This is a genomic window from Streptomyces yongxingensis (assembly GCF_055597465.1).
This window is the reverse complement of record NZ_CM145717.1, coordinates 4,703,698-4,761,368: the sequence shown is the minus strand read 5'-3', so window position 1 is coordinate 4,761,368 and position 57,671 is coordinate 4,703,698. Positions and strand designations below refer to the sequence as shown.

52 protein-coding genes, 1 tRNA gene and 3 pseudogenes (2 of these 56 only partly in view) are annotated in these 57,671 nt (G+C 66.8%); 43 read left to right on the top strand and 13 right to left on the bottom strand.

Annotation, left to right across the window (positions count from 1 at the left end; all coding sequences use genetic code 11):
* The 20 genes and pseudogenes from ACZ6TD_RS20155 to ACZ6TD_RS20060 all read left to right on the top strand — a co-directional run.
* A protein-coding gene (locus ACZ6TD_RS20155) for an MAB_1171c family putative transporter (protein WP_471355907.1) crosses the window boundary here: on the top strand, nt 1-533 show its final stretch. It extends 694 nt beyond the left edge of the window; only the last 533 of its 1,227 coding nucleotides appear in the window; its start codon lies beyond the left edge, outside the window; the stop codon is at nt 531-533.
* A 34-nt stretch (nt 534-567) separates the two neighbouring features.
* A complete protein-coding gene (locus ACZ6TD_RS20150; protein ID WP_137981784.1) occupies nt 568-1,959 on the top strand; it encodes an FAD-dependent monooxygenase in 1,392 nt (463 codons plus the stop codon).
* Between the two features lie 617 nt (nt 1,960-2,576).
* On the top strand, nt 2,577-3,395 hold the full coding sequence (locus tag ACZ6TD_RS20145) for a hypothetical protein (RefSeq protein ID WP_137981785.1): 819 nt from the start codon (nt 2,577-2,579) through the stop codon (nt 3,393-3,395).
* A gap of 602 nt (nt 3,396-3,997) precedes the next feature.
* Nucleotides 3,998-4,594: a hypothetical protein gene (locus ACZ6TD_RS20140; RefSeq protein WP_137981786.1), complete on the top strand. Its 597-nt coding sequence runs from the start codon at nt 3,998-4,000 to the stop codon at nt 4,592-4,594.
* A 203-nt stretch (nt 4,595-4,797) separates the two neighbouring features.
* On the top strand, nt 4,798-5,028 hold the full coding sequence (locus ACZ6TD_RS20135) for a hypothetical protein (RefSeq protein ID WP_137981787.1): 231 nt from the start codon (nt 4,798-4,800) through the stop codon (nt 5,026-5,028).
* A gap of 85 nt (nt 5,029-5,113) precedes the next feature.
* Complete coding sequence (locus ACZ6TD_RS20130) at nt 5,114-5,338, top strand: hypothetical protein (protein WP_471355904.1); 225 nt, start codon at nt 5,114-5,116, stop codon at nt 5,336-5,338.
* Between the two features lie 106 nt (nt 5,339-5,444).
* Complete coding sequence (locus ACZ6TD_RS20125; RefSeq protein WP_471355902.1) at nt 5,445-5,969, top strand: hypothetical protein; 525 nt, start codon at nt 5,445-5,447, stop codon at nt 5,967-5,969.
* 53 nt (nt 5,970-6,022) lie between these two features.
* A complete protein-coding gene (locus ACZ6TD_RS20120; RefSeq protein WP_471355900.1) occupies nt 6,023-6,319 on the top strand; it encodes a hypothetical protein in 297 nt (98 codons plus the stop codon).
* An 88-nt stretch (nt 6,320-6,407) separates the two neighbouring features.
* Nucleotides 6,408-6,719, top strand: a complete 312-nt coding sequence (locus tag ACZ6TD_RS20115) for a hypothetical protein (RefSeq protein ID WP_471355898.1) — start codon at nt 6,408-6,410, stop codon at nt 6,717-6,719.
* Between the two features lie 186 nt (nt 6,720-6,905).
* Nucleotides 6,906-7,265: a hypothetical protein gene (locus ACZ6TD_RS20110; RefSeq protein WP_471355896.1), complete on the top strand. Its 360-nt coding sequence runs from the start codon at nt 6,906-6,908 to the stop codon at nt 7,263-7,265.
* Between the two features lie 33 nt (nt 7,266-7,298).
* Entirely contained in the window at nt 7,299-7,889 is a 591-nt protein-coding gene (locus ACZ6TD_RS20105) for a DUF7178 family protein (RefSeq protein ID WP_471355893.1), read from the top strand.
* Between the two features lie 513 nt (nt 7,890-8,402).
* Nucleotides 8,403-8,600, top strand: coding sequence for a hypothetical protein (locus tag ACZ6TD_RS20100; protein WP_471355891.1), 198 nt, complete (start codon nt 8,403-8,405; stop codon nt 8,598-8,600).
* Between the two features lie 158 nt (nt 8,601-8,758).
* Entirely contained in the window at nt 8,759-9,787 is a 1,029-nt protein-coding gene (locus tag ACZ6TD_RS20095) for a DUF932 domain-containing protein (RefSeq protein WP_471355888.1), read from the top strand.
* A gap of 172 nt (nt 9,788-9,959) precedes the next feature.
* A complete protein-coding gene (locus ACZ6TD_RS20090) occupies nt 9,960-10,583 on the top strand; it encodes a hypothetical protein (protein WP_174890306.1) in 624 nt (207 codons plus the stop codon).
* A gap of 413 nt (nt 10,584-10,996) precedes the next feature.
* The gene (locus ACZ6TD_RS20085; protein ID WP_137981795.1) at nt 10,997-11,239 is read left to right on the top strand and encodes a hypothetical protein; all 243 of its coding nucleotides are present in this window, start codon (nt 10,997-10,999) and stop codon (nt 11,237-11,239) included.
* Entirely contained in the window at nt 11,236-11,739 is a 504-nt protein-coding gene (locus ACZ6TD_RS20080) for a hypothetical protein (protein WP_471355885.1), read from the top strand. Before ACZ6TD_RS20085 ends, ACZ6TD_RS20080 begins: the two co-directional genes overlap by 4 nt.
* Before the next feature lie 512 nt (nt 11,740-12,251).
* Nucleotides 12,252-13,259 carry a DUF4007 family protein gene (locus ACZ6TD_RS20075; protein WP_471355882.1) on the top strand — a complete coding sequence of 336 codons (1,008 nt, stop codon included), beginning with the start codon at nt 12,252-12,254 and terminating at the stop codon, nt 13,257-13,259.
* 118 nt (nt 13,260-13,377) lie between these two features.
* Nucleotides 13,378-13,593, top strand: coding sequence for a hypothetical protein (locus ACZ6TD_RS20070; RefSeq protein ID WP_137981798.1), 216 nt, complete (start codon nt 13,378-13,380; stop codon nt 13,591-13,593).
* Nucleotides 13,594-13,805: 212 nt separating this feature from the next.
* Nucleotides 13,806-13,879 (top strand) — tRNA-Ile (locus ACZ6TD_RS20065).
* Between the two features lie 109 nt (nt 13,880-13,988).
* Nucleotides 13,989-14,129 (top strand): annotated as a pseudogene (locus tag ACZ6TD_RS20060) (dihydroxyacetone kinase subunit DhaK); the annotation flags it as partial.
* Nucleotides 14,130-14,247: 118 nt separating this feature from the next.
* Here ACZ6TD_RS20060 and ACZ6TD_RS20055 read toward each other — a convergent pair.
* Nucleotides 14,248-14,649 carry a winged helix-turn-helix transcriptional regulator gene (locus ACZ6TD_RS20055; protein WP_471357908.1) on the bottom strand — a complete coding sequence of 134 codons (402 nt, stop codon included), beginning with the start codon at nt 14,647-14,649 and terminating at the stop codon, nt 14,248-14,250.
* A 204-nt stretch (nt 14,650-14,853) separates the two neighbouring features.
* On the opposite strand from ACZ6TD_RS20055, the gene ACZ6TD_RS20050 reads away from it, so the two are divergent.
* The 15 genes from ACZ6TD_RS20050 to iolG all read left to right on the top strand — a co-directional run bounded on the left by ACZ6TD_RS20050 (nt 14,854) and on the right by iolG (nt 35,514).
* The gene (locus ACZ6TD_RS20050) at nt 14,854-15,471 is read left to right on the top strand and encodes a polysaccharide deacetylase family protein (RefSeq protein ID WP_471355881.1); all 618 of its coding nucleotides are present in this window, start codon (nt 14,854-14,856) and stop codon (nt 15,469-15,471) included.
* Nucleotides 15,468-16,394, top strand: a complete 927-nt coding sequence (locus ACZ6TD_RS20045; RefSeq protein ID WP_471355878.1) for an NmrA family NAD(P)-binding protein — start codon at nt 15,468-15,470, stop codon at nt 16,392-16,394. The genes ACZ6TD_RS20050 and ACZ6TD_RS20045 overlap by 4 nt, the downstream gene beginning before the upstream one ends.
* Before the next feature lie 851 nt (nt 16,395-17,245).
* Nucleotides 17,246-19,006 carry a sigma-54-dependent Fis family transcriptional regulator gene (locus ACZ6TD_RS20040; RefSeq protein ID WP_471355876.1) on the top strand — a complete coding sequence of 587 codons (1,761 nt, stop codon included), beginning with the start codon at nt 17,246-17,248 and terminating at the stop codon, nt 19,004-19,006.
* Between the two features lie 207 nt (nt 19,007-19,213).
* On the top strand, nt 19,214-20,161 hold the full coding sequence (locus tag ACZ6TD_RS20035; protein WP_471355874.1) for a C-terminal binding protein: 948 nt from the start codon (nt 19,214-19,216) through the stop codon (nt 20,159-20,161).
* A gap of 18 nt (nt 20,162-20,179) precedes the next feature.
* Nucleotides 20,180-21,457: an aspartate aminotransferase family protein gene (locus ACZ6TD_RS20030; protein ID WP_471355872.1), complete on the top strand. Its 1,278-nt coding sequence runs from the start codon at nt 20,180-20,182 to the stop codon at nt 21,455-21,457.
* 76 nt (nt 21,458-21,533) lie between these two features.
* Nucleotides 21,534-22,355 carry a fumarylacetoacetate hydrolase family protein gene (locus ACZ6TD_RS20025; protein WP_471355870.1) on the top strand — a complete coding sequence of 274 codons (822 nt, stop codon included), beginning with the start codon at nt 21,534-21,536 and terminating at the stop codon, nt 22,353-22,355.
* A 67-nt stretch (nt 22,356-22,422) separates the two neighbouring features.
* Complete coding sequence (locus ACZ6TD_RS20020; RefSeq protein ID WP_471355868.1) at nt 22,423-24,519, top strand: hydantoinase/oxoprolinase family protein; 2,097 nt, start codon at nt 22,423-22,425, stop codon at nt 24,517-24,519.
* Between the two features lies 1 nt (nt 24,520).
* On the top strand, nt 24,521-26,281 hold the full coding sequence (locus ACZ6TD_RS20015) for a hydantoinase B/oxoprolinase family protein (protein ID WP_471355866.1): 1,761 nt from the start codon (nt 24,521-24,523) through the stop codon (nt 26,279-26,281).
* A gap of 59 nt (nt 26,282-26,340) precedes the next feature.
* Nucleotides 26,341-27,483 carry a Gfo/Idh/MocA family protein gene (locus ACZ6TD_RS20010; protein WP_471355864.1) on the top strand — a complete coding sequence of 381 codons (1,143 nt, stop codon included), beginning with the start codon at nt 26,341-26,343 and terminating at the stop codon, nt 27,481-27,483.
* A 221-nt stretch (nt 27,484-27,704) separates the two neighbouring features.
* Complete coding sequence (iolD, locus tag ACZ6TD_RS20005; RefSeq protein WP_471355863.1) at nt 27,705-29,660, top strand: 3D-(3,5/4)-trihydroxycyclohexane-1,2-dione acylhydrolase (decyclizing); 1,956 nt, start codon at nt 27,705-27,707, stop codon at nt 29,658-29,660.
* 111 nt (nt 29,661-29,771) lie between these two features.
* Nucleotides 29,772-31,127 carry an NAD-dependent succinate-semialdehyde dehydrogenase gene (locus ACZ6TD_RS20000; RefSeq protein WP_471355861.1) on the top strand — a complete coding sequence of 452 codons (1,356 nt, stop codon included), beginning with the start codon at nt 29,772-29,774 and terminating at the stop codon, nt 31,125-31,127.
* 196 nt (nt 31,128-31,323) lie between these two features.
* Nucleotides 31,324-32,814 (top strand): APC family permease, encoded by a 1,491-nt coding sequence (locus ACZ6TD_RS19995; protein WP_471355859.1) that lies wholly within the window; start codon nt 31,324-31,326, stop codon nt 32,812-32,814.
* Between the two features lie 52 nt (nt 32,815-32,866).
* The gene (locus tag ACZ6TD_RS19990; RefSeq protein WP_471355857.1) at nt 32,867-33,625 is read left to right on the top strand and encodes an SDR family NAD(P)-dependent oxidoreductase; all 759 of its coding nucleotides are present in this window, start codon (nt 32,867-32,869) and stop codon (nt 33,623-33,625) included.
* A gap of 38 nt (nt 33,626-33,663) precedes the next feature.
* Nucleotides 33,664-34,395 (top strand): SDR family NAD(P)-dependent oxidoreductase, encoded by a 732-nt coding sequence (locus tag ACZ6TD_RS19985; RefSeq protein WP_471355854.1) that lies wholly within the window; start codon nt 33,664-33,666, stop codon nt 34,393-34,395.
* Nucleotides 34,396-34,506: 111 nt separating this feature from the next.
* Nucleotides 34,507-35,514, top strand: coding sequence for an inositol 2-dehydrogenase (iolG, locus tag ACZ6TD_RS19980; protein WP_471355852.1), 1,008 nt, complete (start codon nt 34,507-34,509; stop codon nt 35,512-35,514).
* 96 nt (nt 35,515-35,610) lie between these two features.
* On the opposite strand, the gene ACZ6TD_RS19975 is transcribed toward iolG, so the two are convergent.
* Complete coding sequence (locus ACZ6TD_RS19975) at nt 35,611-36,756, bottom strand: Gfo/Idh/MocA family protein (RefSeq protein ID WP_471355850.1); 1,146 nt, start codon at nt 36,754-36,756, stop codon at nt 35,611-35,613.
* Between the two features lie 195 nt (nt 36,757-36,951).
* Between ACZ6TD_RS19975 and ACZ6TD_RS19970 the strand changes: the two genes are divergently transcribed.
* The 4 genes from ACZ6TD_RS19970 (at nt 36,952) to ACZ6TD_RS19955 (ending at nt 42,209) form a co-directional block, all read left to right on the top strand.
* A complete protein-coding gene (locus ACZ6TD_RS19970; protein ID WP_471355848.1) occupies nt 36,952-37,722 on the top strand; it encodes an SDR family NAD(P)-dependent oxidoreductase in 771 nt (256 codons plus the stop codon).
* A gap of 77 nt (nt 37,723-37,799) precedes the next feature.
* Entirely contained in the window at nt 37,800-39,560 is a 1,761-nt protein-coding gene (locus ACZ6TD_RS19965) for an IlvD/Edd family dehydratase (protein WP_471355846.1), read from the top strand.
* Nucleotides 39,561-39,635: 75 nt separating this feature from the next.
* On the top strand, nt 39,636-40,598 hold the full coding sequence (locus ACZ6TD_RS19960) for a D-2-hydroxyacid dehydrogenase (RefSeq protein WP_471355844.1): 963 nt from the start codon (nt 39,636-39,638) through the stop codon (nt 40,596-40,598).
* Between the two features lie 153 nt (nt 40,599-40,751).
* Nucleotides 40,752-42,209, top strand: a complete 1,458-nt coding sequence (locus tag ACZ6TD_RS19955; protein ID WP_471355842.1) for an APC family permease — start codon at nt 40,752-40,754, stop codon at nt 42,207-42,209.
* A 105-nt stretch (nt 42,210-42,314) separates the two neighbouring features.
* Here ACZ6TD_RS19955 and ACZ6TD_RS19950 read toward each other — a convergent pair.
* Nucleotides 42,315-42,404 (bottom strand): annotated as a pseudogene (locus tag ACZ6TD_RS19950) (alpha/beta hydrolase); the annotation flags it as partial.
* Nucleotides 42,405-42,665: 261 nt separating this feature from the next.
* Between ACZ6TD_RS19950 and ACZ6TD_RS19945 the strand changes: the two are divergent.
* The gene (locus ACZ6TD_RS19945; RefSeq protein ID WP_471355840.1) at nt 42,666-42,830 is read left to right on the top strand and encodes a hypothetical protein; all 165 of its coding nucleotides are present in this window, start codon (nt 42,666-42,668) and stop codon (nt 42,828-42,830) included.
* 243 nt (nt 42,831-43,073) lie between these two features.
* On the opposite strand, the gene ACZ6TD_RS19940 is transcribed toward ACZ6TD_RS19945, so the two are convergent.
* The 10 genes and pseudogenes from ACZ6TD_RS19940 to ACZ6TD_RS19895 form a co-directional block, all read right to left on the bottom strand.
* A complete protein-coding gene (locus ACZ6TD_RS19940; RefSeq protein WP_471355838.1) occupies nt 43,074-44,033 on the bottom strand; it encodes a C40 family peptidase in 960 nt (319 codons plus the stop codon).
* 4 nt (nt 44,034-44,037) lie between these two features.
* Nucleotides 44,038-45,057, bottom strand: coding sequence for a replication-relaxation family protein (locus tag ACZ6TD_RS19935; RefSeq protein WP_471355836.1), 1,020 nt, complete (start codon nt 45,055-45,057; stop codon nt 44,038-44,040).
* Between the two features lie 75 nt (nt 45,058-45,132).
* Complete coding sequence (locus ACZ6TD_RS19930) at nt 45,133-46,449, bottom strand: type IV secretory system conjugative DNA transfer family protein (RefSeq protein WP_471355834.1); 1,317 nt, start codon at nt 46,447-46,449, stop codon at nt 45,133-45,135.
* Nucleotides 46,450-47,598 (bottom strand): DUF8128 domain-containing protein, encoded by a 1,149-nt coding sequence (locus ACZ6TD_RS19925; protein ID WP_471357905.1) that lies wholly within the window; start codon nt 47,596-47,598, stop codon nt 46,450-46,452.
* 163 nt (nt 47,599-47,761) lie between these two features.
* Nucleotides 47,762-48,612 (bottom strand): annotated as a pseudogene (locus ACZ6TD_RS19920) (GP88 family protein).
* 109 nt (nt 48,613-48,721) lie between these two features.
* Nucleotides 48,722-50,626, bottom strand: coding sequence for a VirB4 family type IV secretion system protein (locus ACZ6TD_RS19915; protein WP_471355832.1), 1,905 nt, complete (start codon nt 50,624-50,626; stop codon nt 48,722-48,724).
* Nucleotides 50,623-51,777, bottom strand: a complete 1,155-nt coding sequence (locus ACZ6TD_RS19910; protein WP_471355829.1) for a PrgI family protein — start codon at nt 51,775-51,777, stop codon at nt 50,623-50,625. Before ACZ6TD_RS19910 ends, ACZ6TD_RS19915 begins: the two co-directional genes overlap by 4 nt.
* Entirely contained in the window at nt 51,774-53,300 is a 1,527-nt protein-coding gene (locus ACZ6TD_RS19905) for a hypothetical protein (RefSeq protein ID WP_471355828.1), read from the bottom strand. Before ACZ6TD_RS19905 ends, ACZ6TD_RS19910 begins: the two co-directional genes overlap by 4 nt.
* 398 nt (nt 53,301-53,698) lie before the next feature.
* Nucleotides 53,699-54,130 carry a pilin gene (locus ACZ6TD_RS19900; protein WP_471355826.1) on the bottom strand — a complete coding sequence of 144 codons (432 nt, stop codon included), beginning with the start codon at nt 54,128-54,130 and terminating at the stop codon, nt 53,699-53,701.
* On the bottom strand, nt 54,121-55,110 hold the full coding sequence (locus ACZ6TD_RS19895) for a hypothetical protein (RefSeq protein WP_471355824.1): 990 nt from the start codon (nt 55,108-55,110) through the stop codon (nt 54,121-54,123). The genes ACZ6TD_RS19900 and ACZ6TD_RS19895 overlap by 10 nt, the downstream gene beginning before the upstream one ends.
* A 951-nt stretch (nt 55,111-56,061) precedes the next feature.
* On the opposite strand from ACZ6TD_RS19895, the gene ACZ6TD_RS19890 reads away from it, so the two are divergent.
* The 3 genes in view from ACZ6TD_RS19890 to ACZ6TD_RS19880 are tightly spaced (at most 56 nt apart) and all read left to right on the top strand, a layout consistent with a single transcriptional unit that may run on beyond the window.
* Complete coding sequence (locus ACZ6TD_RS19890; RefSeq protein ID WP_471355822.1) at nt 56,062-56,598, top strand: hypothetical protein; 537 nt, start codon at nt 56,062-56,064, stop codon at nt 56,596-56,598.
* The gene (locus ACZ6TD_RS19885) at nt 56,598-57,521 is read left to right on the top strand and encodes a DNA methyltransferase (RefSeq protein ID WP_471355820.1); all 924 of its coding nucleotides are present in this window, start codon (nt 56,598-56,600) and stop codon (nt 57,519-57,521) included. Before ACZ6TD_RS19890 ends, ACZ6TD_RS19885 begins: the two co-directional genes overlap by 1 nt.
* A 56-nt stretch (nt 57,522-57,577) precedes the next feature.
* Nucleotides 57,578-57,671, top strand: partial view of a DNA-methyltransferase gene (locus tag ACZ6TD_RS19880; protein WP_471355818.1) — the beginning only. It continues 1,094 nt past the right edge of the window; only the first 94 of its 1,188 coding nucleotides appear in the window; its start codon is at nt 57,578-57,580; its stop codon lies beyond the right edge, outside the window.

Below are 57,671 nucleotides of genomic sequence, written 5' to 3'. Positions count from 1 at the left end.
CCATCGGCGTCGCCTTGCCATCATGGGGCCCGTATCTGACCCGCATGCGTAACCAAGCCACCCGGCACACCGCCTATCGGGAGCTGTACCCGCTCTGGAACGCTCTGCGCCAGGCCGCACCAGCGATCGTGCCCGCGGCCCGGATCCCGCGCGGGGATTTCGAACTGCGCCTGATCCGCCGGCTGGCAGAGATCAACGATGGCCGCCTCGCCGTGCGCTCCTACATCGACCCACGAGTCAAGGGCCTTGCCTTGCGCCTCGGCCAAGAGGCCGGCCTCACGGGCTCCGCGCTCCACGCAGTGGTAGAAGCAGCCCGACTCAAATCCGCCGTGGCCGACAAAGCTCGAGCCATGAAGTTTCCCTCGGACGCAGCAGCCGACCACCCGCAAGGCGGGACCGATGGGATCGGAGAACTCTCCTGGCTGGTGGAGCTGTCACGCGCCTTCGTGAACTCCCCAGTCGTCAGTGACGTACTCGTTCAACTCCAGAAGGACAGGGAGGAAGACGCTCTTGACTCGTCTCAGGAACGGTAACGAGCCTGCTGCCAAAGACAGGGATACCGGCACCATGCGCCCCCTCACTCACGCTGTCGTCCTCGGCGGAGGATTGGCCGGGACACTGGCCGCCGCCGCGCTGGCCGACCACGTGGACAAAGTAACAATCGTCGAGCGCTACCACCTTCCCATGGGCCCAGGCCCCCGCAGAGGAGTCCCGCAGGCTCGCCACGCCCATCTGATGTGGTCAGGAGGTGTCCGCGCCATCGAATCGCTCCTGCCCGGCATCACCCGCCGCTGGATCACCGCCGGCGCCCGAAAAGTCGGAGTACCCAACGAACTGGTTTCCCTGTCCGCACAGGGCTGGATGCGACGTGGGCCGCAGATGCAATTCCTCATCATCTGTAGTCGCGACCTTCTGGACTGGGTCGTACGAGACCAGGTACTCGCCAATAACCGGATCACCCTTGCTCCGCCCGGCCGGGCCGTAGCACTCCTTGGAAGCGCCTCGCGTGTCACCGGCGTGCGGGTGCGCAACGAACAGAACGATCAGGAAACCCAGCTGCACGCCGACTTCGTCGTTGACGCCACCGGCCGCACCTCACAGGCCAGCCAGTGGCTGGTCAGCCTTGGACTCACCACGCCGGCCGAGAAAACCGTCGACTCCGGCCTCACCTACGCGACCAGACTCTTCCACGTCCCGAAAGGCACGCCGACCGACTTCCCCCTCATCAATGTGCAGGCCGACCACCGAGCCGCCCGTCCCGGCCAAACCGCCACCCTCATCCCCATTGAAAACCACCGATGGTTAGTCACCCTCTCCGGGACCCGAGGTGGCGAGCCTTCCACCGACGCACCCCGCTTCGTCGACTTCGCGCGCAGCGTGCGACACCCCATCGTCGGTGACCTGATCGCCAGTGCCCACCCTGACGGTCCCGTCTATGGTTCCCATAGCACCGCCAATCGCAGGTGGTACTTCGAACGCCTTCACCAGTGGCCGGACGGGTTCATCGTTATTGGCGACGCCGTTGCTACGTACAACCCGATCTATGGCCATGGCATGTCAGTCGCCGCCCACGGCGCCGTGGCATTGCACCGCGGACTGGCACGGCACGCCATGCGCCCCGGAACTGCCCGCCGTATCCAACGCGCGATCGCCAGCACCACCGAAGGCGCATGGACGACGGCCACCAGTCAGGACATGCTCTATCCCCTAGCCGTTGGCGCACAGCCCACTGTGACGGCGCGCTTGCTACAGCGCTATGTGGACCGGCTCGTCAAGACTGCGAGCGACCGTCCAGCGGCCGCAGAAGCCCTCTACAGCGCCTTCACCCTTTCCAAGCCGATGGCGCATCTAGTGTCGCCGAAGGCGATCCTCGCCACTTGCCTCGGCCCCGTTCGGCCCACACTTTCTAACCCTCCCTTGAGCGGCGAGTATTACTCTTCGCGCGACCTTCATCCCTGAGTGAATAGCGCAATCGGAAGTTGCCGGCTCGCTTGTTGAACGGCTGCGCTGTCAGCGGGCCTGGTAGGGCGCCAGTCCCCGCCCACCTTGGCCGGGGATGAGTCACCCATCCGAGTGCGCGGTCAGAAGATGAACGCCGAGCCTGTGGCTCCGCCAACCGGCTTACCGAACGGCTTTCCAAACGGGGGGCCTGCTAGGGCGGCAGCCCCGGCTCCCGCCTTGTCGCAGGTCTGAGCTTTAGCACCCCTACCTGGGCCGTCCGCGACTTTTATAGTGCCTAGGCCCTCGAACAATCATGTGGGGAGGAGATGGGCTGTGGGAGGAGTTCGGTAATTCGATTCTTGTTGCTAGAGATTGGTCAATTGCGCAGCGCTGGCCTGATTTTGACGGTGCGGATTGAATCCCCTTTTGGTGCATCGCCTTCCCGCTGCGGCCCACGAAATCCTGATCAGCTGCGGGTCGCGTGATTGCTGATGAACGCGGAAAAAGGGAATGCCCGGGTGGATCGTGGAGAAACCTCGCCGCCGAACTGTTGTATTTCCGCCGGTATCTGGGAGAATGGAAAGGTGAGGACGTAGCGCATCAGGGCGCGCGTCGCAGGCGATCGGAGAACGATCGTGGCAAACCGGAATTCCGAGAACGAGAAGGCGAGCGCACCGCGCGGGGATGTGACCCGGGAGGACATGGCGCGCGTGACAGCGGGAGACTTCACGGACTTGAACGACTTGGCGCGGCGTTACTGCCGAGTGGTGGACTCTACCCGTTCCCGCAAGCGCGCGAACGGCAGCGCAACCGTCATCAAAAACGGGTATGCCCCCTACGGCACGGATGATGTGAGCGACGATGTCGCGCAGGACGCCGTTCTGATCTTCGCGAAGCGGCTGCGGAAGATCATTACGTCCTGCGCCGTTTCTGCTGTGTGGGTGGAAACGCGCGAGCCGTGCGCGTGGCAGTACATCCGTAGGGACGGGGAGACGATCATTGTCACCCGTACGACGCTGCACCGGTGGGCAGTTCGTGATGCTGCTGCTCGCAACGGGTACCGGCTGGACGTCAAGCCTGAAGAAGTCGACACCATTCCGGGGGCTCAGGCCATGCGCGGCATGCCGCACGCGGAGACGCTCCCTGCACTCGCGGTGACCCCCTATCTGGCCGGTTACAGCGGGGAGATCTTCCGGTCCGCATGGGGCGACGGGCGCGGCTACCCGACTCTCAAAGTGATCATGGACAACGCAAATTCTGTCGATGATCTCGGGCGTGGCGGAGTGATCGGGAAAGCGGCGCAGTCCATCCACGGCGGGCCCCGTAACTCCTCCTCGAAGGTACAGCGCACCCGGGATGCTGCGCGTGAGGAGTGGCGCAAGCTGACTGCGGAACTTGACGCCGTGCGCGATGAACTCGTGTACCAGTCCGCGCGCCCGTCTCATTCCGTCTAGCGCGGAGGAAATCCAGCAGGGGTCCCGGGTCGGTAGACCCGGGGCCCTGACTCATGTTCAAGTGGGCCAGTTCTTGAAACAGGCTTCTCGTGATCGGTATTTGGGCGTGTGAGGGCGCCGTATTGGTGTGAGGGTGCAAAGTTGACCGCCCACTCGTTGCTCGCATGTTGAGCTCCGGGCCGACCGCTGTGCCATGCGGATTGCAGGTGTGGCATACCGGTCGAGTAAATCATCCTACGCGTGCACTTGGATGCGGCTGAGCACATCCCGAAAAGATCTTGAAAGGGATTCACTCAAGATCGGTAATTGAGAGATTCCGGGTTACGTATTCAAGTGAGAGCGCGAAATGACGCTTCATCGGTCGCGATGTCCCTGGCGATTCGATCGCGGAAAGAAACATGAAGAGATTCTTCCGTGATCGGTAATCGAGGGTTTCGCGCTGCCGTATTGAAGTGAGAGCGCATGGACGCCAATTCGGCGCGGCGCGTGTTGCCTCGCTCATGAGGATTCAGCGGTTCGCCGCATGTGATGGCATGCCCGCCAGGGCTGTTGAAATCACGCCGCGTGCGAGGAGTTCCGTGCTCCCCTGGAGGGAGGAGATCATGAACATCACAGGAGTTCCCCTTGGGGACTTCTGCGCGATCACAGACGATGTGTCATGCCGTAGGTACGGCGGAAACGTCGTTGTGGCCTCGGATGCGCACTCCGGGTATGGCAACACCATCACCGCACGCTTACGGGTGATGGACAGTCGTGGTGCGGGGGCGCGCACGGCCGCAACCGGGCGCCACGGACCGTATGCCTGCTGGCACGCCTATCGCGATGTGCTGTGGAGCATGTTCGAGGTATATCCCAACGCTCGGGCCCGGACGGCACTGGAGACCTACCGGGGCATCTCAGGGTTCGAACGCGACTATCCGGCCACCGCTGATCACAACGCTGGTTCAGCTATGCATCCCGCGTGCATAGCTGATCTGTGCGTTATGGATGGCTGCGGTGACGCGGAGCCGCTGTTCACACCGACGGTTGGTGACCTGGCCGCCGTTGAAGAGGCCGTGCCAGTCACGGACGACGACAGCATCCTGGCACGCATCGAACGAGAGCTGCGGCGTGCGGATCGATACGCCCCTGAACCGTTGGTGTTCGAAGGGCCTGAGTCCCTGGCCGGTGTGCCAGATCTGGCCTACAGCGGACGCTGAACGGTCCTGCGGAGGCTGCGCAGGGTTCTGACCGTAAGGCCAGGACCCTGCCTCCTCTCCCGGACAAGGTGCGTACGCCGAACCGGTCGCATCCATGCCGTGACCACTGAACTGCCCTGCCGTGCGCCTGCCCCGCGCCGGGCGTACCCACGGCTGTTCAGCCTGAACAGTCAGTTCGGCCAACCATGAGGGAGGAATGCGCGATGTGCGAGCTGTGCGAGATCCTGGACGGCCGTAGTGGGGGGTCGGCCGCGCCCATGCAACCGCCGGAGGCGGGGCCCACTGCGTCGCCGCAGATTGTCGGCATCCCGGTCACCGAGAACGACGACGGCACCATCACCCTGACCCTGACTCAGGAGCAGATCCCCAGCATGCAGCTCCAGCTGGCGGTCGGTGCCATGGTGCTGAGCAGGGGCGACCCGTTCGCCGAGTGACAGCGTGTCCCGACCGGTCCCCGGCTGTGCCGGGGACCGGTTCGGGCTGCGGGACTGAATCGATCAGAGCGGAGAGTGACTGATCTTGACGGATCACAATGACGCGACTGACGTGCTGACCGTTGCTCGAATTCAGGGGCAATGGCACGCATGGAGTGCGGCGCTGGACGAGTGGCTTCCCATACCGCTCACGGCCGAAGCCACCGACCGCGACGTCGAGCAGTTCTACGCGGCGCGTGGCATCTCCATCCGGATGTGCGGAGAGCCGGCACACAGGATGATCCCCGTTCGCTCGGCCGCCCAAGGCTGAGCTGAGTCCTGAACGGGTCTTATGGACGAGAGCTCCACCGCGTGGGCCCGAGATCCGTCTCGGGCCCACGCCCATGTCCGGTGACTTTGGGAAGGGGGATGCGGACATGAGCGCGGAAAGCAATATTTGGGGCGCTGCTCCCCAGACAGCGCTCTGGTATGGCGAGATCACCTTCGGCCGTGACATCAAGGATGACGACGGCGCGCTGATCGGCACGGAGACCGACTATGCCTACGGGTACAGCAACGACCCGCTCCCCGACCCCGGAGCCATGTGCCCGCAGGGCTTCGAGGTACTGGAGGAGAGGCTGACGCAACTGCGTTGGCAGGTCGCGTTTAGCGGGAACAGCGCATCCCAGGACAACGAGGAATGTGAGTTCCGCGTATGGCGTGAGAACGGCGACCTGATCGCCTCTCCTGGCACGTACGAAGAGGCTGCTGACGCGCTGCGCAAGGCTGTCCAGGCTGACATTGACCGTTATGGCACGCAGAACGCGGCGTGCGGCGTGCTGTCCACTTACGGCTACAGCATCGATGTCGTCGAAGGTGATCGGCGTGTCACGCAAGACTTCATGATCAACCACCCCGATTGCCCGTTGGACGATGCGGCCATCGTCGAGGCGGGAGAGTAAAAGAACAGACTGAACCGAGCGGAACGAGTGATGCCCGGAGAAAGGAGCATCCCATGCATATGAGCCGTGACGGTGAACCCTGCCATGTGGAGATCTTCCGGCGCGGGCAATCCGAGGTCATTGCCGATGGTGGCGACGATCAGGAGCCTTTGCCTGAAGGCGTGCAAGGAATCCTGAAGGCAAGCGGATTCGTTGAGGAGACAGTGCCGCCGCTCTACAGCTGGTTTCAACTGCCGCCGAATCTGGGTCGGAGAGAGGAGAACGCTCGCTCCGGTCGCGCGCTCGCGGCACTGACGGAGGCGGGTTACTTGGTCGCCTTCGATCCGGACCTATCCGATGACGGCGAATGAGCTCGTTTGCTCCTTCTTCTAGTGCGCGTCGGATTCGAGAGAGCGAGGGGGCGGATGTCCCGCCCACGACTCAAAGTAGGTGTTCCCTATGGCACGGTTCGAACTGCCCTTCGGCGGAGCAATCCAGCATGTGGCTGACCCGAAGAGGAACCGCGGTTACCACTATGTGGTGGCCTGGGGAGTAGACCTAGGATCGTACGCCTATTACATCGAGATGAGTTGCGCCGAGGCAGAAAACGACGATGCTCCCAAGAACGCCATCTACAAGGGGCGTGACGGATGCTGGCGCACAGTTGATGAGTTGCGCGACGCTCGACAAATCCAGCGGTACGAGGACTACGTGGCCGCGCTCACGCGGTACGCAGAAGATCTGGCTGCCGAACGCCGCCACCCTCGCTAGCGCTGCTGCATAGTGCAGGGTCCAGTCAGTGCAGGCTTCCAGTAGAGATGTTCACTCCGTCTTGGAGTAGGCGCCGCACCACGTCGAGGTGCTTCATTCGCCTGGACCATCGCCTCTCAGCACACGCTCCGCCGCGGCTTTCATCGGTTCTCGTGCACGATGCCTCGCGCTCCCTGGACAAGGATCATGCTGATGGTCGATTCACAAGAACTGCTCAGGTTCCTTATCTGCGGCCAACTTGCACGCGATGACATCGCACATGAGTACGGGCCGCCGAGCCAGCTCTCGGAGGAAGAGCGGAAGTGGCGGTACGACGACTTGCTCTCCGCGTTCTCCTCCTACTTGGAGCACCGTGTCATGGGTGTCGGACGCACGTGGCAGGAAGCGCTGCGTGACGCTGCGGCTGCTGGACGACTTGGGTTTGATCTGCCTGCCGATGCCGGCGAGGTGGCATTGGCGGAGACACGGGAGGTCCTGCGGCACGGCGCGATGACGGACTGGGTCGAAACCGAGGACGGCGTGGCCCTTCTCGATGGCTGCTGGTGATCGAATTGTCATGGCCATGCCTTGAAAGGAGGGATGGTGATTCCTGTTCATCCGTCCGAGGAAATGCGCGACCGGTACATGCAGAACATCATGGCGACATGGTGGTCCGCCAATGCGGAGCAGCAGGAGCGTGGACGTACTTGGTATCGCACCGCGCACGATTTGGCCGCGCAGATCAGCGGAGGCGACGCGAGACGCGGGGCTGGTGTGATCGCAGCGCTGTCTGCCAACAAGTCCTGGCATCAGAATCTGCGATTAGCGCGCCAGGTGTGTGGTAGCGGTGTGCTCTCCGGCCACTTTTCGGACGCACTGGCCAAGGCTGCTGCGATCATGGCCGGAGCGGATCCGGCTGACGTACTTCCCATGGACCGCAAAACTGGCCACTTCTTCCAGTGCATCGCTGACCCGGACGATCCCGAGGCGGTAGTCATCGATCGTCACGCGCATGACATCGCCGTGGGTGAGAGATACGGCAATCGCGACCGCGGGCTGTCCTGTGCCAGTCGCTATGAACTGATCGCCGACTGCTACCGTGAAGCCGCGCTGCAACTGGGCGAGCTGCCCAGCACCGTTCAGGCTGTCACATGGGTCGCCCACACCGAGCACGTAGCCGACACCGTTTGATGACGGAGTCTGGGGTCATCAGAATCGTGCGCGTGGCCCACGAGGCCTGGCTCAGACCAATCACAGCTCCGGCAGCGTCTTTCGTCTGCATTCCACGCTGCCGGGTCGCCCCCGACCCAATGGGGCGGCATGCCCATTTCCCTCTTATGGTCTACGCGACACGAGAGGGAAATGGGCCCTTGTACGCAGTGCTTCACGCCCGCACGCCTTTCCCTGTCCCTCCCTCGCCCTGCGGGTTGGGCGTGCGGGTCTGTGGCACTGTGTCAATTAATTCCCGACCCTGAGAAAGAAGGGAGAGTGCGCGTCCTGATGGTAAACGCCGACCTACTGCATGAGACTGTGCAGCATATCCGGAACCAGCCAGACACATGGTGTCAGTTGGACTATCGCCGTGGCCCGGCAGGTTGTTTCGCTTATCACGCAGCTCTGCTGGCTGGAGCGGAGCTGGCCAGCCCAGAACCAAGTGTCTCGCAGGCAGATTGCCGCGCCTATTGGCCTAATCACGATGACCGCTTGGTCTTCAACGAGGCAGCTCGCAAGCTGGGCTTCACCGAGCGCGACTACATCAACATCTCTGAGTTTGCTCGCCGCGCTCTCGGGATCGACAGTCACGCCGCTGACGAACTGTTCGAGGCCACCAACACGTTGGCGGACCTGGAGCGATTCGTCCAGGCGCTCACCGTCGACTCTGCCTCCAGGCGCCGGCAGTGAGGCGACATTGCCTCGCCGACGGCGTCCTGCACACGCTGGGTCCGGCCGCACTCAGAAGTAGGTAAGTCGGCGGGTCCGGCTACTCCTCCCTTCTCCTCCCATTCATCAGGGAGCACCAAGACAGGTTCATCCTTGTCCTCGGAAAGGAGCGTGATGGTATGTCCAGGGAAACACTGGAGTGGCTGAACAAGAACACGCTGATCGGCTTTACCGAGAAACGCGGGACGGCCTGGCATTACCGGCGAAGTTTGCAAGGCACTGAACCCAACCACTACTCCGGGGCGATTCCGGTCGAGGATGTCAAGCGACGTCTTTTCGGCTGGGAGGCTGTCTCCAGCCCGGTGTACGTGGAGAGCCCGCTCACCGGAGGCCTGGAACGGGCCCCCGATAGGCGGGCGTACCTGCGCAGCGACAACGGCTACATCCTGGGGTACTTCGGCGAGGGCTACGAACCTCACCCATACGACGAGTGGCTGATCGACAAGATCGCCAGCCTGCTGGACGCTGAGGTGTCGATCGGCTCGGCGGGACTGCTGCGCGAAGGTGCGGTCGCGTGGGTATCGGTTGAGGTCCCCGAGACCATCACTACTCCGGAGGGGGTTGAGTTCCGCCCCAACCTCTTCGGCGCCACCTCGTTCGACGGGTCTCTCACTACCACCTTCAAGCGAGCCGTGACCAACATCGTCTGCGACAACACCATGGGCGCGGGCCTGGCTGAGTCCGGACAAGAGATCAAGATCAAGCACTCACGGAACTCGAAGCTGAGGCTTGCCGAGGCCCGCGAAGCGCTCAACCTCATCTACCAAACCGCAGACGAATTCTCCGCAGAGGTCAAGCACCTGTGCGAGACCACGGTCACGGACCGGCAATGGGACGCTTTCCTGGACGCCCACACGCCCATGCCGGAAGACAAGGGACAGTCACGCACCCTGGCGGAGAAGAAGCGCGACACACTGGCCAGACTGTGGAATCACGACGCCCGCGTCGCACCCTGGCACGGAACCGCTTATGGAGTTGTACAGGCGGTCAATACCTACACCCACCATGAGCAGACCGTACGTAACACCCAGCGCGCCGAGCGCAACATGCTCAGGGCTATCACGGGGGACATCCACAAGGTGGACCACGCCACTCTGGCCACGCTGGCCACCGTGCTCGACGACACGGGCCTCATGGCGACGGCGTAGTACCGCTTGCTTGCGGGGCGCCGGTACAGGCACGGCGGCGCAGGAGGAACGTCACATCCAAGCCTCCGCTCGGGGAGCGTCTGCTCTATGCACCTCCCTTGTCCGGCAACCCGCCAAGTCCTCGGAAGCCTTAGCGCCACACGACAGCGTTGAGTCGGACAGGAGAGGAGAAATGGCAAAGACAGAGTTGGTTGACATTCCCTTCATCGGCATCATCAGGATCGAAGCCGAGCCGCTGCACCTTCCGGATGGGGCTGTCCAAGATGCGGTAATCGAAGGCATGCGTACGCATCTTTCGACGCGTATGGCAGAGGACTGGAAGTCAGGTGGATCCGGTGGGTTCGCCCCTCCGGTGAAGGTCGAGGTGACCAAGCTGTTCGAAACCTACCCGCTGTACGTAGAGAGCGCGCCAGATCGGCGCGAGCGTCGGCACCAGCAGGTGGAATGGCAGCTTCAGTGGAGGAGGGCCGGCCATTCGACCTCTGATGGGGTGGACGCGGCCGAGGAGGGCGACGACGTTCGCGCGCTCATCGAGGAGTTGGAGGAGTACGGCATCGAGGCCGTTCGCCAGCACTCGGGCGGTGAATACATGGTTGCCGAGATCGAGCTGGAGGGCGGGTACTTCCTGCGTTCATCACAGCCAGCTGGCTCGGACGAGGGATACTTCTGGAGCATTGAAGACCACAGCGGGGAGCTTGTATTGCAGGGCCGTTGGCCGCAGAGCGATGCGGCCCAGGCCGCGCACTGGATCGCGCTGATGCTCCTGGCATTCGGCTCCATTACGCCCCGGTTCTGACCCACAGGTGCGCGCCACATTGGACCCGCCAACCGCGGCTCTCGCGATGGCCGATCATGTATGGCCGAGTGATCTGGTCATCGGCGAGAGCTGCGTGAGCTCTCGATGATGCCGCGCCGCCGCCGGAGGCTCGTCGATCGGTATGGACTCGCCCCATGGTGCTTTAGAAGCTGAGGATGAGTTCGTCCTCCTGGCCCAAGTGGCTCCTGGGCGACGCTGACGCTGCCGAGCCGGAGGCCGAGATGGCAGTTTGCGATCATCTGCCACCGCCGGACAACGCCTGCTCGGCCCACCAGCTGGCACACCGTGATCACAAGCGCTACTCCAGACGAAGGAAGGTGATCACCAACACCTGTTAGGGACTACCTCCGCACATGCGGGAGACTATCCGCACCTGTCGGAGGTGGAGCGCTGTGAACATCGACTTGAGCAAGGCGATCGGGACCGCTGAAGAACTGCTGGCGGAGTTGAAAAAGCTGGACGGCACTGAGGTCGACGAGGCGCCGACCCGTGCCGCCAAACGCCAGCACACCAAGCTGAACCGTACGTTGCTCCGCCTGTCCCACCTGGGGAACCGCGCGTCCGTGGAAATCATGGATACCTACCACGATTTCAAGCGTCGGGATGACCCAGTGGAGGAGAGTGACAAGGAGTGAACGACCTGACCGAAGCCTTGTTGCGTGATGTGGCCAGCCGCCTCCAGAAGGCCATCCAGGCCCGGGACTGTCCCGCGATGGTTGCCCTCCACGGTCAGCGCACCTTGTTCCTGTCCGACTACGACTACCTGCGAGACGAGGCCGCCGCCGTGGCCTTCGAGAACCGCGTCGCCAAGACTGCGCGGCAAATCAACACGACGCGCTGGGTGATGGTCGTTCCGCAAGTGTGGCTGGTCACCGGCGGTACGGTGGCCGCCCGTGCCGTCTCCAACCACCCTCTGCGCGAGGGTGAGCAAGAAGTCATCACCCTCATGACCTTCGACGTCGAGGACGGAGTGGACTACGGCTTCGTTCCCTACACCCGCCGCCCCAACGGCGCGCCGGTTTTCGACGAGCCGAAGCTATTCACTGACCCCATCCGGCCACGGCCCGAGATGCCCGGCTTCACGCTGCTCACCCGCCTGATGCACGACGACGGCCCAGAGACGTCCCTCGGCTGATTCCAGCGCAGCGGCATCTCCGGCCACTCGGTGTACCGCTCCGGGGTCAGGCGCCTGGAACACCCGGCCCCTGCTGACAGCCAGCTCGGACGGCTCCCGTCCGTACGAGTTGCTTGCCGTATGTCCGGCCGCCAGTGCTTCTGCTGAAGGCCGGCGATATGCGACCTGGGTTCCCCCCGGACGCCATTCCGACGGACCCGCACTGGATCCTGAGCCCATCAGCCCGGACGGTAGGCCGCGGCCTGCTCGACAGCAGTCCCCGCAGCGAGGTGCCGCCGTTCCCGTGAACGTCGACTTCGACGCTGCCCGGACCCCGGAACCGATATCCACTCCATCCCGTGCCGAGCCGGCTGCACATCTCCCTCACCACGTCGCAGAACAGCGCTGCCGTGGCACAGCGCCGGTGAGTCAACAGATTTACCAGGCACGAGCGCGTCGTTTCATCCGCTGTGCCTGCGTGCGGGGTCGCCCGGCAACCACGCATCGCTACCTGAACGAAAGGATCACTTGTCATGCCGCGTGCCCCCGCGCCGCTGGTCAGCTGCGTACCGGCTTTCGCCCGGCACAACGCGTTTCCCCCACGGGTCGGATGGCCCGCCAAGGTCCACGCCGCGCTACGGGAAAGCCCTCAGGCTCTCTCCCGGCCCGACGCCGCCACGATGCTCGGCGTTGGCTCCTCGATGGTCAAGCCCATGCGTTTCTGGTCTCACTCATTTGGTCTCATCCGCTACGGAGAGAGACTCAGGCCGCGACCGGTATACCCCACAGCCCGCGGGCACTGGCTGCTCGACGAGGACGGCGCCGACCCCTACCTCGAGGACCCTGCCACTCTTTGGCTGCTGCACTGGTGGCTGCTGAGCGGACAGCCCTGCTATGTCCCGACGTTCTTTCACCTGTTCGCCAACTGGTGGAAGTCGCGCTTCACCCGGAGCGAACTGCGGGCTGCTGTGCAGCGCGCCGCTGTCGCCACCGGGTGGCCGCGGCCCGGTGACGCCCTCATCAGCCACGACATCACCGCACTGACATCGATGTACGGCACGACCAGCGTGGTCACGTACTCGGCCAGGTCGGTCGAGGAGTACGTGATCAATCCCTTCCGCCAACTCGGGATCTTGAATCTGGTCCCTGACAGTGGCTTCACCGAGTGGCCCGCTGCGGTGCGGCGCGACAGGGGGGAGCTGTTGGTGCACCGAACGCGGGGCAACATTGCGCCGCGCACGGTCCTGGCCTACGCCTGCCTGCAATACGCGCAGCAGAGCGGGCTGGACCAGCCCGGCGCCGTCGCACTGGCGCGACTGCATACCGACCCTCGGGGGCCGGGTCGGCTGCTGCTGGTCGACGAGCACTCGCTGCGCACTGCACTAGAGGCTGCCGCGGAGCACCCCGTAGGCGGGGATATCGCGCTCGTGGACTCCGCCGGAGGAGACCTCCTGGCCTTTGATGACTCACCGCGCAGGATCGCCGACAGGCTTCTGGCTTCCTACTACCACTGCCCGAGCGGACCTGAGACCCACTCCTGAACTTCTGACGAACGCACCATTTCCAGCTCCAATGAGCATCGCGTGGAGGTTGACATGAGATCGAAAACTGCAGGAGGCGCCAGACGGGAGACTGCGGATCATCACTTCGGGAGAGGACGTGGCCCTGAAAGTCACATACATCGAGCGTCCGACTGACCCGCTGCAACTGCTTCCCTTTATGGGACTTCACCTCATTGCATTGCGCGACGGTCTACCTGATTGGGGCGGCCAACTCATCGCCATCAGCGACAAGGCTCACATCCGTAAATACTCCGGTGAGATCGCCGAGTTCTCTCTTACGGAGACCGTCTTCAAATGCGTACAAGCAAAATAGGGCGTACAGAATCCCCTCACGGGGGGGCAATAGGCGCCGTGCGGCCCCTTAACTCCGCTCGCCGGGAAAGGGGGTGTGCCGTGATGTGTTGAGTCCGTGTCTTGTCCCGATGCAGCTCCGGTGACTGTGGCTGCAGGCGCTGCAAAGAGACCTGGGCCCCGCCGCTCTACGGTCATGCGTCGATCTTGGCCGACGGCCGCGGCTCAGCTCCCGGTTGCGTAGCTCAGTGGTAGAGCGCCGGTCTTATAAGCCGATGCGGTCGCGGGTTCGAATCCCGCCGCAACCACTTCTGCCTAGTACTCCAGCTCGGGCAGGCAGAGCCGACGGTCGATCAGTGCGCGCAGGCTCTGTTCCGGCAGGTGCAGATCGTGGACGGTGAACGGCGGCTCGCGGGCCCGGAGATCGGCGAACTCGTCACCAGCTTCGACATGGCGGGGCTCTCCCTCACCCTGACCTGGCTGGACGACAGGCTTGAGCAGCTGCGGTGCGCCCCGGCCGACACCCCCGCCTACCGCAAGGGGGCCCTGGGCAGCCCCGCGACCTCGCGTCGCGGCCACCAAGCGCGTCTTCGGCTTCGACCCGGATACGACGGCGGGGTGCAGCTCCTGGAGGACGAGGGCATCGAGAAGTTCCAAGCATCCTGGAACGACTTGCTCAAGTCGACCGAGGCGCGGCTGAGTCTGCAACCGTGACCCCAGATCGCCTCTCGTGGGTTGTATGGCGAGGGAGATCGTGTTCCCTGGTGGGGTATCGGGTGTTCGCTTGGGACTCCTGGAACTCCACCACGGCCCCGCCGTGATCGTGGGCCCACTCGGTCAGCACGGCGATCGGCTCCACCAGCGTCCGGCCCAGGTCGGTCAGCACGTACTCGACCTTCCTGCCATCGGCGTGGCGGTCGACCAGGCCGTACCCCTGCAACCGCCGCAGCGTCTGGGTAAGAACCTTTCGCGAGATCCCGCCGACCAGATCCACCAGTTCGCCGTGCCTGCACGGTTCCCGACTCAACGCGAACAGCACGATCACGGCCCACTTGTCGGCGATGATCTCGATCGCCATCCGGGCCGGGCAGTCGGCGAGGAAGACGCTGCCGGAATACACATGCACCCCTCGACGGTAACCCGCCGCCAGGAACCTGGAGGTACCCAGCGCCTCACTAGCGTCCCCAGCGGGAGCTGCCGAGGAAGGGAACCGCATGGCGTCAGAGATCGAATGGCCGGGCGGGCGGAAGGTCGCCGTGCTGGTCACGGTCGCGTTGGAGCTGTGGTCGCCAGGGCACTGGCCCACCTACGGGCCAATGCCGCGGCGTGGCCGCCCGGCGTTGAGGACACCCACAGCACGTCATGGGTGGACTACGGCGTCGCCACGGGCGTCTGGCGGCTGCTCAAGGTCCTCGGTGACCTGCCCGCCACCGTCGGCATCAACGGCCTCGTCGCCGAGCGGCACCCCGACACCGTGGTGGCCGTACACGATGCGGGGCACGAGATCGCCGCGCACTCCTGGGCCCAGGACGTCGTGCCCGCGCTGTTCGACCTCGACGCCGAGCGGGACAACACGCGCCGCTGCACCGACGTCCTCGGCCGAGTCACCGGCGTTCGCCCGAGGGGGTGGATGAGCCCGCGCGCCACCGGTTCGAGACACACCGCCGACCTGCTCACCGAGGCCTGCTACCGCTGGACCGGCGATCACAGCGACCACGACCTCCCGCAGGGCCCCGGCGTCGTCCGCCTGACCATCCACACTCATGTCGGTGGCCGACCTCTCCTCGCGGGCATGGTCGCCCAGATCCTTGACCACGTCCGCGCGTCCGGCGACGTCTGGGCCGCCACCCACGCACAGGTGGCCGAGCACGTCCTCACCCACCAGGGAAGGAAGCCATGACCCACATCCTCGTCGTCGGCGGCACCGGGGCGATGGGCAGCCATGTGATCCAGCATCTGCTCACCACCACCGACGCCTCCATCACCGTCCCCACCCGCGACCCGGAGTCCGCCCACGCCGCCGAACTCGCCGCCACCGCGCCCGACCGCGTGGAACTGGTCCGCTCCGACACAGCCGCCGACGCCCTGGTCGAGAGGGCCGACCGCGTGTTCGCCAACACCGACTTCTTCGCCACGGGCAGCGCCGTGGGGGAATACCGCCAGGGCCTGGATCTGCTGGCCGCCGCGGAGAAGGCGGGCGTGGAGCGTTTCATCTGGTCCTCGTTGGACAGCGCGGTGTCCCTGACCGGCCACCCCGTGCCGCACTTCGACAGCAAGGCCGCCGTCGCCGCCCACATCGGCCTGATGCGGTCGGAGGAAATGCTCCGCAAGGAGACCGACGGCTGGTACACGAACCACGTGTCGGTGCTGACCACGGCGCCGTACTTCGAGAACCTGCGGTACCGCCTCACCCCTCGACCGGATGGCCGGGGAGGCCTGACCTTCAGGCTTCCTCTCGGTGCTGCCCATTACCCGCTCATCGCCCTCGACGACATCGCCTGGTTCACCGGCCACATGTTCGACAACTGGCAGTCCTGGGGCGTCCGCGACCTCGCGGTGATCGGCGACAGCCTCACCGGCGACGAGATCGCCGCCACCTTCGCGCGGGTCACGGGCGTCCCTAGCACCTACACCCCGATGCCGCACGACGACCTGAGCGCCGCCATCCCCGACTTCGGCCACGACTACGTGGCGATGTTCCAGTTCTTCGCCGACCGAGACCTCTACACCCGCGACCGGGACATCACCGACCTGCGCCGCCTGCACCCCGACGTGATGACCTTCGAGGACTGGCTGCGCCACACGGGGTGGACGGGTGCCTGATCACTGAGCCTTGTTCATCCTGCCGTGCGGCTGGTCTCCGAAAACGCCGAGGCCACGCCAGGCGGTCGGCCGCATTCAACGCGCAGATCCTGTCGCTGTACGCATGCGGCGCGAGCGTGCGCGACATCCGTCCGTCAGTAATCAACAACGACTCCAGTTATACCGCTCGTTTAACAGACCTCGGGGCGATGTCGTCGGCGGTCTGGATACCCCGGCCGCCGAGCGCGAGATCACTGCACGGCAAAGCCGAATTCGTGGATATCGGCACCGGCATCGAGTATTGCCGTGGCCAGTTCCATCCCGTCCTCGACGGTCGGGTGACGAGCTGGCACTGGGCGCGGCCGGTGTCGCGAAGGTCGGTGTGCTCGGGGCCGATACCGGGATAATCCAGACTGGGGGAGGCCGAGCACAGCTCGCTGATCTGCCCTTTGTGGTCCGCAGGACGTAGGAGTGGAAACTGTGCAGTACGCCGGGTTCGCCGGCGGAGAGCGTCACCGCGTGCCTCCCGGTACCGTGGCCCGCCGCCTCACAGCCGAGCAGCCGAGGGGGTGGTGTCATCGAGGAAGACATGTAGAATCCCCGTCGCGTTCAAGCCTCCGCTGACGCAAGCGAGGACCGCGCCCAGGTGGTGCGAATACTCGACACCGGCGATCCAGTCGTGGAATGTGTCGTTGAGGATCCGGAGGGTTCTCGAATTGAACACGTTGAGACGACTCGATTGGGAAGAACAGTAGACAAGACGCGCTAACGGCTGTTAGGTAAGCTCATGCCCTGCACACGCAACTGACGAGGGAATCACCATGGTGTCAGTCGCATCGTCCCCGTCGAGCGTATCGTCGACGCCCCACTATATGGCCGAGATCCGCGACCTGTTCCTGAGCCGTGCCACCGACGATCTCTCGGCCCTCCGTCCGGTGGTCGCCCGCTCGTGGCGGCGCAGTCGCGCTGCGGGCGTCGACTCGCAGGCCGACCGCGGCTTCATTGATGAGGGGCGTGTCGACGAGCGCACCATGCTCATCGCTGAGCCGCATCTGCGGAAGCTCGACGAGGTCGCCGAGGACATCGGTGGCCATGTGAGCCTGAGCTCGCCCAATGGCGCGCTGGTCCAGCCGCCCTTCCTGAGGGAGGATGTCGACTTCCCGCAGGGCTACTCGCTGCTGGAGGCGAGCTGCGGCAGCAATGGCGAAGGCGTGGCGCTCGAAGAGGGTCGTGGCGTCTGGCTATCGCCCGAGGAGCACTTCCGAGAGGATATGCGCTGCAACTGGTGCTTCGCCTCGCTCATCCGCGACCCGTTCCACAACCGGGTGCGAGCAGTGGTCGGGCTGACGCTGCCCGCCGCCCGGGTCGAGAGGCTTGACCCGTCGTCCACGCTCCTGATGCTCGAAGGGGTCACGTCGCGGATCGAGCGTGAGATCGAGGCGCGCATGTCGTCGCGGGAGCGCACGCTTCTGCGCGAGTATCTCACCATCTCGCGTCGGCGGGGGAAGGCCGCGGTCGTGGTGACCGATGGCAAGCACTCGCTCATGAACTCCGCCGCGACGGCGTCCCTGGAAGGCTCCGATCTTTCCGTCGTCACCAGCTATGCCAAGAGCGTGATGTCCTCGGGACATGGTACGAACGTAGAAGTGATGCTTGAGGGCTTCGGGCCGGCGAGCATCGAGGTGTTGCCGGTGGAGCTGTCCGCCTCGGGCTTCGGCGCCGTCGCCGTCGTCCGTCCACTTGCCCGCCGCAGCCGGACGCTCGACGCGCCGACGGTATCGCGACACGACGTACCGACGGTATCGCGGGGCGACGCCTCGTCCCCCTCTGACCAGCTGCTCGAGCGCCTCGATGGACAGAGCATCTCGTTGCAGCGGGCCGTCGACTCGGCCCGGACCGCGGTCGAGCAGCGTCGGTCCGTGGCCATCATCGGCGAGCCCGGTAGCGGAAAAACGAGGCTCGCCGAGGCGATCGCCGGCGTCCGCGGCGATGTGATCCGGGTTGACGCACGCGATACCGATGTCAGTACCCGGATCGATGAGGTGCGCGAGCATGCCAACACGGAGTTCGAGCCGGTCCTCTTCATCGCTCACGCCGACGAGCTCTTGCCCATGGACGCCCGCGACGTGGCCGCGCAACTGCGAGGCGGCGCGCGCCGCACCGTGATCTTCACCGCCGCGAGCGTCACGGATGCGACCCGCGCGATCGCCGACGCCAGCGGGGCGCTCGAGATCACGCTCGCCCCGCTGCGCAGACGGCGCGAGGACATCCCCCTGCTGGCCCACGCGATCGCGAGGGAGATCGGCGATCGTCGGCTCTCGCGAAGGCTCGTCGCGACCCTCACCAACTCCGATTGGCCGGGCAACATCGCCCAGCTGCGCCAGGTCGTCTCAGACGCAATCGAGCGATCCCGAGGCATCGAGGTCTGTGATGAGGATCTTCCCGAGAGCTTCCACCGCATGCTGACCAAGGGGCGGCTGTCGCGTCTCGAAGACGCGGAGCTGGTCGAGATCCGCAGCGCCCTGCGCGAAGCGAAGGGCAATCGACGACTCGCTGCCGAGATCCTCGAGATCGGGCGTTCCACTTTCTACCGGCGCATGGACTACTTCCGCAGTCGAGGCTTCGACCTCTGACCGTCCGAGAGACGGCCCGGACCCGCTTGGGTCCGGGCCGTTCGTCGTGTCCGAAAGAGGCCCCTCGAGTGTGCCGATCTGGCACGGATGGTCGGGCTCGCACCGGGCTTTAGTTGAGTCAGCTCCCCGGAACCGGCCTCGATCAATACCGGTCTGGGCCGCACTCCGGCGACGACGAGAACCCGACGCGAACAGGATCGACACGATATGAACGGCGATGAGCCGGGGACCATTCTGGTGGCCCCTCACCACTTCCCGGATCTGAATCGCGAGCATGCGCTAGCCGATGAGCTCGACTACGAACTCGTCGCGGCGGCTGACGTGGACGCGTTCCGCGCGGGACTGCCGGACGCCGAGATCGTGATGGTCACGCCCTACGCGCGGCTCACCGCCGAAGAGTTCCCGATCATGAAGAAGTGCCGCGCGGTGATCCGCTACGGCATGGGCTACGACAACATCGACGTCGACGCGGCTACGAAGGCCGGTATCCCGGTCGCCATCGTCCCGGGCACCGCCTCGGAAGAGGTGGCTTCGCACGCCTTCGCGATGGGCCTCGCGCTCGCGCGCCGGCTTCCGACCGGCGACGCCGCCATCCGCGGCTTCGGCTGGGCCGGGGTCATCGGCTACGACACCCCCGTGCTCTCGCAGCTTGAAGTCGGCGTCGTCGGCCTAGGGCGCATCGGTCAGCATGTGGCACGGATGTACTCGGCGGTCGGTGCGCGAGTGCGCGGCTACGACCCCTTCATCGCCGACGGACTGGTCGAGCTCGGCAGCCTGGGGAGCGTGCTCGAGAACTCCGACATCGTCTCGCTGCACCTCCCGCTGAACGACGACACACGGCACTTGGTCTCCGAAGACGTGCTGGCTCGGATGCGCAAGGGGGCCGTGGTCGTGAACGTGTCGCGCGGCGGGCTGATCGACGAGGAGGCGCTCGCGGCGGCCCTGAAATCGGGGCATATCGCCGGCGCCGGTATCGACACCTTCTCGCAGGAGCCGGTCGCCGCTGATCACCCGCTGCGATCCGCGCCCAACACGATCCTCACCCCGCACATCGCCTGGCGTTCCAACCGCTCGACCGGAGCGCTACAGGACGGCGCGGTGGAGCGGGCGCGGTCCGTGCTCACCGGGCGGCCCCTGACCGACCTCGTGTACTGATAAGTGGGGAAGACTGACGTGGCAACGAATATCCAGACAAACCATGTCTCGGGCAGCGCCCCCGCGGAGGATCCGCACCTGCGCCGGGGTCCGCGTGGCTATCCGCTTCTGCCGGGCGGCTACGGCCGATCCACCTATTACACCGGCGCGCCGAGCCCGTACGCCGTTCGCGGCGAGGGCTACCGGGTCTGGGACGACCGCGGCCATGAGCTGATCGACGCGAACAACAACTTCACCTCGCTCATCCACGGCAACGCCCACCCGGACATCACGGAGGCGGCGACCAAGGCCCTGTCGTCAGGGGCGAGTTGGGGCATCCCCAACCTCTACGAGTGGGAGCTGGCCGATCTGCTGCTCTCGCGGTTGCCCGGTCTCGATCAGGTGAGGTTCACCAATTCCGGCACCGAGGCCGTCATGTCCGCCATCCGGATCGCCCGCGCCGGTACCGGTCGTGAGCGCGTGATCGTGACCAAGGGCGGCTACCACGGCACGTCGGACATCGCCCTCGTCCCCGGCGGCCCGACCTATACCCGCGGTGTGCCCCAGGGGGTGATCGACGACGTCACTCCCGTTCCGCTCAACGACGCGGAGTTCCTCCGCCGGCAGATCGAGGCAGCGCCCGACGCCTACGCGGCGATCATCCTCGACCTCCTGCCGAACCGCGCAGGGCTGCTGCGTATCTCCGACGAGTTCGTCACCACGGCGCGGGAACTAGCGACCCGCTACGGGATCGTCCTGATCATCGACGAGGTCATCAGCCTCCGACTCGGTTTTCACGGTCTGAGCAACGAGTACGGCGTCTCGCCCGACCTCCTGACGACGGGGAAGACGATCGGCGGCGGTTTCGCGGTCGGCGCGGTCGTCGGCCTCGGCGCGCTCATGTCCGAGGTGGACCCGACGCGGCCCGGAAGCCTGCCGCACGGCGGCACGTTCTCCGGCAACCCGGTCAGCATGGCGGCCGGTGCCGCGGCGCTGCGCCTCTACAGCGAGTCCGAGGTGAAGCGGCTGAACGGCCTCGGCGACACCGCGCGCGAGTCGGTCATGGCCCGCGTGGCGGATGTCGGCTGGGAGGTTCGGGGGCGTGGCTCGCTGCTCCGGGCCGTTCCCGCGGGTTCCGAGAAGGTCGACGAAGGCACGCAGCACCGTCTGTGGTGGGAGTCGTACAACCGCGGCCTGCTCGGCTCGCCGGCCAACCTGCTCTCGCTGTCGACCCCGATGGACCAGGCGGTCGTCGACGATATCGCGGACCGCCTCGCGGACGCCGTGCTCGCCGTCGCCGCCGGCGCACAGGAATGAGAAGGCAGAAACAATGCGAATCGTCTCCTACCTCCATGAGAGCCGCGTCCGAGGTGGCGTGCTCCTCCATGACACAGTGTTCGATCTTGAGCGCCTGCTGAGGGCGGCCGGCACGACTCCGGCCACATCCGTCCGGGACTTTCTGACCGTGTATGGCCCCGAGCTCAAGGCGTTCTCGACCGACGTGGCGGGGCTGATCGACCAGAATCCGGGTACGAGAGTCGGCGCTCGCTCCGACGTGCACCTGACCACTCCCGTTCCCGAGCCGACGAAGGTGCTCTGCGTCGGATTGAACTACAAGGACCACGTCGCCGAGACGGGCCGCGTGCTGCCGGAGTACCCCGACGTGTTCGTGAAGTTCGCGACGACTCTGGTCGGCCCCGAGGACGAAATCCAGGGTGCCGATGTCAGCGCGAACCTCGATTACGAGGGCGAGGTGGCCGTTGTCATCGGCCGCGCGGCGCGTCACGTATCGGAGAACGAGGCCCTCGACCACGTCGCCGGCCTCGCTCCACTGAACGACATCTCGGCCCGTGACCTGCAGTACCGCGGGACTCAGTGGACGGCCGGCAAGACCATCGACCGCTCGACCCCGTGGGGTCCCGCGCTCGTCACCCTCGACGAGATCGGCGACCCACAGACGCTCGAACTCGTCACCCGCGTCAATGGTGTGGAACTGCAGCGCTCAAACACCCGGCACCAGATCTTCCCGATCGCCAGGATCGTCTCCTATATCTCCAGTTTCCTCGCGCTGGAGCCGGGCGATGTGATCGCGACCGGCACACCTCAGGGGATCGGAGCGAAGCGCACCCCACCGATCTGGCTGAAGCCGGGCGACACCGTGGAGATCGACGTGGAGCGCGTCGGCATTCTCAGCAACCAGGTCGCCGAGCACTGACGCCGCGACACCGCACCCACCCCACGTGGGCGACCTCCCGCAAGTTCTCGACAGACATGGAAGAAAGATGACCGAGGCCCAGACGAATTCAAGCGGCCGCGACGCGCGATATCGCATCGCCGTCGATACCGGTGGCACGTTCACCGACGTGGTCGTCGGCTCCGACAGCGGCGACATGGCCGCCGGCAAGGCGCTCACCACTTACGACCGCGTGTTCACCGGCTTCGAGGCTGCGGTTCGCCGTGCGGCCGAGTCCGTCGGCTGGAGCGGCGACGAAGTGCTGCGCAATGCCGACGTGATCGTCTACGGCACCACGCACGCCACCAACGCCGTGCTCACCGGCAAGGTCGCCAAGACCGCGCTGCTGGTCACCGACGGTTTCGCCGACACCCTGCTGCTGAGAGAAGGCGGCCGCCGCGACGCCTTCGACTCGAAGGCCGCCTACCCCGGCCCGTACATTCCGCGCCGACTCACTTATGAGATCCGTGAGCGCATCAATTCCGAGGGCGACGTGCTCGTGCCCCTGGACGAGGAGCAGGTGCGTGGCGTACTCAAGGCCCTCGTCGCCGAGGGCGTCGAGGCGATCGCCGTGTCGTTCCTGTGGTCGATCATGAACGACTCTCACGAGGCCCGCCTCGCGGAGCTGATCGAGGAGACCCTCCCGGGCGTCCCCTACACGCTCTCGAACCAGGCGAACCCGACCATCCGCGAGTACCGGCGTTCGTCGGCCGCCTCCATCGACGCCTCGCTGAAGCCCCTCATGGCCGACCACCTGGGCAACTTGCGCTCCGACCTGGTGACGTACGGGTTCACGGGCGACCTGCTGGTCGTCACCTCGGAAGGCGCCGTGCTCGACGTCGCCGACGTACTCGACCGACCCGTACTGCTGCTCAACTCGGGTCCGTCAATGGCCCCGCTCGTCGGAGCGGCGGCGGCACCCGATCGTGAGACCGTCGTCGTCTGCGACATGGGTGGCACTACCTTCGACGTGTCGCTCGTCGAGAGCGGAGTCGTGCGCCACACCCGCGAGGCGTGGCTCGGCGAGCCCTTCGTCGGCCACCTGACCGGTCTGTCATCGGTCGCGGTCTCGAGCATCGGAGCTGGCGGCGGCAGCATCGCCTGGATCGACGGCGGCGGGCTGCTTCGCGTCGGCCCGCAGAGTGCCCGCAGCACCCCCGGCCCGGCGGCGTACGGCCGCGGCGGCGAGGAGCCGACCGTCACCGACGCGTGCGTCGCGCTCGGCTACCTCGACGCCAGCGGCTTCGAGGGCGGATTCACCCTCGACCGCGACGCCGCTGTGCGTGCGATCGAGTCACGCATCGCCGGCCCGCTCGGCATGACCATCCAGCAGGCGGCGCAGGCGATCCTCGATGTCTCGGCCAGCCACATGGCGACGGCGATCCGACAGGCCTCACTCGAGCAGGGCGTCGATCCGCGCGGCGCGCTCATCGTCGCCGGCGGCGGCGCGGGAGCCATGGTCGCCGCGGCGATCGGCGTGCTGCTGGAAGCCGACACGGTTCTCATCCCAGCGACCGCGGGGGTGCTCGCGGCCTACGGTGCCCATCGTGCGCCCATCGCCACCGAGTTCCTCTCGCCACTGCACAACGACACCCACGCGTTCGATGCCGAGTCGGCGACGCGGGCCGTCGAGGAGATCAAGGTGAAGGCGGCCGAGTTCGCGGCGCGCTTCGACGGTGTCGGAGCCGAGGCTGAGGTCACCTACTTCGTCGACGCGCGCTATCCCGGCCAGGCGTGGGATCTACGCGTACATTTCGGTGAGGTGCCGAACACCCACGGTGACGCCGCCGATGTCATCGAGCGCGCGTTCCACGCGGAGCACGACCGCCGCAACGGCACCCACGACGCGCAGAGCCGCGTCGAGATCATCACCTGGGGCGTGCGTGTTGAGGTGCCCCGGCCGGAGCAGCTGAAGGACACGGTCGCCGCGGGGGGATCGCCCGAGTCGCACCGCACCGATCCGATCACCTTCGGAGGCGAGAGCTTCGACACGACCCGCTACCGCGGCGTGACGCTCGGACCCGGCGACAAGATCGTCGGCCCGGCCGTCATCGACCAGCCCACGACAACCATCGTCGTGCCACCGGAGTGGGACGCGACGCTCGACGACCGCTCCAACATCTACCTGACGCGTAAGGAGGCGTGACGTGTCACGTGAATTCGACCCGGTCAAACTCTCGGTGCTGGCGAACGCCTTCGACGGGATCGTCCGCGAGATGACCAGCGGGCTGCTCCGGTCCGCACGCTCCTCGGTGATCAACACGGCGCGCGACTTCTCCTGCGCCGTGCTGACTGCCGACAACCAGCTGCTCGCCGCGGCCGAGGGGGTGCCGGTGCACGTGTTCGGCGCCGGTCCGCTCGGCGAGGACATGGTCGCGCTGCACGATGACATCCGCGAGGGTGACGCGTTCCTGCACAACGACCCCTACATGGGCAACTCCCACGCGGCCGACCACTGCATCCTCGTGCCGATCTTCGTCGAGGGGCGCCACCTGTTCACCGCCGTCACCAAGGCCCACCAGGCCGACTGCGGCAACTCGCTCCCGACGACGTTCTACGCGACCGCGCGCGACGTCTACGAGGAAGGCGCGCTGATCTTCCCGTGCGTGCGGATTCAGCGCGACTACACCGATCTCGACGACATCATCCGCATGTGCCGCGCGCGCATCCGCGTGCCCGACCAGTGGTACGGCGACTACCTCGCCTCGGTCGGAGCCTCGCGCATCGCCGAGCGCCGCGTGCGGGAGCTCGCGGCGAAGTTCGGTGCCGACACGCTCGTCGAGTTCGTCGACGCCTGGTTCGACTACTCGGAGCGCCTCGCGACGAGCACGGTTGAGACGCTGCCGGAGCGGGTTCTCACCGGCTCGACGTCACACGACCCTTTCCCCGGCACCGGTCCCGACGGGGTTCACCTTCAGGCCACGATCTCGGTCAAGCCGGCCGACGGCCGGGTAACGATCGACCTGCGTGACAACCCCGACAACCTGCCGAACGGACTCAACCTCACGCGCGCGACGGCGACCGGAGCCGCGCTGGCGGGCATCCTGTCGGGCCTTCCGGAGTCCCTGCCGAGCAACGCCGGCACCTTCCGGCGCTTCGAGGTGCTGCTGCGTGAGGGCTGCGCCGTCGGCGTGCCGAAGCATCCCTACTCGTGCTCATCGGGCACGACCAACCTGGCGGACCGGGTCGTCAACATCGTTCAGGCCGCGTTCTCGCAGATTGAGGACGGGTATGGCACCGCCGAAGGAGCGACCGGACAGGCCCCGGCGAAGTCCGTGGTCTCGGGCATCGATGAGCGCAACGGCAACGCCTATGTGAACCAGATCCTGGTCGGCGGCGTCGGCGGCCCGGCGACACCGTACGTCGACGGCTGGCCGACCTACCAGCGCCCCGTGTGCGGCGCCCTGCTCTACCACGACAGTGTCGAGGTCGACGAGCAGCGCTACCCGATCCTCATCCACGAGCGTTTGCTCGTCGCCGACTCGGGCGGCGCTGGTCGTCAGCGTGGTGGGCTCGCGACGCGCGTCACGATGGAGGCCCGCGACGATGACGTGACCATCGCGTACGGGCTCGAGGGCAGGTTCAACCCGCCGAAGGGCGTTCGCGGTGGTGCCGGAGGCGCCGTTCCGGAGGCCTGGGTCGAAGGCGTCGACGGCAGTCGTAAGGAGATCCCGGTCGTCGGCCGGTACGACATGCTCCGTGGCGAGAAGGTCGTGTCGATCACGCCGGGCGGTGGCGGCTATGGCGACCCCCTCGAGCGTGAGGCGGCCGCGGTGCTCAACGACCTGCGTGAGAGCCGCATCACGCCGGAGTCGGCGTTGGATGTCTACGGCGTCGTGATCACGGACGGCGTCGTCGACGACGCCGCGACGGCGAAGCTTCGTCGCGAGCGGGTGTCGGCCCGCTAGAAGGCCTCGGCGACATTCCCTGCGCGGGAGCATCGGAACCCAGAGAAGAAGTGAGAGAAATGGATCCCATTCGAGTCGGCATCATCGGCGTCGGAAACGTGCTCAACCAGTACCTCGACAAGATCGGGGTCCATCCCGACGTCGAGATCGTCGCACTGGCCGACGTCAACGTCGAAGCGGTCGCCAAGCGCGCGGCGGAGTACTCGGTGCCGAAGGCGCTCACTCCCGACGAGCTGCTCGCCGACCCCGCGGTGGAGCTGGTGCTCAATCTGACCCCGCCGAATTTGCATGCTCCGGTCACGCTTCAGGCGATCTCCGCCGGGAAGCACGTGCTGTCGGAGAAGCCGTTCGCGACGTCGCTCGAGGAGGCGCAGCGGATCCTCGACGCCGCCCAGGCCGCGGGCGTGAAGGTCGGGTCCGCGCCCACGACGTTCCTCGGGTCGGGCATGCAGACCAGCCGCAAGCTCATCGACGACGGCTGGATCGGCCGGCCCGTCGCCGTCTTCGGCTCGTTCGCAAACCGCGGCTACGAGCACTGGCACCCGAACATCGATCCCTTCTACAGCCCCGGCGCCGGCCCCATGCTCGACATCGGTCCGTACCTCGTCACCAACCTGGTGAACTTCCTCGGTCCGGCGAAGCGGGTCTCGGCCAGTGCTCCGAGGTCTTCGGAGACTCGTCCCCGTCCCACTGCGGACGGCGGCTACGACGGCGTCATCGACATCAAGACTCCGACCCATGTCACGGGCTCGATTGACTTCGAGTCCGGTGCGACCGCCACGGTTATCGTGAGCTGGGACGTGTGGAACCACAATCTTCCGCACCTCGAGATCTACGGCACGAGGGGATCGATTGCCGCGCCCAACCCGGATCACTTCTCCGGCGCGCCGATCCTTCGCCGCGGCGAGCCCCGCGACCTTGCCCTCGACATGACGCCTCCCGGCGGCGGCGACTGGCGTGAGACGGCCATCACACACCGTGACGACGCATACCGTGGGATCGGCTTGGCCGAGTTCGGGCACGCGATCCGGAACGGACTTGAGCCCCGCACCGGCGGCGCCTTCGCCTACCACGTGCTCGAAGTGCTTCTGGCTTTTGAGAAGTCGTCGGAGCTCGGTCGTCACATCGAGATCGAGAGCACCTGCGAACGCCCCCGTCCTCTTCCGTCGGTCGGGCCGCACGAGCCCTACCGATTCGACTGATCCGGATGTGATCGGGCACGTGGGTGCCCCCGAACGGGAGTTACGGACCATCGCCGACCTCGTCGCCATGCCGCACCTGGTGGCGGCGGGGCAGGCGGCCGAGAGGCCCCATGGCGTCGTGTCAATGTGGCACAGACGCGCCCCTTCATACGGTGAAACGCTGCCTCTCGAACGTCTTGGACGATCACGCCGACGTTTGATTCACAGACCTAGGAGAAGGTATGACTACCACCGCGGCCGTCGATACTGTAGTCGGCGCAACCAGCAAGAAAGTGCGTCGGCGCACTGTCGCGCAGGCGATCATCGAGTTCCTCCAGGTTCAGTACAGCGAACGTGATGGCGAGCGCCGTCGCCTGATCCCGGGGATGTACGGAATCTTCGGTCACGGCAACTCGGTCGGCGTGGCCCAGGGCATCGACGAGTACGGCGTCGACTTCCCCCACTTCGCCGGCAAAAACGAGCAGTCGATGGTGCACGCGGCAATCGGGTACGCCAAGGCGACCAATCGTGCCGCGACCCTTGCCTGCACCGCGTCCGCCGGCCCGGGCTCGACCAACATGATCAGCGGCGCCGCCACCGCGACCACGAATCGCCTCCCGGTCCTGCTGCTCCCCGCCGACATCATCAACAACCGCAAGGGTGACCCGGTCCTCCAGCAGATCGAGCACCCGGTGGAGCGTGATGTGTCGGCCAACGATGCCTTTCGCCCGGTGAGCCGGTACTTCGACCGCATCACCACTCCCTCTCAGCTGCTGGTGACCCTGCCCGAGGCGATGCGGGTTCTGACCGACCCGGTCGACACCGGTGCGGTCGTTGTCTGTCTGCCGCAGGACATCCAGGGTGAGGCCTACGACTTCCCCGAGGAGTTCTTCAGCCCGCGCGTCTGGCCCATCCGCCGCCGCCCCGCGGCGCAGGAAGAAATCCGCGACGCGATCGAGATCATCCGCCGTGCGCAGCGGCCGGTCTTCATCGCCGGCGGTGGGGTGCGCTACTCGGATGCGGCCGACGAGCTCGCGAGGCTCAGCGCTGACTTCGGGATCCCCGTCACGGAGACCTACGCCGGCAAGGGGATGGGCCCGATCTCAGATCTCAACCTCGGCGGGCTCGGGGTCGACGGCACGATCGGTGCCAACCGGATCGCCGGGCGCGCGGACTGCGTGATCAGCGTCGGTTCCCGCTTGCAGGACTTCATCACCGCGTCTCACTCGCTGTTCGAGAACCCCGATGTCCAGCTGGTGCACTTCAACGTCAGCTCCTTCGACGCGCACAAGATGGGCTCGTATCCCGTCGTCGGAGACGCGAAGCTGTCGCTCACCGCACTGCACGAGGGGCTGACCGCGGCCGCGTACCAGAGCGCCGAGGGATACCGTGACGAGATCGCGAGCGCGCGCCAAGCCACGGCCGAAACGCTCGGTCACGACCTGGAAGACATCCCCGGCGAGAAGATGAGCCAGGCGCAGGTGATCGACGTGCTCAACAAGCACACGGGCGCCGACGACGCACTCGTGCTCGGCTCCGGTGGTGTGGTCGGCGGCGTCCACAAGGCCTGGGATACCTCGAACGGCACGAAGGTCCTCTCCGAGTACGCGAACTCCTGCATGGGGCACGAGCTGCCGGCCGGTCTCGGCTATCGGTTCGCCCGCCCGGAGGCGTCGGGCGATGTCTTCGTCTTGATCGGCGACGGCACGTACTACATGCAGCCGACCGAGCTGATCACCGCGGTTCAGGAACACAAGAAGATCACCGTCGTGGTCATCGACAACAGCGGACATCAGTGCATCTGGCCGTTGCAGGTCGCCAAGGGTGGTCCGGGCCATGAGTTCGGCACTCAGCTGCGTGAGCGGAGCGCGGAGACCGGACGCCTCGACGGGGCCGTCGTGCCCGTCGACATCGCCGCGAACGCGGCCAGCATGGGTGCGGTCTCGTGGTCGACCACGACGATCGAGGAGTTCAGGGCGGCACTTGAGGATGCCCGCGGAGTCCAGGGCCGCCCGGCCGTCGTGGTGGCCCACGTGGAGCCCTGGCGTTACCTCACGGGCAGCGGTGCCTTCTGGGACGTCGGCGCCGCGATGACCTCGGAGCGACCCGAGACCCTGGAAGGCGGCAGGCAGCACCGCGAAGGCCGAGAGCGCCAGCGTTACTACGGCCCGACGATCGCTCCCGGCAGCGAGGTCTGACCGGAACCGCAGTGCGCAGTCACCACGGCTCCCCGCGGCATCCCGTCGCGGGGCAGCCGTCTCTTCCGGCACAGCATCCGGAACGCCCCAAGAAATCAAGGAGGAGGACAGATGGGCACGTTCGCCGTCACCGACCCGTCCACCGGCGAGACCGTCGCCGAATACCCCACGGCGACCGCGGAGGAGATCGAGGCCGCCCTCGCCACTACCCACAGGACATACCAGGGGTGGTCCCACCGAACCACGGTGCGCGAGCGTGCCGCTCACGCTCGACGTCTCTCCGAGCTCTTCATCGAGCGCCAAGACGAACTCGCGAAGATCATCAACCGCGAGATGGGCAAGCCGATCCCGCAAGGAATCGGCGAGATCCAGTTCGCGGCCAAGATCAGCGCCGCTTTTGCCGACAACGCCGAGCAGTGGCTCGCCGACGAGCAGCTCGAGGTCGCCGACGGACTGCGGACCTTCTTCCGCTACCAGGGCACCGGCGTGATCCTCGGGGTCATGCCATGGAACTACCCGTACTACCAGGTCGTGCGATTCGCGGTACCGAATCTGATCCTCGGCAACACGGTCATTCTGCGTCACGCCGCCCAGTGCCCGGAGTCGGCACTCGCGCTGGAGCAGTTGTTCCTCGACGCCGGCTTCCCCAATGGCGCGTACGTGAACGTGTTCTCGACCCACCAGCAGATCGCCGACATGATCGCCGATGACCGTGTGCAGGGCGTCTCGCTCACCGGCTCCGAGCGCGCCGGTGCGATCATCGCTGAGCAGGCTGGCCGTGCGCTGAAGAAGTGCGTGCTCGAGCTCGGCGGCTCCGACGTGTTCCTGGTGCTCGACACGGCCGACATCGACAGCGCGGTCGAGCATGCGGTGAACGGCCGCATGGACAACACGGGGCAGAGCTGCATCGGCTCCAAGCGCATCGTCGTCATCGACCGCTACTACGACGAGTTCGCTGCGAAGTTCACCGCCGCGATCGGAGCCCAGTCGTACGAGAACGGCGATTACGGGCCGCTCTCGTCCGACTCCGCGACCAGGACGCTGACAGCCCAGGTACGGGGAGCCATCGAGCAGGGCGCGACGATCCTCGTCGGTGACAACCAGCCGCAGGGCAACGTCTATACGCCGAGCGTCATCAGCGACATCACCCCGAACATGGACGTCTACGGCGAGGAGCTGTTCGGCCCGGTGGCGCAGCTCTACCGCGTCGCCAGCGACGAGGAAGCGATCGAGCTCGCCAATTCCACGCCCTACGGCCTTGGCTCGGTCGTCATCTGCGACGACCTGGAGCGCGCCGAGCGCGTCGGTGACCAGCTCGACGTCGGCATGGTGTTCGTCAACGCCAGCGGCCTCGGCGGTCCGGACGTGCCCTTCGGCGGCGTCAAGAAGTCGGGCTACGGCCGCGAGATGGGCAAGGTCGGCATGCTCGAGTTCGCCAACAAAAAGCTCTACCGCTTCGCGAAGTAGACGGACGCGCTCTCTTCTCGACGGGGAGCCCCGGAATCGAGGCTTCGGGTCTCCCCGGCTCCCGCGCGCCGTCGTGTGACTGTAGAAACAAGGCGAGAAGCACCCAGAAGTGTCCTAGAACGGGACATGTAAACTGTTTCCGTGCTCGCCATCATGAACCTCGGATTCCCCCCGAATTCAACCACGAATGGAGTCGATGGTGGCTGCACAGAAAAATTCCGAAGCCGCTCCGCCAATCGTCGAAGTCGATGAGGGGGCGCAGGCGCAAGGCCTGAAAGGCCGACTCGGCGTCGGCTCGATCGTGTTCTCGGTCGTGGCCTTCGCCGCGCCGCTTCTCGTGGTAGTCGGGCTGATGCCCTCGGTGATCGGCTTCGCCGGGTACGCGATCGTGCCCGCATACACGATGATAATGCTCATCGTGCTGCTGTTCGCGTTTGGGTACGCCACAATGACCCGTTACGTCAACCGGCCCGGTGCCTTCTACGCGTACATCACGGCGGGGCTCGGCCGGAGGGTCGGACTCGGTGGGGCGTTCGTCGCGCTGTTCGGCTACCTGCTGCTTGCCCTGCCGACCTGGATCGCTTTCGGCGTGTATGTGTGGCAGCTCGTGGCCGGCACCTTCCACGGTCCGGACATCCCCTGGTATGCCTGGGCTCTCGTCGGCGCCGCTCTCACCGGCATCTTCTCCTACCGCCACATCGAGTTCTCGGCGAAGGTGCTCGGCGTCGCGCTCGGACTCGAGGTACTGCTCGTGATCGCCTTCGACACGGTCGTCTTCATCGATGGCAGACCGGGCGGCATCCCCGTGCGGCCGCTCACAGCGGGCGCCGTCACCGATGGCGGCTTCGGCCTTGCTCTGCTCTTCGGCATGCTCTGCTTCATCGGCTTCGAATCGGCGGCGATCTACCGCGAGGAGGCCAAAGACCCCGAGAAGACGGTGCCTCGCGCGACGTATCTCTCGGTGATCCTCATCGGGGTCTTCTACGTCATCGCCGCGTGGGCGTTCCTCACGGCGCTCGGCCCGGACGGCGTCGCGGGCGCGGCGAAGGCCGACCCCGCAAGCCTCTTCGGCGAAACGGCGGCGCGCTACCTCGGCACCGTTCTCCCCGACGTCATCAAGGTGCTGGTGATCACCTCGACGTTCGCGTGTCTGCTCGCGCAGCACAACACGATCTCGCGCTACGGCTTCTCGCTCGGCAAGGACGGGGTCTTCCCCAGGCGGTTCGGCGCCGCGCACCCGCGCCACCATTCGCCGCACATCGCCTCGGTGGTCGTCACGGTGCTCACCCTGGTGACGGTTTTCGCGCTGGCCGCGGTGACCGGGTTCGAGGACGACGGCACGAACGCGTTCACGATCTACATCCGGACGAACGGCCTCGGGGCGATGATCGTGATCTTCCTCATGTGCCTGGTGTCGATCGCGATCATCGCCTACTTCGCCAAGAACCGCGTTGACACCCCGGCACGCGTCTGGAAGACGATCGTCGCGCCGATCCTGGGGCTGATCGGCCTCCTGATCATCCTCGTGCTGAGCGTCGTGCACGTCGACACCCTGATCGGGGCGGGGGAGACGGCGTCGCTCCTGATGACCCTGCTCCTGCCGGTCGTGCTCATCGCCGGAATCGCCTATGCGAGCCACCTGGCCCGCGCCAAGCCCGACATCTTCACCAGGATCGGGCGGCAGTGAGCGCCTCGATCCGCCATCAGCCCGCTCCGTCGCCGAATAAGAGGAAGAGCTCATGACTTCAAAGGGGACCCGCCTGGCCGGGAAGGTCGCCGTCATCAGCGGAGCGTCGCGAGGGATGGGCCTCTCCCATACCCGTGCGTTCCTGGACCAGGGGGCGCGTGTGGTCGCCTTCGACCTGAACGAGGACGCGGGCAAGACGCTGGTCGAGGAGTACGGCGCGGATCGTGTCGTCTTCCTCCGCGGGGACGTGCGCACCGCCTCGGACTGGAGCCATGTTGTCCAGGCCGGTGTCGAGCGGTTCGGCGCGATCAACGTGCTGGTCAACAACGCAGGCGTATCGCCGCTACAGCGTCTCGAAAGCGTGACCGAGGCGGACTATCGACGGGTGATCGACATCAACCAGGTCGGGACATTCCTCGGCATGCAGGCGGTGATCCCGGCCATGCGGGAATCCGGTGGCGGCTCGATCGTGAACATCGCGTCCAGTGCGGCGCTCGTCGGCTTCGCCGACATCTTCTCCTACGTCGCGTCGAAGTGGGCGGTGCGCGGTATGACCAAGGCCGCCGCGCTCGAGCTCGTCGAGTACGGCATCCGAGTCAATGCCGTCTGCCCCGGCGACACCGATACGCCCATGATCCGCGAGAACGCCAAGACTCCCTCCGCCTCGATGCCACTGGCCGAGGATCTGCCGTTCGGGCGATGGGCGCGTCCCGGGGAGATCTCGGCCGCGGCTGTGTTCCTCGCCTCGGACGAGTCGTCGTACATGAGCGGCACCGAGGTGGTCGTCGACGGAGCCTTCACCGCCCAGTGAACCGACACGACACCGAATCGTCACGGCAAAGGAGCGCCATGGACCGGCTCGACGGGAAGGTCGCCATCGTGAGCGGCGCGGGCAGCGGCATGGGTGAGGAGCATGCTCGCGCCCTCGCGCACGCGGGGGCACGGGTCATCGGGTTCGACATCACCCCCGGTTCCGGACCTGCGCTGGCTGACGAGCTCGGGCCGGATCGCTTCCGCTGGCTGCTGGGAGATGTCACCTCGATCGCCGACTGGCAGCGAGTCGTGGCGGAGTGCGTGGCGGCGTTCGGGCACCCGACGGTGCTGGTCAACAACGCCGGGATCGCGCGAGCCAACCGGGTCGAGACGGTGGAGGAGAGCGAGTACCGCCGTGTGATCGACGTGAACCAGGTCGGCCCGTTCCTCGGAATGCAAACGGTCGTGGGGTCGATGAAGGCGGCCGGCGGAGGATCGATCGTGAACATCTGCTCGACGTCGGGCCTGGTCGGCTTCACCGACAACTTCGCGTATGTCGCGTCGAAGTGGGCGGTGCGCGGCATGACCAAGGCGGCCGCGCTTGAACTGGTCGGGCATCGGATCCGGGTCAACGCGGTCTTTCCCGGCGAGACGGATACCCCTCTTCTCCGCGCGGATCCGACCGCCCTGCCTCCCGAGTCGTCACGCTTCGGCCGCTGGGCGCGGCCGTCCGAGATCTCCGCCGCGGTCGTGTTCCTCGCCTCGGACGAGGCCGGCTACATGAGTGGCGCGGAACTGGTTATTGACGGCACGTACACCGCGGCGTGATTTCGGCTCGGCGGTGTTCTGATCTGGCACATTCCACCGGTGAGCTGCGAAATAGCGTCACCCTAGATCATTTGCCAAAGGATGACTCTGTTCTGTAATCGGAGGCTTGAGATGATGCGAGATCAGGTTCGTTTCGGCCTGATCGGTACCGGCCGGATCGGCCAGGTGCACGCGGCGAGCATCGCTGCGGATCCCGATGCGATGCTCTCCTGGGTCGCCGACCCGTATCCAGTGGGCGCGGAGTCGGTCGCCGCCCGCTACGGGGGAGCCGCGACCGACTCTCCCGAGCGGCTGCTCGACTCCGCAGAGGTGGATGCCGTGCTGGTCGCAGCGCCGACGCCGACGCACATCACCCTCATCGAGGCCTGTATCGACGCAGGTCTCCCGGTGCTCTGCGAGAAGCCGATCGACCTCGACATCGCGCGGGTCGACGCGCTGCGCCCGAAGGTCGCGGCGAGTTCCGTGCCGGTCGCGCTCGGATTCAACCAGCGCTTCGACCCCGCCTTCGCCGAGACGCGCACGCGCGTCGCCACCGGCGAGATCGGCGAGCTCGAGCACTTGTCGATCACCAGCCGCGACCCCGGGCCGCCACCGGCCGACTACATCGCGACCTCCGGCGGGATCTTCCGCGACATGACCATCCACGACTTCGACATGGCTCGCTTCTTCCTCGGCGAGATCGTGGAGGTGAGCGCGACTGGCGCGCAGTTGTTCGACGAGGGCGCTCGTGAGCACGGTGACTACGACACCGTCGCGATCGTGCTGCGTGCGGCCTCCGGCGCCATCGCCACGATCACGAACTCGAGGCACAGCGCGATCGGCTACGACCAGCGACTCGAGGCGCTCGGCGCCGAGGGGCTGCTGCTCGTGGCCAACGCACCGTCCAGCCTGGTGAGCGTCTCCACGTCCGCCGCGGTGGAGGCGAAGCGGCCCTATCTCGACTTCTTCCTCGAGCGCTACGCGGAGGCCTACGTACGCGAGCTGGCCGAGTTCATCAAGCTCGTGCGCGGTGAAGAGTCGACGAGCCCGACATTCGAAGACGGACGCGCGGCGTTGATCATCGCCGACGCCGCACAGCGCTCGGCGGAGGAAGGTGCGGTAATCCGCCTCACAGGGTGAAGACGCGACCCCGACCAGAGGTGGTCTGGTCGGGGTCGCGAAGACAGCAGGGCCGGAGATCGGGGGAACTCCGGCCCTTTCCATGTGTTCCGCGGTCTATGCCTGCGTCGTGGTCGCGCCGGTGACAGCGGGGACGTCGACCCACTGGCCGGACTCGGCGCTGCGAAGCGACACATCGACCAGCTCGGAGGCCGACCAGCCGTCGGCCGCCGACGGCGCGAGCTGCACGCCTTCCGCGACCGAGCGCAGGAACAGTGCCGCCTCGATCGTCTTGAGGTCATTGAAACCGATGCCGGGCCCGGCGTTCGGCTGGAAGCGGCCGAACTCGCCGTAGGACGTGGGGGTCATGATCGTGCGGTAGCCGCTGCCGTTGTCAGCCAGCTCGAGCTGGTTCATGCGGTCGAAGTTCCAACGCAGCGACCCCTTGGTGCCGTATACCTCGATGATGTACTCCGCGTGCGGTCCGATCGCGACACGGGTGGTCTCGAAGATGCCGATCGCACCCCCGTCGAAGCGAGCGAGCAGGGCCGCGTAGTCCTCGTTCTCGACCTCGCGGGAACCGCCCTTGGGGAGCGGACGCTGCGGGATGAAGCGCTCGGTGACCGCGTTCACCGAGATGATGGGGGCTATGAGGAACTGCGCCAGGTCGAAGCCGTGACTCAGTACGTCGCCGAGCACCCCGGAGCCGGCCTGCGCCCGTTCGTACCGCCAGGTGAAGCCCTGGTTCGGGTCGGAGGCATAGCTGGTGATCATGCGGATCTGCACGTTGGTGATGCGCCCGAGCTCGCCGGAGCGGATCAGGCGGCGTGCCTCGGCGACCGCCGGAGCGTGACGATAGTTGAAGCCGACCGCCGTGAAGAGTCCCGCTGCGGCCGCGCCCTGCGCGATCTCCCGAGACTCACGGGCGCTGCGGCCCATCGGCTTTTCGATCCAGAAGTGCTTGCCGGCGTCGATGGTCGCGAGCGCGATCTCGTGGTGCAGGAAATTCGGCGAGCAGATGGACACGACGTCCACGTCCGGATGCGCGAGAAGTTTGCGATAGTCGTTCGTCGTCTCGCGGAATCCGAGCGCTTCGGTTGCGTAGGCGCGTCCGTTCGGATCCGGGTCGGCGGCGATCACGAGTTCCGCGCGCTTCGGCAGCTCCGGGAAGAACTGCTGACTCTGAAGGTAGGAGCGCGCGTGGAGCCGCCCCATCACTCCGACGGAGATCAGTCCGACTCCGATGCGGTTCTGCTCTGGCAAGGTGACTCCTTCGTCTGACGCGGGTGTCGTGAATACTCCGACGGGCGCTCCCGGGCGGGATTCCGGCGCGTCGTGTCAGCCAGCCTAGAAATGCCGACCCGGGAAGCTGTGTGCCAATCTGGAACATCGGTGGCCCTCGCCGCGCTGCTGTACTGACTCGCATCGGTCCTGCTGAGTCACGAGGGAGTTCCGGCGATGATGAGCGAACGGGTGCACCACATCGACCCCGAGCACACGCGCGTGCTGATCACGGGTGCCACCTCCGGCGTCGGTGAGGCCACGGCGAAGCTCTTCGCCGCGCGCGGGGCTGTGGCCGTCGCCCTGCTTGGCCGGCGTGCCGAGGAGCTGAGCCGCGTGGCCGACGAGATCGGTGACTGCGCCCACACGTTCCGCGCCGATGTCTCGGACTCCGTGTCGGCAACCGATGCGGTGCGCGCGGCGGTCGAGGAGCTCGGAGGACTCGACGTGGTGGTCAACGCCGCGGGCATCGCGAGGGCTGCGTCTCTCGAGGAGCTGGACGACAGGTCGTGGCGCGAGGTGATCGACACGAACCTCTCAGGAACGTTCTACGTCTCCCGCGAGGCGGGGCTGCACATGCGGGCCGCCGGTCGGGGCGCGATCGTGAACGTCGCGTCCGACCTGGCCAGCATGGGGGTAGCGGGTCTGGCGCACTATAGCGCCGCGAAGGCGGGTGTCGTCGGGCTCAGCCGCGCTCTGGCGATCGAGCTCGCGCCGACCGTGCGCGTCAACGTCGTGAGCCCCGGTCCGGTCGACACCCCGATGCTGCGGGGCGGGCTCGACGCGAGCGCCCCCGAGGCGTCGCTGCGCGAGAAGGAGGCCACCGTGCCGCTCAAACGACTCGCACATCCCGACGAGATCGCGCGGGCGATCTGGTTCCTGGCGATCGACGGGGCATTCGCGACCGGCACCAGCATGGCCTTCGACGGCGGCACCACCGCCGCCTGACCCACGCCCTCATCCGAGACGTCCCGCCTCCGCGCGGATCATTCCGGACCAAGCCCCGCTCAAGGAGCACCACACACATGTCCGACCCGAACATCAGTGAACTCCGCAGTGCGCGGTGGTTCAGCCCGCACGATCTCACGGGATTCATCCACCGAACAGCGATCCAGGCGGAAGGCTTCTCGAAATTCGCCATCAAGGACCGACCGGTCGTCGGCATCGCGAACTCGTGGTCGGAGCTGGTGAACTGCAACATCCACTTCAAGTTGCTGGCCGACGCCGTCAAGCGCGGCGTGCTGATGGCGGGCGGCCTGCCGCTCGAGTTCCCGACCATCTCGCTCGGCGAAAGCCTGATGAAGCCGTCGGCCATGCAGTTCCGCAACCTCATGGCCATGGATGTCGAGGAGTCGGTCCGGGCCTACCCGCTCGACGCGATCGTGCTACTCGGCGGTTGCGACAAGACGGTTCCGGCTCAGCTCATGGGCGCGGCGAGCGCCGACATCCCGACGATCATGCTCACTGGCGGGCCTCAGGAACCCGCCTACTTCCGCGGTCGTCAGCTCGGTGTCGGCACCGACACCTGGAAGTACGCCGACGAGCTCCGTGCGGGAACCATCACGCAGGAGGACTTCAACGACCTTGAGGCCAGTGCGAAGCCCACCGCCGGACATTGCAGCGAGATGGGCACGGCCTCGACCATGACCTCCCTCGTGGAGGCGCTCGGCATGTGCCTGCCCGACACCGCCTCGATCCCCGCCGTGGACTCCCGCAGAGCCTCCGCTGCCGAGGCCACTGGTCGACGAGCGGTCGAGATTGCGGTCTCGCTTGGCCCCAGGCCGAGCGAGGTGCTCACCGAGCAGGCGTTCGACAATGCGATCACTCTCCTCATGGCCGTCGGTGGCTCGACCAATGCGGTCGTGCACCTGCTGGCGCTGGCGCGGCGGGTCGGCTACGAGCTGCGGCTCGACCGCTTCCACGAGATCTCGAAGCGCACCCCCCGGATCGCGAATGTGCGCCCCTCGGGAGAGCATCTCATCAAGCAACTCTTCAATGCCGGCGGCATCTCCGCCGTGCTGAAGGAGCTCGACCCCCTGCTGCACGGCGACGCAATCACCGTCACCGGCGAGACGCTCTCCGACGGCTACCGCAATGCGGCGGAGCCGGACGGCCAAGTCATCAGCAAGCTCGAACAGCCCTTCGACACCTCGGGTGGCATCGCGGTCGTGCGCGGGTCGCTCGCCCCCAATGGCGCGGTCATCAAGAGGAGCGCCGCGTCGCCCGAGCTGCTGAAGCACCGAGGGCCGGCGGTTGTGTTCGAGGACATCTACGACCTCGGGCGTCGGATCGACGACCCCGCTCTCCCCATCACCGAGGACTCGGTGCTGGTGCTGCGCAATAGCGGGCCCGTGGGCGCGCCCGGCATGCCGGAGTGGGGGATGCTGCCGATCCCCGAGCGACTCCTCCGCCGCGGCATCCGCGACATCGTACGCATTTCAGATGCGCGTATGAGCGGCACCGCGTTCGGCACCACCGTCCTCCACGTCTCGCCCGAGGCCGCGATCGGCGGACCGCTTGCCGCCGTGCGAGATGGTGACCCCATCGTGCTCGACGTGGAGAACCAGCGTCTTGATCTCGACATCCCGGACGAGGAGATCGAACGGCGTCTCGCGGACGTCGAGCTGCCTGCCCCGAAGTACCGCCGAGGCTACGGCCGGCTCTTCATCGACCACGTCACACAAGCCGACGAAGGATGCGACTTCGACTTCCTGCGGAAACTGCCGGATGAAGAGCCGCAGCGGCTCCCGTACGGCCTCACCAGCGGATGGCAGGGCGGCTGGTAGCCGCACCGATGAAATGGATGCGGCGCCGCGAAACGAGACGCCGCTCGAAGTGGAGAATATATGTATCGCCCGAAGGTGATCGTCATCGTGCCTCAGGGAGGACAAGTGCCGCCGCTCGCGGCGGTGGAACCCGAGGCGGATGTCCTCGTCGTGCGCACGGCCGACGAGCTGCGGGCCGCCCAGGAGAACGCCGAGATCCTGTTCCTCAACGACTTCCGCAGCACGTTGCTGCGCGAGGTCGGGCCGGGGCGGCTGCGCTGGATCCACACCTCCAGCATTGGCATGGATCCGCTCCTGACCGAATCGGTCGTGAACAGCGACGTCGTGGCCAGTAACTCGCGCGGGGTCTGCGAGCGTCCGATCGCGGAATGGGTACTCGGCGTGCTGCTGATGTTCACCAAGGACCTGCGTCGCACGATCGAGCTCCAGCGCCAGCACCGCTGGCAACACAGGGAGACCGAACCCATCCTGGGCCGGAAGGTGCTCGTCGTGGGACCCGGCCCAGTGGGAAGGGAGACCGTGCTGCTCCTTCGCGCCGCAGGAATGGATGTCACCGTCGTGGGCCGTACCGCCCGACAGGACCCGGCGCTCGGTGCCATCGCGTCCATCGCGGATCTCGACGAGCTGCTCCCCGGAGCAGACGACGTCGTGTTGACCCTGCCGCTCACCGAGGACACCCGCGGCCTGTTCGACGCCTCCCGGCTGAAGAAGATGCGACGCGGCGCCCGGCTGGTCAACGTCGGACGCGGTGCCGTGGTGGTCGCGGACGACCTGCTCGCCGCCGTCGATGACGATCACCTCGATGCCGCGGCCCTCGATGTGTTCGAGCAGGAGCCTCTGCCGGCCAACAGTCCGTTCTGGAGCCGGGACAACATTCTCGTGTCGCCGCACGCGTCGGGGGACCTGGTGGGCTGGCGCAGTCGCGTCGTCGACAGTTTCGTCGAGAACCTGCGCCGCTGGAAGGTCGGCGAGCCACTGCGAGACGTCGTCGACCTGCGCAAGCTCGGAATCACCGCCCCGGCGTCGACCGCACCCTGAGTGCGCGACGCGTAAGGCCGGCTCGTCCGACGGGCGAGCCGACCTTACGCATGCCTCAGCGTATCCCGCGGGGTGTCTCACCTTGGCACAGAAGGGCGTGAAGGCTCGCCACTAGCGTCGTGCCATTCCGGATCCGTCAACGATGGGGTTCATATGGCCGGCATTACCGAGGCAGCGACGCAGGTCCCGGAGACCGAGGGGATTCGACTCCGGGGCAATATGGGAGTCGGAGAGCTCGCGATGAGCGTGCTCGCATTCGCCTCACCCCTGGCAACCGTGGCGGGCACCATGCCCGTGCTCATGATGTACAGCGGTAAGACCACGCCGGGAATCTACATCATCATGACGGTGATGCTGCTCATCTTCTCGGTTGGCTTCGTGAAGATGAGCCGCTCGATCGAGAATCCCGGTGGATTCTATTCCTTCGTCACCGCGGGTCTCGGCAAGTCGGCCGGTCTCGGCGGCGCGTTCCTGGCTCTCACCGGCTACCTCTTTATCGGTTTCTTCTCGCCGCCATTCTTCGCGGTCACGCTACAGGGGTTCGTCGCGAAGACCCTCCACGGGCCCGAAATTCCGTGGTATTGGTACGCGCTGGCGATCATCGCCGTCACCACCTTCCTCGCCTACTGTCGCATCGACCTCTCGGCGAAGGTGCTCACGGTCGCGATGATCCTCGAAGTCGTAGTCGTCGTCGTCTTCGACGTGGTGTCGTTCTCGACCAGTGGCGAGCGCGTCGCTCACGGGATCGGGTTCTCGATGCCGTGGTTGACGGATGCCGGTCTCGGGCTGGCACTCCTCTTCGCGATCGGCAACTTCCTCGGCTTCGAGGCGACCGTGATCTTCCGCGACGAGGTCAAGGACCCGGGACGTACCATTCCGCGTGCGACGTACCTCGCCGTGGCCGGCATCGGCGTGTTCTACGTCGTCGCAGCCTGGGCGATCATCGCGTTCATCGGCGCGGACCGGGTGCAGGAGGTCGCGCGGACGAACACCGTCGGCCTGTTCAACGACTCCGCAGGGCAGCTGATCGGAACGGTCTTCTCTGACGTCGTCTCACTGCTCCTCATTACGTCGGTCCTCGCGACGATGCTCTCGACCCAGAACATCGCCGCCCGCTACAGTTTCTCGCTTGCGAAGGACGGGGCGCTGCCGAAGGTGCTCGGCCGTGTGCACGAACGCCATCACTCGCCCTACGTCTCGGCGTTGACCGCCGGCATCCTCTGGGCCGTGGCCACGGTCGTCTTCACCGTGCTCGGAGTCGGTCCGGACACCCTGTACCCGATCGCCAGCGGTAGCGGCACCTTCAACGTGCTGCTGCTCATGTTCGTCGTAAGCCTCGCGGTGCTGGTCTACTTCCTCCGCCGTCGGCGGGAAAGCCCCGAATCGCTGTGGGATACGGTGGTCGCTCCGGCGATCAGCGCGGTGTTCCTCGGCGCCGTGACCTATCTGGCCATCACGAACTACTCCGAACTCATCGGAGGGTCGACGCTGGTGACGGTGATCTTCATGGCGTTCACGTTCGCGCTGTTCATCGGTGGGGTGCTCTACGCCCTCTATCTGCGCAAGAAGCGTCCCGAGATCTACGCGAAGCTGGGGCGCGAGCGGGTCTGATGGCGCCTGGCTCACGCAGTGACGAGGGTACGGGTCCCGGGGGCGCGAGGGTGTACGGCCCGCGCGGCCCGCGGGACGGCACGGCCACGATGCTGCTCGCCATTTATCGCTACGGCCGGCCAGGTAGGACACCGCGACCCGGATGTCCTCCGCGCGCTGGAAGGGGTCCTCCAGACTGCGCGGCTCGCCCTCGCTACGGAACGGTTGATCCGGTTGTCAAACGCGGAGATGGCTGCCCTTTTGGAATCGGACATGAATCTGGCCCCGGGCCGTAAGGATCTGTGGACTCAGGCGGTCGCGGCCTTCGGCATGCCCTGGCCACGGACTCGGCCGCTCACGCGGCGGCCTGCCCGGCGCCTTCGATAGCCCTAGCTAATGGGACTCCGTTAGACATCTCAGGGGGCTAAGTAGTCAAGCTGACTGCTCGGTCGGGGGCGGGAGGAGTGGTGCGAAGGCGTGCTGCTCATCGAAGAGCTGCCGGGTCTTGAGGCAGTGGTAGAGCTGGCCGAGGAAGCGGTTCAGGAGGTGGCGCTGCTGGCGCCCCGGCAGTCCCCGCCCAGCGCCAAGGCCCGCCGCGAGTATGAGAACCGCGTCAGCAGCGCCCTCGGCAGCGACATCTAAAGGGAAGTGGGCAGTACTCGCAGGTCAGGTGCTACTCCGTTGTTTTCTCGGCCCCGTGGAGGGCGGCCGACTGCTCCAACGGTACGAATGGGCCTGGCTCCCGGCGCCAGTAGAGGGGCTCAGGCAGTACTTCGCGATCGCACTTCAGGAGTCCACACAACTCCCGATGATCACGAGGTGTCCGTACCCGTTCCGAGCCGGGCCCACTACGAGACCAGACTGAGGAGTCCAGCGTCATCCCGGCTATGCACGGAACGCCACTTGAGCTGGTCGAGTGGCACCAGCGTAGTCGTCTCCCTGTCGGCGGTAGGACGCGATCTTGATCTTTTGCCCGAAGTTCGGCGCGTTGATCATTTGCCCCTCGCCGATATAGAGGCCGACATGATGGATTCCCTCATCGGGTGTTCCGTAGAAGACGAGGTCGCCAGGGGCCAGTGGTTTATCCTGAGGAACTCGGGGGCCAGTCTGGAGCTGTTCTTCTGCGGTACGCGGCAGGGTTATACTTGCTGCAGCGTACGCCGCCTTGGTGAGCCCCGAGCAGTCGAATCCTGCGTCTCCGCCTGTCGGCCCGTTGCCTCCCCATTCGTACGGCAGTCCGAGCTGGCCTTCGGCGTAGTCAATCGCTTTTCTGGCGGCGGGACTTGGTTCCGTGGTGCTGCCGAGGCTCGAGGGGGTCTGGTAGTCCTGTGCTTGGGCGAGGACCTTGGCGACGTACCACTCGGCAGGGTTATAGGTGAGGATCGCTTGGTGGAGGTTGCGTCCGCCACGGGCGCCCGAGTCGCACAGGTAGGCGACCGCGGTGTAGATCGCGTCCCGGGGGTCGTACGGAGAGGGTGCTCCTGCCTCCTGTTGCGGTATCGGGTGCTTGGCGGTGACCGCGTCGAAGGTCGGCTGGAGGAATTGCATCGGGCCCTTCGCTCCCTTGGCGTTGGCTGCGCTGTGGACGCCGGGCAGGGTGGAGCGGCCGTGGTCGGTCTCGACTTTGCCGATGGCGGCTGGAACCGACCAGTCGAGACCGGGGCAGGTGGTTGCCGCCTGCTGGTAGAGCGTGAGGTAGTCCGGCGGGATGTCGGTGAGGGCGGTGCGGCTGGGCTGGCTGCTGGCACTTCCGCTGAAGACCGATAGGACACTGCTTGCCCCGGCGGCGGCCAGGGCGATCACGAGGAGCACCGCACCAAGGATCGAGATCCCGATTTTGGCCATTGGATCACCTCCGGGACTCAGCAGATGAGGGGGCCGGTGCCACCGGAGCAGGCGGTGGGCTGCTTGTGGCGGTGCCCGTATTGGCGAGAGTGATCGGGGCGAGATGTGGCCAGGCGTGGCCGAGCTGGGCGAGCTTGAGGCGGCGCTGAGGGGAGTTGGCGGTGTCCAGGGGCAGCCAGCGGGCCACGGTGGGGTCGCTTTGTTCCTGGTGGGCGACGAGGTCTGCGCTGGTGGTGGCCAGCGGGACGAGAGAGGGTTCGTCGAGGGTTGCCAAGGCCGCGGTGAGGGCGCGGCGCGCCCTGTTTTCGCGGCGGGTGCTGGGCATCCAGAGCAAAACCGGTGTGGTGATTCCGGTGGTGGCGGCCAGCCGCGCGTAGCGGCTGACTTTGCGGGCTACGACGCTCAGCGGTTCGGTGCCGCAGTCGTATTCGAGGAACCATTCGATCTCGGTGGAGTGCTGGCGCCAGCGGCCGTAGGCGTCGGGGCGGACGATGTCGCCAAAGTGCTTGTGGCAGCGGGCCTCGGACCACCAGGCGGTCAGTTCACCGTCGGTGTCTGCTCGCCGGGTGCGTGCTGAGAGGACAGTGAAGAAGGTGTTGACGCCGACGGTGTGGGCCAGGCGCAGGGAGTGGGCGATGCCGATGGCACGGTCGTGCCGGTAGCCCAGTTCGTGAAGGTCGAACCCGTCTTCGCGGGCGAGGAAGGTGGCCCCGACGGTGTCGAGGACATAGTGCATGGGGGCGCTGCCGGCGGTGACGAAGGGCTGGAAGCGGTCGAGCACACGCCACTTGTAGAGGCTGAGCAGGCGCAGGTTGGCCGCTCGGGTGGTGGGCCAGGCCAGGGCGGCGATCTGGTGGCTGGTGAAGACCTTGTGCTCGAACAGCATGCGCATGAGCCACCGGTCGCGGGGCGTGAGGTGCTTGGCGAGTCGGGCGAGGTGATCGCTGGTGGTGGCCGAACGCGGGGTGGACCGCTGGGGCATGTGCCCGCGCAGGGTGCGTTGCGGAGTGGGATTGGTGATCACAGGGTGGTTCACCTCCGGCAAGAGGAGTGAGAGGGAGCAGGGACCGCGGTGGGGCCACTGCGTCCGAGGGTGGGATCAGGCTGATGTGGGCGCGTCCGGTTGGCCGCGTCCGGATGTTCGGCGTGGGTCGATATGCGGTGGAGTGCCGTCGCCCTTCTTGCGCAGTGGCACGGAAGAGGGTTGGGGGCGAGCGTTGCGGGCCGCTGCGGCACGGATCTGCTTGGCCCGCCCAGGGATGGGCGGCGGGAGTTTCTCGGTGACCGCGGTGAAGGCGGGGGCTTCGGCTCCGTGGAGCACAGGTCGGACCGCTGCGTGGAAGACGTCGAGATTGGACAGGTCGTGTGCGGTCAGTCGCGGCTCGGTGTGACGGGCCAGGTGTCGGGCATCCTCTGGGCTGGCGTTGAAGATGATCTTTGTGCGGGCGTTGGTGCTGATGCCCTCCTCCAGCTCTTTGGGGAGCTGGCGCAGGTACTGGTGGGCGAGCGTCATCGACAGCCGGTAGGCGCGGGCCTCGGCCAGCATGTCGCCCAGCGGGTAGGGCAGGTGGAGGAAGTTGTGCGCCTCGTCGATATAGAGAGAGGCGTCGTGTCGCTGGGCCTGGGGAAGACGCGCGCGGGCCGTGGCGGCCTGCCAGGTGCGGGCGACCACGATAGAGCCGACTAGGTGCGCGGTCTCCGTGCCGAGCGCGTCCTGGGCGATGCGTACGAGGCATATCCCGCCGTTGAGCGTGTCGTTCATATCGACGGTGGAGGGGCCGCCGGCGAGGGCTTGGCGGACGAACGGACGGAGGAGGAAGCCCCGGAGTTTGTTCATCAGCGGGGCGGTGACCTGGGCACGGGCTGGGTCGGACAGGTCCTGGTACCAGGTCCAGAAGCCTTTGAGGATCTCGTCGTCGAGTTGATCGGTGGCGCGCTGCCGGAAGGAGGGGTTCGACAGCAGTTTGGGCAGGTCGGTCAGCGTGGGGGTGCCGGGCTGGGCGCGCAGGGTCAGGAGTGAGGCACGCAGGATGTCGTCGGTGCGTGGGCCCCAGGAGGCGGCGTAGACGCGGGAGAAGACGGATACCAGGTTGTCGACGGTGCGCGGTCCGTCCGCTCCTTCCAGTGGGTTGAGTACGGGTGGGCGGGTCTTGCTGTCGGCATCGAAGAGCACCACTTTCTCCCCGAGCTCGACTGGCAGCCGTTGGAGCAGGTCGCTGACCAGATCGCCCTTCGGATCGATGACGACCACACCGCGCCCGGCTTCGGCGTCGGCGAGGATCATCCGTGCCATCAGCTCGCTCTTGCCCGAGCCGGTGGCGCCCAGGACATGCAGGTGGTGCCGTGCATCGGGGACATGTAGCCCGACGGGACGCTGGTGGCCGCTGTCGGTCAGCCCGATCGGCCGCACTGCCACTCAGGTGGTCGGGACGCCGGGCGGAGGCGGCACGGCCCTTGCTCCGGCGCGTTGCAGACCGGCGACGGTCTCGTCCCATGGCAGGTGTGCCAGCGCGGCGAGTTCCGGGATCGACAGCAGATCGCCTTTGTCCAGGCGCCGTTCAGCCAGGCGGGGTAGGGCGTGGCGGGCATGTAGCCGGGTACGGCGGTAGTAGTTGTGCTCGGTGAAGGCGGCGAACGCGGAGGCGATGGCGTGGCTCCGGCCGCGTGCCCGGTCCCGTATCTTCGCCTGGTCGTCGGCCGATGCATGGTCCGGAGCCGTGGTGGTGACCGCGTAGCGGATGCGGGTTTCATACGGGGTGCCGCGTTGCTTAGCCACGATCACGCGGTCCTCGGCGGCCCTCTCCAGAGCGGTCTGCGGGTCGATGGACGTGGTGGCGCCTTGCCGGGCGCGTAGGCGGGGATGATGACCGGGGGTGAGCAGGTCCAGCAGACGGCTGATCAGCCGAGGCGACCGTCCGGCGCGCGTGTGCCGGGCCGCCCGGCGGGCCTTCTTCACCCTGTGGCCGGTCTCCGGCCGGGCGAGCACCTGCACCACCGCCCGCTCTTGCGACCCCAGCCCGACCGGTGCGCCGAGGAGAGGGCGCACAGGGTCGAGGGGGAAGTCGGTGCGGATCGGCAGGGCCTCGCTGCGGCCCAGTCGCAGCTCGCCGGCGGCGATGTGGAGTCGCTGGCCCGGCGGCGGTGCGGTGAACAGAGGGGCGGTGGCGGGGGCGGTGCGGGTGTGGGCGCCGGGCCAGGCGGACTCGATGGCCCGCTCGATCATGCCCGGCGGGATCTGGCCGGGCACCCATACCTGTAAGCGCACGGTTTCGCGGTCGAAGAGGTACTCGAAGGCCAGGTGCGGCTGCCCGGTCAGCCACCGGCGCCAGGCTGGCCGCAACAGACCCACCAGGTTCGCCCACAGTGCAGCAGCCCCCGCGGCGTCCACCGTCGGCGGAGGCAGGATCTGAACGACACGCGCGTCAGCGGTGAGACGCCGACGGCAGCGACAGCGCCACCACCAGCGCCCCCAGACCAGCGTCGCAGCAGTGGCGACCACGGCAGGACCGACAATCCATCCCCAGGCGAGCACCCACCTGTGGATGTGGGCCAGTACGGCGTGCATCGTGCCGGAAGGGTCGCGCAGATAATCCCCGATCGGGGAATCCGGCACATCTGAGTCGGAAGAGGCGGCAGGGAACAACGGGGGAGGGAGAACGAGATCAGCGGGGCGACCCATGGCACGGGACCTTTCACGAGGAAAGCATCAGGGGGACGGAGGGCTGGTGTCAGGCGGCGCGGCCTTGGCGCTCGGCAGCACGCAGTTCCTGAGCGTTGTCCGGCGTCTCCGGCCGGTTGCCGGTGATCAGCCGTAGACCAGAGCGGCCCTCGACCCGTGCTGGGCCCGGCGTTCGGTGTCGACCTCGGCCTGCCACGTGCGGAACGTGCGACCATTGAGCCTTTTGAGGAAGTGCGGAATGCGGTTGGCGGGGATCCCGACCAGGCGCGGGCCCAGCACGGCGAGGAGATCGTTCGCCTCTTGCGAGTGCCAGCCCGCTGCGGCGATGGACTCCTCGTCCGGGAAGACGTCCGCCACCCGGTCCCGCTCGGGGTTCAGCGCGGCGTCCTGGACGCCGCCGAAGCTGTATACCCACAGGAAGTTGTCCGGGGCGCCCGGCTCCACCAGGGCGCGAAACCTGACCACTTCTTTGGTGTAGGCGTAGAAGTTGACCGATGGCCGGGCGCGCATCACCCGAAGCCAGCTATGTATGTAGGCGTCGGTGAAGAAGTCGCCAGAGTCGTGGATGCGCACCCAGACGCCGTGGAACTTCTCGGCTCCGAGTTCCGTGATCATCGCCTGTTCCCAACCGGGCAGATCGTCCAGGACGAACCGGAGGTTCGCCTGGTGCTTGGCCCGGACGGTGGGCCAGGTGTAGGTGCCGTGGCGGGCATAGCAGACCTGGCGGCAGATCCCCGCAGAGGGGCAGGTGTTGTATGTACGGCCATCCGGAAGCCGACCTGCCCAGGCCGGCAGCGTCCAGTTCCATGCGCCGATCGCCCGCATTTCCCGGTTCTGGGTCAGCAACGGCGACGGGCGCGGCGGGGAGACAGAAGGCGGTGGTGATGTGGCACAAGGCATGAGAGCGCCCTTCGTACAAGGGAGCAGATGAGGTATGGCTGGTCCGCAGAACCGCGTCATCGAGGCTTCACGGCAGCATCCGCCGCGGGCCGACCGTTCGGCGGGATAGTCAAGCTGTACCGAGGTCGATCTGAGCGCCGGTGTCGGACCGGAAGTCGTCGACGGGGTCGGTGGAGTCGAGGGTGAGGTACGCGTCCTCGGCCTCCGCGATGGTGTTGCTCTCGGCGTAGGTGGCGAGTTCGGCTGGGTCGGTCGTCACCAGACGGTGCTCGGTGGGTGAGGCGATCGCCTCGAAGGCCACGCGTTGTGTTCCCGCGGAGAGCAGGCCCTGGCCACGCTCGGCTGACAGCAGGAACTGGCGCTCGCCGTCGGACAGGTTGAAAGCGGCCGTGACCTCGTCGATGGCCTGCGGGGCCTGACGCAACAGGATTTGGGTGGCGGCGTTGGCCACGATGGCTTTGCCGAGGTCGGAGCCGAGGACATCGGCGGTGTCCTGGGTGGCGACCGTGAGCCCTGCCCAGCGTTTGCGGAAGGACTTGGCCATGCGGAACAGGAATTCCGCTCCGGCGGGTTCCTGCATCAGCAGCCAGGCTTCGTCGACTACGACCAGGCCGGGGCGGCGCAGGGCTGGGTTGGACACCCGCCGCCAGACCGAGTCCAGGGTCAGCAGTGTGCCGATCGGTTTGAGTTCGTCGGCCAGGTCGCGCAGGGAGAAGGCCACGAGGTGGCCTTCTGGTCTGCTGGTGGTTGGGCCGTCGAACAGGCTGGAGAAGGTGCCGCGCACGTACGGGTCCAGCCGAGCGGCCAGATCCTGCGCTGTGTGGTTCTTCGACTGTTCCAGTACGGCTGCCAGGTCGGCGAGTAATGGAGTGGGGCGGGTCCAGGTCCGCGGGTCGGTGGTGATCCCGGCGCGTTGGTAGGTCGTGGTGATCGCCTGGTCCAGCACGGCGCGCTCTGTCGGCGTGAGCGTGCTGCCCAGCAGGACGCCGATGACTGTGTGCAGGAACAGTGCCCGGCGGATAATGGCGTCTCTGGGCGCGGTGCGCCGCCCGTCGGGTCGGGTGTGCAGGGGCAGGTCGAAGGGGTTGAGGCGGACCTGCTCGGCGCCGAGGTGGACGTAGGTGCCGCCGACCGCCTGGGTGAGGCGCGCGTACTCGTCTTCGGGGTCGATGACGTGGATCTCGATGCCGCGGTAAAGCGACCGTAGAAGTTCGAGTTTGGCCAGGTAGGACTTGCCGGCGCCGGAGCGTCCGAGGATGACGGAGTTGTGGTTGTCCAGGGCGAAGCGGTCCCAGTGCACCAGCCCTTGAGAGCCGAGGTTGTACCCGTACAGCACCCCGGTGGGGGCGCCGGCGGAGGTGGGGTCGCTCGGGGGCAGGTCGGGGCTGGTGAAGGGGAAGGCCGCCGAGAGCGCCGCGGTGTCGAAGGTACGGCGCATGCGGATTAGGTCCAGGCCCATGGGCAGGCAGGTGACCCAGCCTTGCAGGCTGCGGTAGCTGGTCGGTTTGGCGTCCAGCAGCAGGCTCGCCGCTAGCGAGCGGACGGCGGCGACCTCGTCCTCCAGTTCCTCGGTGTTGGTTGCGTGCACGGTCAGATAGAGCCCGAGACGGTAGAGCTTGCCTTCGCCGCGCGCGACCCGGGAGGACAGCTCGTAGGCGTCCTCGGTGGCGGCTTCCACGTGCGGGTCGAGCAGCCGGCCTTTCTGCTCGGTGTAGCGGCGGTCGGATTCGAGCTTGGCGAGCTGCCGCTTGAGGCGGGTGCTGGCGGTGACGGGGTCGATCGGCTCGATGTGCACGCTGACGTCCACCCGGCCCGGGTAGGTCAGCAGGGGTTGCAGCCATCCGGGGTAGACCTCGCGGGGGAATCCGGTGATGGCGAAGGAAGCTACCTGTTCCCCGCCGATTTCCAGATGCCGGGGGCTGACGGCCAGCGCATCGGGAGTGAAGGCACCAGCGCTCGTCGTGGGCGCCTCCCGGCGTGAGGCGCGTGAACGGCCAGCACGCTTGCGGATCATCGTGATTCCCTCCCCGCTGGCCTGTCATGTTCGGTCTCGTCGCTCTCTGGGCCGGAGGTGTCCGGACGTTCGAAGGTGCGCAGGGCGGTGTCCTCTTCGGGGACCGAGACGATGGTGATTACGTCGTCGGCTCCAGCGAGGTGGGAGGAGACCGGTACGAGGCTGTCGGGATTGCAGGCGGCGGCCAGCACCGCGGTGGCCTGCCCGGCATCCAGCGGAGTGACAACGATCCCGGCCGGACTCAGCAGATCGACGGCCTCGCCGAGTCGCCGCACCAGGCGGGCTTCCGCCGCCCGGCGCGCCGCCTCCACCGAGGGCTGCGCGGCATCCCGGGACCGCCTGTGGCGAGTGAATGCCGCCAGCGGTGAGGCGCCGCCGAGCCCGTCGACCGCACGCTGTGGCCCCAGCGGTTCGCGCAGAACGAGCAGCACTTGGCGACGCAGCAGATCACTCTGGGCGCCAAGCTGGGCCAGATAGTCTGCGTGTTCACGGGCGGCCTCCTCCAGCGCCGGGTGCGGCAGCCTGGGAGCCTGCTCGCGGAGCTCGCTGATCTGCCCCGTCAGGTCCAGATGCTCGGTGCGCACCAGCACCTGGACCGGTGCGGTGAGGGAGTGCAGGTAGCGGCCGAAGGCGGCGGTCAGGGACTCCTGCTCGGCCGGGGTGCGCAAGGAGAAGTTGACGGTGGAGCACACCGCCACTGCCGCGACCCCGTCCGTGCCGAGATCGACCACGCCGGTCTCGGTGACGTCCTCGGCGGGAAGCTCCAGCTCGGCCGGAGCAATGTCCCTCTTGGCGCGGAAGTCTTGCGCGTTGTGTGTGACCCGGCTGGCCAGCCAGGCGGGGGCCGGGTGGATGCCTTCGGGAGCGGCGACCCGATAGCGAGGGCTCATGCGCTGGCGGATGGCAGCAAGGGCCAGCCGGTCCAGTGAGATGCCGTCCCGCCGCCCGAGGGCCAGCAGCGTTGTGGCCACCGCGATGGGAATTGCCAGGACCGCGAACACCGCCAGCGGCACCACGTCGCGGATGGCTGTCCAGGAGCCGTAGAGCACGATGCCAGCGACCGTGAGGATGAGCAGCTGGCGGGCGGTCAGGCTGCCCAGAACGGTGTCCTCACGGTCGACGTCGGCGGGGATGCGTACCGGCTGGGTCATTGCCGATCACCTCCGGAGTTCGAGCGTCGTCCTCGACTGGGTGGCGAAGGGCGCTTGGGGGGTGGGGAGCTGAAGCGCGGCGGAGGTGGTGCGCTGGTGCGATTCCGCGGGGGCGGAGTAGCGGGATCGGGAACTGGCGGGCGGAAGGTCACTGGCGCTGGTTGATCGTGGGTCCGTCGGGGTGGTGTGGGGGACGGATCGGTGGGCGGCTGGAACCGAGGTCGGCCCGGGGGCGTGGTGGGGCGGCCTGCTCGGGCGGGTGTGGGTGTGCCGGATCCGGGTGCACGGAAGGATGGTGAACCGGGTGGTGCCGTGGGCCGGGGTGTGGGGGCCGGGCGTGTGCTGGCCGAGCCGTCGTCGGATGGGCCGGTGGGGGCGCGGAAGGTGGGCATGCCCGGCGGTCCGATCTGCGGACCGAACCGCGGGGCTGCTCCGGGTACGGGTTCGCGGAACAGAGCCGGTCCGGGCGGGCGGCGCCGGATCACCGGCGGACTGGACGCCCGCGTGCTGCGGCGGGTCCGAGCGGGGATGGGTGTGCTGTTCCTGCCGGTGCGGGATCGCGATGCCGCACCGAAGGCGCTGGTTGAGTTCATGCCGCGCAGTGCTCCGAAGGTTCGGGCGGCGATGTAGGTGCGCACCAGGCTCCCGGTGAAGGAACGCCGGTGGCTGCCGCGGAGAGAGCCGAGAATCCAAAAGGGGATTTTGAACAGGATGTACATCAGGGCCAGGGAGACGATGAGGTCGACCAGGCCTGACTTGTTGGGGCCGAGCAGGGTGAAGCCGTCGGGGTCCAGGAAGACGCGCAGGGCGGTGACCAGGGTCAGGGACTGGGCGAGTTGGATGGTGAGCAGGCCGAAGAAGCAGCGCCACCACCAGCGGGCGATGCCGTCGGTCTGCGGCAGGGCGTGGCACATCAGGGCCAGCGGTGCCCCGGCAACCATGATCATGGTCAGAGCGACGCGCACGGCGTAGGTGACCAGGAGCGCTACCAGCATCCCGGCGATGAACACCTGCATGAAGATGATGAAGATGCCGCCGTTGATGGAGCTGAGGATCAGGTTGCGCAGCGTCTTCGCGGCGCTGTCCTCGTCCACGCCCTCCCCGAGCACGGCTCGGGACAGGGCGTTGGCGGTGGCGATGGCCTTGTTGGCGACGAACAGGGACAGGGCCGCGGCCAGGAAGCCCAGGACGATGCGCGGGGCGATCTCCTTGATGGAGTAGTGGGTCTGGACGGACTGGTAGGCCATCACCACGATCCCGGCGATCATGATGAGCATGCCGTAGCAGGCCAGCATGATGTGCCAGGAGTTCGACCACAGCTCGCCGATGCGTGGCAGCTGGTCCAGGGTCGGGGTGGACAGCAGGGTTCTGCCGAGGAGGTCCAGCAGCGGGTTGAGCGCCTTGGTGACCAGACCCTTGAAGAAGACGGTGATAGCGGCGTTGATGCCATCGACGATCCAGCCGACGACACCGCCAGGGTCGCCCCCGTCACCATCGCCGCTGTCCGGCTCTTCGGTCGGCAAGGGAACGGAACTGGCGCCGCTGCTGCTGGGCTGCGGAATGCAGTCCGACCGCGAGGGCCCGCCCGACGGAGAAGCACACGGGTCCTTCTCCGTCGTCGAAGGCGCTGCGGTAGGAACGTGAGGAATCCCTGGCGAAGAGCCCCAGGACGACGAACTCGGCGCCGGGCTGCCGGGTGCGGCTGAGGCGGTACCGGAAGATTCAGGAGAGGGCACGTCGGGCGCTGCCTGCGCACCCGACGCCAGCAGCCAGCCGAACAGCACCCCGATGACCACCACCACGAAGCCCGAACCCAGGGACCGCACCCGGACCACTGGCCGGAGAGGGCCCGCTCCGGAGGCTCTGTCGAGCACACCGTGCCCACGGGCCACGGGCGGAGGGGGTGGCGGGGCGGCGGACATTAGGCACCCACGATCCCTTTGAAGATCTCCACCACCAGCGGCGCCAGAGTGGCCAGCCCATACCCGTAGCCGGCGCTCTTGAACGAGGACTTGGCCTTCTCGACCTCGCCCGGATCGCCTGCGGCCAGGATGTACCGAACGCCCCCGACGGTGAGGAACAGGGTGGCCAGACCTGCCAAGATGCCCATGATCCAGTTGCGGAGGTTGTCCAGGACCGTGTTGATCGACTTGGCCAGCGCCTGCACTCGTACGGGCTCGGCCTGTGCCGCGGATGTCAGCAGGATGGACACCGCGACGATGAGGCTGACGATCAGCAGGAACCGCCCCGCCCACGCGGCCAGGCGTCGTGTGGAGCGTTGCTGGCCACTCTGATCGGCGCGGGCGGTGCGATCGCGCCGGAAGCGGCGGAACAGTGATGATGTCAGGCGCATCGGGGCACCTCCGGAGACGGCATGGACGGTGCGGCGGGTGAACTCCCCCCGCACCCGAGAAGGCCGGTCTTCGGCCGCGGATTGGACAGCGGACCCCGAGCTTTCTGCGCGGTGCCCGGCGCGGCATCATCTGGCAAATTGCTAACGGAGCGTGATGAGCCTGCGCGGAGTTGTCGGGCCGGACGGTCGGGGTCGGCGAGCACGCTGGCGGCCACCGGGTCGTTCGAGTCGGTGTCCCGAGTTTGATCCCGTATGAAGGCGATCAGTCGGCGTTCGGCGCGTCGGCGGGCCTTGTATGCGGCGTCGGTCGTGGTCCGATTCGCGACCGCCCAGCCGGTAATGGAGGACTCCTCCAGTCGGGTTGCGCCGATCAGGTCGGCCTCGGTCCGAGTCAGGACCGACTGGCGGACTGCCTGGGCCAGGACGAGGTCCGGGTGTCCCCACGGGGGCCGGGGCGGAGCGGAATGGAAGCCGTGGGCCACCGGTGTGGGGGCATCGAGGGCTTCGGCCAGGGCGGCGTGCCCGGCACGATAGGCCGCCCATCGCAGCCGCACGAGCACCCGCGGCCGGTCCAGATCGATGTCCGCCAAGGCGCGCAGAAAGCCGGAGAGGACCTCCGCGTGGACATCGAATGGATCGCCGGGATACCGGGCGGCCAGCCACCGGGAGGTGCTAGCGAGGGCGGGCAGGGCCATTCCCGTGCACGCCAGGGTCCAGGTGGCGCCTTCATCCCGGGAGCGCTGCACCAGATGGGTCCACACGGCGTCGCGGGTATGGCGGGGGCAGCGGCGCTGTAGCATGCGGCGCCGCAACTCGTTCAACGGGACCAGGCGGTTTGGTAGACCGGAAAATTTCCGGCCGTCCACCGACAGGGGATCCGGCCCGGTCACCAGCCAGGTAAAGCACTGCTGAGCGGTGTCCAGGGGCAACTGCTGGGCTTGACGGCGGTTCGAGCGACGGGCGTGGCGCCTGCCAGTCATGAAACGCCCTCCTTCGCACAAGGAATGGAAGCGACACCTCCATGAATTCAGGCCGCTGACAAGAAACGGCCAAGACGACAACAAGGCGTTCACTCTTGCACGCCGTCGACATTGCTAAAGAATTCCTAAGCATGGCCTGAAGACGATCACGTGGGGGCAGCTGGGCACGGCATTTGGATGCCCGCCCTTAGTCGCCCCTTAAGCTGCTTTGACCTGCTGATTTATGTGTTTGACAGGTGTCACCTAGTAGCGCGGTAGGCCCATGAGGCCGAGCGTTCCGGGTCCTTCTTTCGACGCAGGTGGTTGGCTCAGAGGCGAAAAATTTCTCGAAGAAAGCACGGAACACTGCCGAGGTGTTGTCTGGGGCCCGGTGAAGAACCGACCTTTCTAGCTGTCGGAATTCTGACGAAGAACCCCGAGAGAGCGTTCGGCTCGGTCGTGACCTTGAGGGGCGGGGGTGAGTTTCGTCCGGCGGTGTCCAAAACCGGCCCGGATCCCGGTCTTTTCTGGTGTCCATGCGGCACTACGGATCTCAGGAGCACGGGTATGACACGCAACCGACGAGCTACCAGGCCACCCCAAGGCGGAGAGGGACGACACCAGGGCGCCCCCTCTGGCCGACGGAACGGCCGAGGTGCCCAGGCCAGTTCGCCCTGGGCCGCACTGTGGGGGCACTGGGCGCGCCCCGGATCGGTCTGGCCGGTCGCATTGGAGCAGGGCCACCCGGACGCAGACGCCCTCCCCGGGTGGCTTCTGGGCGCCATCGTCAAGATCGTCGCCCTCTACAGCGAAGCCGGGCAGCGGGTGTTGCTCCTCGCCCCGCCCACCCGCCACGGTGAATCCACGGCTGATCCAGAACTCCCTCCAGACCCGCCTGAGTCAGGTCCCGGTCTGCTGAGCGGACTGACCGACGCGGCCCAGACCGCGGCCCGACTCGGGCGCACCCTCCACGTGCGCACCGCTCTGCCCGCCAAGAGCCGGCTGTCCGATCCCGGACTCATCCACCAGTCGGGGTTCGGACTGTCCCCGCAGCCGCCCGCCCTGACACCGACTCACACCGACTGTCCTCCGGACTCGGGTTCGACCGCAGTCGGTCCGGACCGCTACGCCGTTGTGATCACCTTCGTCGATCCACGAGACCCCGACTGGGTCGACGATGCCCCTTGGCGTAATCTCCTGATGCCGAACGGAACCCTGGCATTCATCACTCACAGTGACCATCAGCAGGGGCGCCTGATCGACCCCAGCAGCCTGCTGACGCACACCGCGCATCGCGCGGGGCTCATCGTCCTTGATCACGTAGTCCTGCTGGAGACCCCTATCCGTCGCAGCGGCCTGACCGCACCATCGCCTCGCGCGGCGACAGCCCTGTTCCCGCAACGTCGGACCGATGCTTCGGAGGCGCCCCACATGCGCATCCACTCTGACCTGTACCTGTTCGCACGTCCCCGGGCTGAGGCAGACGGCGAAGCCGGGGAGGTGTGCTGATGGCTGACCAGTTTCCGCCGCTGTGCTGGGTAGGCCCGCGGCTCTCGGTGTGGAGCACCGGGCAGGACGATGCGTCCCTCCAACTCACGCGCGGTCCCTACGCGCCTGCCACGGTCCAGGACACCGCCCGCATGCCTCCGGCCATCGCCGCTTACGCCATCGCTACGTATACCCGCCCCGGCGACACCGTGCTCGACCCCGACTGCGGCGTCGGCACGGTCTTGGTTGAGGCCCTGTGCGCCGGACGACATGCCATCGGGATCACCCGCCACCACCGGTGGCGGGCCATCGCCCGGGCCAACGTCACCGCCGCCAAACGTGATGGCGCTGTGCCGGATGGAATGGTGCTCGAGAGTCCACCCGACGCCGCTGCTACGCGCCACGCCGGATTGGCTGGTCACAGCGACCTGCTCCTGACCACCTGGCGGACCCCTCTGCGCTCCCGTGTGCACCGGGCAGATGAGCTCGATGGGGGCACCGGCACGGCCGCCGGAGAGAGCGCGGCCACTGACCACCTCCGTACGCAACTGGCCCGGTGCCAGCCGCTGCTGCGACCCGCCGCTCATGTGATCGTTGTGGTCCCGCGACGCCGCAGCCGTGATGTTCTGCTCGACCTGCCGGGGCATGTAGTGCGTGCTGGGTGGGCGGTCGGACTGCTGCCGGTGGAGCGGTGCGTCGCGCTGCTGGGTGAACTGCGCGGCTCCCGGCTCGTAGTGCGTGCTTCGGTGGCACAGCGCCGCAGCGTTGCTCGATACGAGCGGGCCCTCGGGCAGCCGGTCATGCTGCCCGCCCACCAGGATGTGCTGATCTTCCAGACTCCGCGGCAGGCCACCGCCGCGGCGTTGGCCGCTCCGCCGCCCGGGCCCAGCCCGCTTCACCGCCCCGAGCAAGTGGCGATCTCGCAGGGGAGGGCCGCAGCGTGATCCTCCCGTACTACACCGACGATTCAGTCACCCTGCACACCGGGGATGCGGTCGAGGTGCTGCGCGACCTCCCGGACGACTGCGCGGACTGCGTGGTCACCTCGCCCCCGTACTGGGGACTGCGCGACTACGGCACCGGCACCTGGACCG

Coding starts and splice junctions, on each gene's coding strand:
- ACZ6TD_RS19900 (WP_471355826.1), bottom strand. CDS start 54,130: ATGCGCCTGACATCATCACTGTTCCGCCGCTTCCGGCGCGATCGCACC.
- ACZ6TD_RS20055 (WP_471357908.1), bottom strand. CDS start 14,649: ATGGCGATCGAGATCATCGCCGACAAGTGGGCCGTGATCGTGCTGTTC.
- ACZ6TD_RS19910 (WP_471355829.1), bottom strand. CDS start 51,777: ATGACCCAGCCGGTACGCATCCCCGCCGACGTCGACCGTGAGGACACC.
- ACZ6TD_RS19965 (WP_471355846.1), top strand. CDS start 37,800: ATGTCCGACCCGAACATCAGTGAACTCCGCAGTGCGCGGTGGTTCAGC.
- ACZ6TD_RS20120 (WP_471355900.1), top strand. CDS start 6,023: ATGCATATGAGCCGTGACGGTGAACCCTGCCATGTGGAGATCTTCCGG.
- ACZ6TD_RS20150 (WP_137981784.1), top strand. CDS start 568: ATGCGCCCCCTCACTCACGCTGTCGTCCTCGGCGGAGGATTGGCCGGG.
- ACZ6TD_RS20035 (WP_471355874.1), top strand. CDS start 19,214: ATGAACGGCGATGAGCCGGGGACCATTCTGGTGGCCCCTCACCACTTC.
- ACZ6TD_RS19970 (WP_471355848.1), top strand. CDS start 36,952: ATGATGAGCGAACGGGTGCACCACATCGACCCCGAGCACACGCGCGTG.
- ACZ6TD_RS20105 (WP_471355893.1), top strand. CDS start 7,299: ATGGTGATTCCTGTTCATCCGTCCGAGGAAATGCGCGACCGGTACATG.
- ACZ6TD_RS19955 (WP_471355842.1), top strand. CDS start 40,752: ATGGCCGGCATTACCGAGGCAGCGACGCAGGTCCCGGAGACCGAGGGG.
- ACZ6TD_RS19925 (WP_471357905.1), bottom strand. CDS start 47,598: ATGCACGCCGTACTGGCCCACATCCACAGGTGGGTGCTCGCCTGGGGA.
- ACZ6TD_RS20020 (WP_471355868.1), top strand. CDS start 22,423: ATGACCGAGGCCCAGACGAATTCAAGCGGCCGCGACGCGCGATATCGC.
- ACZ6TD_RS20135 (WP_137981787.1), top strand. CDS start 4,798: ATGTGCGAGCTGTGCGAGATCCTGGACGGCCGTAGTGGGGGGTCGGCC.
- ACZ6TD_RS20110 (WP_471355896.1), top strand. CDS start 6,906: ATGCTGATGGTCGATTCACAAGAACTGCTCAGGTTCCTTATCTGCGGC.
- ACZ6TD_RS20075 (WP_471355882.1), top strand. CDS start 12,252: ATGCCGCGTGCCCCCGCGCCGCTGGTCAGCTGCGTACCGGCTTTCGCC.
- iolG (WP_471355852.1), top strand. CDS start 34,507: ATGATGCGAGATCAGGTTCGTTTCGGCCTGATCGGTACCGGCCGGATC.
- ACZ6TD_RS19895 (WP_471355824.1), bottom strand. CDS start 55,110: ATGACTGGCAGGCGCCACGCCCGTCGCTCGAACCGCCGTCAAGCCCAG.
- ACZ6TD_RS19990 (WP_471355857.1), top strand. CDS start 32,867: ATGACTTCAAAGGGGACCCGCCTGGCCGGGAAGGTCGCCGTCATCAGC.
- ACZ6TD_RS19940 (WP_471355838.1), bottom strand. CDS start 44,033: ATGGCCAAAATCGGGATCTCGATCCTTGGTGCGGTGCTCCTCGTGATC.
- ACZ6TD_RS20125 (WP_471355902.1), top strand. CDS start 5,445: ATGAGCGCGGAAAGCAATATTTGGGGCGCTGCTCCCCAGACAGCGCTC.
- iolD (WP_471355863.1), top strand. CDS start 27,705: ATGACTACCACCGCGGCCGTCGATACTGTAGTCGGCGCAACCAGCAAG.
- ACZ6TD_RS20000 (WP_471355861.1), top strand. CDS start 29,772: ATGGGCACGTTCGCCGTCACCGACCCGTCCACCGGCGAGACCGTCGCC.
- ACZ6TD_RS20090 (WP_174890306.1), top strand. CDS start 9,960: ATGGCAAAGACAGAGTTGGTTGACATTCCCTTCATCGGCATCATCAGG.
- ACZ6TD_RS20040 (WP_471355876.1), top strand. CDS start 17,246: ATGGCCGAGATCCGCGACCTGTTCCTGAGCCGTGCCACCGACGATCTC.
- ACZ6TD_RS20095 (WP_471355888.1), top strand. CDS start 8,759: ATGTCCAGGGAAACACTGGAGTGGCTGAACAAGAACACGCTGATCGGC.
- ACZ6TD_RS19915 (WP_471355832.1), bottom strand. CDS start 50,626: ATGATCCGCAAGCGTGCTGGCCGTTCACGCGCCTCACGCCGGGAGGCG.
- ACZ6TD_RS20115 (WP_471355898.1), top strand. CDS start 6,408: ATGGCACGGTTCGAACTGCCCTTCGGCGGAGCAATCCAGCATGTGGCT.
- ACZ6TD_RS19885 (WP_471355820.1), top strand. CDS start 56,598: ATGGCTGACCAGTTTCCGCCGCTGTGCTGGGTAGGCCCGCGGCTCTCG.
- ACZ6TD_RS20010 (WP_471355864.1), top strand. CDS start 26,341: ATGGATCCCATTCGAGTCGGCATCATCGGCGTCGGAAACGTGCTCAAC.
- ACZ6TD_RS20140 (WP_137981786.1), top strand. CDS start 3,998: ATGAACATCACAGGAGTTCCCCTTGGGGACTTCTGCGCGATCACAGAC.
- ACZ6TD_RS19985 (WP_471355854.1), top strand. CDS start 33,664: ATGGACCGGCTCGACGGGAAGGTCGCCATCGTGAGCGGCGCGGGCAGC.
- ACZ6TD_RS20045 (WP_471355878.1), top strand. CDS start 15,468: ATGACCCACATCCTCGTCGTCGGCGGCACCGGGGCGATGGGCAGCCAT.
- ACZ6TD_RS19995 (WP_471355859.1), top strand. CDS start 31,324: ATGGTGGCTGCACAGAAAAATTCCGAAGCCGCTCCGCCAATCGTCGAA.